At 69.1% G+C, this 57,671-nt stretch carries 51 protein-coding genes and 1 pseudogene (2 of these 52 cut by a window edge); 33 read left to right on the top strand and 19 right to left on the bottom strand.

Annotated elements, in window-relative coordinates; all coding sequences use genetic code 11:
• From nuoF to OG598_RS25125, 10 genes are all read left to right on the top strand, one after another.
• Positions 1 to 404, top strand: partial view of an NADH-quinone oxidoreductase subunit NuoF gene (nuoF, locus tag OG598_RS25170; protein ID WP_112585688.1) — the final stretch only. 913 nt of this gene lie to the left of the window's left edge; the window shows 404 of its 1,317 coding nt (coding positions 914–1,317); its start codon lies beyond the left edge, outside the window; the stop codon is at positions 402 to 404.
• Positions 404 to 2,911, top strand: coding sequence for an NADH-quinone oxidoreductase subunit G (locus OG598_RS25165; protein WP_328651354.1), 2,508 nt, complete (start codon positions 404 to 406; stop codon positions 2,909 to 2,911). The genes nuoF and OG598_RS25165 overlap by 1 nt, the downstream gene beginning before the upstream one ends.
• Positions 2,908 to 4,260: an NADH-quinone oxidoreductase subunit NuoH gene (gene nuoH, locus OG598_RS25160; RefSeq protein WP_328651353.1), complete on the top strand. Its 1,353-nt coding sequence runs from the start codon at positions 2,908 to 2,910 to the stop codon at positions 4,258 to 4,260. Before OG598_RS25165 ends, nuoH begins: the two co-directional genes overlap by 4 nt.
• A 1-nt stretch (position 4,261) precedes the next feature.
• The gene (nuoI, locus tag OG598_RS25155) at positions 4,262 to 4,903 is read left to right on the top strand and encodes an NADH-quinone oxidoreductase subunit NuoI (protein WP_112585694.1); all 642 of its coding nucleotides are present in this window, start codon (positions 4,262 to 4,264) and stop codon (positions 4,901 to 4,903) included.
• On the top strand, positions 4,900 to 5,670 hold the full coding sequence (locus tag OG598_RS25150) for an NADH-quinone oxidoreductase subunit J (protein ID WP_328651352.1): 771 nt from the start codon (positions 4,900 to 4,902) through the stop codon (positions 5,668 to 5,670). Before nuoI ends, OG598_RS25150 begins: the two co-directional genes overlap by 4 nt.
• Positions 5,670 to 5,987: an NADH-quinone oxidoreductase subunit NuoK gene (gene nuoK / locus OG598_RS25145; RefSeq protein ID WP_088951135.1), complete on the top strand. Its 318-nt coding sequence runs from the start codon at positions 5,670 to 5,672 to the stop codon at positions 5,985 to 5,987. Before OG598_RS25150 ends, nuoK begins: the two co-directional genes overlap by 1 nt.
• 12 nt (positions 5,988 to 5,999) lie before the next feature.
• Complete coding sequence (gene nuoL, locus OG598_RS25140; RefSeq protein WP_328651351.1) at positions 6,000 to 7,925, top strand: NADH-quinone oxidoreductase subunit L; 1,926 nt, start codon at positions 6,000 to 6,002, stop codon at positions 7,923 to 7,925.
• Positions 7,926 to 7,989: 64 nt separating this feature from the next.
• Positions 7,990 to 9,525: an NADH-quinone oxidoreductase subunit M gene (locus tag OG598_RS25135; RefSeq protein WP_091395550.1), complete on the top strand. Its 1,536-nt coding sequence runs from the start codon at positions 7,990 to 7,992 to the stop codon at positions 9,523 to 9,525.
• On the top strand, positions 9,522 to 11,075 hold the full coding sequence (gene nuoN, locus OG598_RS25130) for an NADH-quinone oxidoreductase subunit NuoN (protein ID WP_328651350.1): 1,554 nt from the start codon (positions 9,522 to 9,524) through the stop codon (positions 11,073 to 11,075). Before OG598_RS25135 ends, nuoN begins: the two co-directional genes overlap by 4 nt.
• Before the next feature lie 90 nt (positions 11,076 to 11,165).
• Positions 11,166 to 12,251 (top strand): polyprenyl synthetase family protein, encoded by a 1,086-nt coding sequence (locus OG598_RS25125; RefSeq protein WP_328651349.1) that lies wholly within the window; start codon positions 11,166 to 11,168, stop codon positions 12,249 to 12,251.
• Here the strand turns inward: OG598_RS25125 and OG598_RS25120 are convergent.
• On the bottom strand, positions 12,227 to 13,453 hold the full coding sequence (locus OG598_RS25120) for an MFS transporter (RefSeq protein WP_328651348.1): 1,227 nt from the start codon (positions 13,451 to 13,453) through the stop codon (positions 12,227 to 12,229). The two genes, OG598_RS25125 and OG598_RS25120, sit on opposite strands and share 25 nt — an antisense overlap.
• Positions 13,454 to 13,607: 154 nt before the next feature.
• Here OG598_RS25120 and OG598_RS25115 point away from each other — a divergent pair, with 154 nt between their 5' ends.
• Entirely contained in the window at positions 13,608 to 14,390 is a 783-nt protein-coding gene (locus tag OG598_RS25115; protein ID WP_091395539.1) for an IclR family transcriptional regulator, read from the top strand.
• 102 nt (positions 14,391 to 14,492) lie between these two features.
• On the opposite strand, the gene OG598_RS25110 is transcribed toward OG598_RS25115, so the two are convergent.
• Entirely contained in the window at positions 14,493 to 16,619 is a 2,127-nt protein-coding gene (locus OG598_RS25110; RefSeq protein WP_328651347.1) for a PhoX family protein, read from the bottom strand.
• 226 nt (positions 16,620 to 16,845) lie between these two features.
• Between OG598_RS25110 and OG598_RS25105 the strand changes: the two genes are divergently transcribed.
• Both OG598_RS25105 and OG598_RS25100 read left to right on the top strand, forming a co-directional pair.
• The gene (locus tag OG598_RS25105) at positions 16,846 to 17,361 is read left to right on the top strand and encodes a sigma-70 family RNA polymerase sigma factor (RefSeq protein WP_328655430.1); all 516 of its coding nucleotides are present in this window, start codon (positions 16,846 to 16,848) and stop codon (positions 17,359 to 17,361) included.
• Positions 17,358 to 18,071: an anti-sigma factor family protein gene (locus tag OG598_RS25100; protein ID WP_328651346.1), complete on the top strand. Its 714-nt coding sequence runs from the start codon at positions 17,358 to 17,360 to the stop codon at positions 18,069 to 18,071. Before OG598_RS25105 ends, OG598_RS25100 begins: the two co-directional genes overlap by 4 nt.
• 105 nt (positions 18,072 to 18,176) lie before the next feature.
• Here the strand turns inward: OG598_RS25100 and rarD are convergent, their stop codons facing one another.
• The 4 genes from rarD to eccE form a co-directional block, all read right to left on the bottom strand.
• Positions 18,177 to 19,121 carry an EamA family transporter RarD gene (rarD, locus tag OG598_RS25095; RefSeq protein WP_328651345.1) on the bottom strand — a complete coding sequence of 315 codons (945 nt, stop codon included), beginning with the start codon at positions 19,119 to 19,121 and terminating at the stop codon, positions 18,177 to 18,179.
• Positions 19,118 to 19,615 carry a GNAT family N-acetyltransferase gene (locus OG598_RS25090; RefSeq protein WP_328651344.1) on the bottom strand — a complete coding sequence of 166 codons (498 nt, stop codon included), beginning with the start codon at positions 19,613 to 19,615 and terminating at the stop codon, positions 19,118 to 19,120. Before OG598_RS25090 ends, rarD begins: the two co-directional genes overlap by 4 nt.
• A gap of 128 nt (positions 19,616 to 19,743) precedes the next feature.
• Positions 19,744 to 20,130, bottom strand: coding sequence for a phage holin family protein (locus tag OG598_RS25085; protein WP_328651343.1), 387 nt, complete (start codon positions 20,128 to 20,130; stop codon positions 19,744 to 19,746).
• Between the two features lie 62 nt (positions 20,131 to 20,192).
• Complete coding sequence (eccE, locus tag OG598_RS25080; RefSeq protein WP_442931368.1) at positions 20,193 to 22,241, bottom strand: type VII secretion protein EccE; 2,049 nt, start codon at positions 22,239 to 22,241, stop codon at positions 20,193 to 20,195.
• A gap of 203 nt (positions 22,242 to 22,444) precedes the next feature.
• On the opposite strand from eccE, the gene OG598_RS25075 reads away from it, so the two are divergent.
• On the top strand, positions 22,445 to 22,765 hold the full coding sequence (locus tag OG598_RS25075) for a WXG100 family type VII secretion target (protein WP_091395516.1): 321 nt from the start codon (positions 22,445 to 22,447) through the stop codon (positions 22,763 to 22,765).
• Positions 22,766 to 22,786: 21 nt separating this feature from the next.
• Complete coding sequence (locus tag OG598_RS25070; protein WP_112585712.1) at positions 22,787 to 23,080, top strand: WXG100 family type VII secretion target; 294 nt, start codon at positions 22,787 to 22,789, stop codon at positions 23,078 to 23,080.
• Positions 23,081 to 23,207: 127 nt separating this feature from the next.
• On the opposite strand, the gene mycP is transcribed toward OG598_RS25070, so the two are convergent.
• On the bottom strand, positions 23,208 to 24,431 hold the full coding sequence (mycP, locus tag OG598_RS25065) for a type VII secretion-associated serine protease mycosin (RefSeq protein ID WP_328651341.1): 1,224 nt from the start codon (positions 24,429 to 24,431) through the stop codon (positions 23,208 to 23,210).
• A 152-nt stretch (positions 24,432 to 24,583) separates the two neighbouring features.
• Here mycP and OG598_RS25060 point away from each other — a divergent pair, with 152 nt between their 5' ends.
• Together OG598_RS25060 and OG598_RS25055 are read left to right on the top strand one after the other, a co-directional pair.
• Positions 24,584 to 27,445, top strand: coding sequence for an SseB family protein (locus tag OG598_RS25060; RefSeq protein ID WP_328651340.1), 2,862 nt, complete (start codon positions 24,584 to 24,586; stop codon positions 27,443 to 27,445).
• Entirely contained in the window at positions 27,442 to 27,807 is a 366-nt protein-coding gene (locus tag OG598_RS25055) for a hypothetical protein (RefSeq protein ID WP_030486287.1), read from the top strand. Before OG598_RS25060 ends, OG598_RS25055 begins: the two co-directional genes overlap by 4 nt.
• Positions 27,808 to 27,811: 4 nt before the next feature.
• On the opposite strand, the gene OG598_RS25050 is transcribed toward OG598_RS25055, so the two are convergent.
• The 4 genes from OG598_RS25050 to acs all read right to left on the bottom strand — a co-directional run bounded on the left by OG598_RS25050 (position 27,812) and on the right by acs (position 36,775).
• A complete protein-coding gene (locus tag OG598_RS25050) occupies positions 27,812 to 28,744 on the bottom strand; it encodes an alpha/beta fold hydrolase (protein ID WP_112638703.1) in 933 nt (310 codons plus the stop codon).
• A gap of 213 nt (positions 28,745 to 28,957) precedes the next feature.
• A complete protein-coding gene (locus OG598_RS25045) occupies positions 28,958 to 31,414 on the bottom strand; it encodes an immune inhibitor A domain-containing protein (RefSeq protein ID WP_328655429.1) in 2,457 nt (818 codons plus the stop codon).
• A 333-nt stretch (positions 31,415 to 31,747) separates the two neighbouring features.
• Entirely contained in the window at positions 31,748 to 34,543 is a 2,796-nt protein-coding gene (locus OG598_RS25040; protein ID WP_328651339.1) for an immune inhibitor A domain-containing protein, read from the bottom strand.
• Between the two features lie 267 nt (positions 34,544 to 34,810).
• The gene (gene acs / locus OG598_RS25035) at positions 34,811 to 36,775 is read right to left on the bottom strand and encodes an acetate--CoA ligase (protein ID WP_112680829.1); all 1,965 of its coding nucleotides are present in this window, start codon (positions 36,773 to 36,775) and stop codon (positions 34,811 to 34,813) included.
• A 530-nt stretch (positions 36,776 to 37,305) separates the two neighbouring features.
• Here acs and OG598_RS25030 point away from each other — a divergent pair.
• On the top strand, positions 37,306 to 38,052 hold the full coding sequence (locus OG598_RS25030; RefSeq protein ID WP_328651338.1) for an oxidoreductase: 747 nt from the start codon (positions 37,306 to 37,308) through the stop codon (positions 38,050 to 38,052).
• Between the two features lie 22 nt (positions 38,053 to 38,074).
• Here the strand turns inward: OG598_RS25030 and OG598_RS25025 are convergent, their stop codons facing one another.
• Complete coding sequence (locus OG598_RS25025) at positions 38,075 to 38,878, bottom strand: HAD family hydrolase (RefSeq protein WP_328651337.1); 804 nt, start codon at positions 38,876 to 38,878, stop codon at positions 38,075 to 38,077.
• Positions 38,879 to 39,396: 518 nt separating this feature from the next.
• Between OG598_RS25025 and OG598_RS25020 the strand changes: the two genes are divergently transcribed.
• From OG598_RS25020 to OG598_RS24980, 9 genes and pseudogenes are all read left to right on the top strand, one after another.
• Positions 39,397 to 39,864 (top strand): NUDIX hydrolase, encoded by a 468-nt coding sequence (locus OG598_RS25020; RefSeq protein ID WP_328651336.1) that lies wholly within the window; start codon positions 39,397 to 39,399, stop codon positions 39,862 to 39,864.
• Between the two features lie 167 nt (positions 39,865 to 40,031).
• On the top strand, positions 40,032 to 41,222 hold the full coding sequence (locus OG598_RS25015) for a serine hydrolase domain-containing protein (RefSeq protein WP_328651335.1): 1,191 nt from the start codon (positions 40,032 to 40,034) through the stop codon (positions 41,220 to 41,222).
• Between the two features lie 110 nt (positions 41,223 to 41,332).
• Positions 41,333 to 41,887, top strand: coding sequence for an RNA polymerase sigma factor (locus OG598_RS25010; RefSeq protein WP_328651334.1), 555 nt, complete (start codon positions 41,333 to 41,335; stop codon positions 41,885 to 41,887).
• Positions 41,887 to 42,897, top strand: coding sequence for a CU044_5270 family protein (locus OG598_RS25005; RefSeq protein WP_328651333.1), 1,011 nt, complete (start codon positions 41,887 to 41,889; stop codon positions 42,895 to 42,897). The genes OG598_RS25010 and OG598_RS25005 overlap by 1 nt, the downstream gene beginning before the upstream one ends.
• 219 nt (positions 42,898 to 43,116) lie before the next feature.
• Complete coding sequence (gene ssd, locus OG598_RS25000; protein ID WP_328651332.1) at positions 43,117 to 44,220, top strand: septum site-determining protein Ssd; 1,104 nt, start codon at positions 43,117 to 43,119, stop codon at positions 44,218 to 44,220.
• Positions 44,217 to 45,053 (top strand): annotated as a pseudogene (locus OG598_RS24995) (TadA family conjugal transfer-associated ATPase); the annotation flags it as partial. The gene ssd and the pseudogene OG598_RS24995, both read left to right, overlap by 4 nt.
• A gap of 247 nt (positions 45,054 to 45,300) precedes the next feature.
• Positions 45,301 to 45,588 (top strand): hypothetical protein, encoded by a 288-nt coding sequence (locus tag OG598_RS24990; protein ID WP_328651331.1) that lies wholly within the window; start codon positions 45,301 to 45,303, stop codon positions 45,586 to 45,588.
• A gap of 804 nt (positions 45,589 to 46,392) precedes the next feature.
• Positions 46,393 to 46,782 carry a hypothetical protein gene (locus tag OG598_RS24985; protein ID WP_328651330.1) on the top strand — a complete coding sequence of 130 codons (390 nt, stop codon included), beginning with the start codon at positions 46,393 to 46,395 and terminating at the stop codon, positions 46,780 to 46,782.
• Positions 46,783 to 47,100: 318 nt separating this feature from the next.
• A complete protein-coding gene (locus OG598_RS24980) occupies positions 47,101 to 48,126 on the top strand; it encodes an AAA family ATPase (protein ID WP_328651329.1) in 1,026 nt (341 codons plus the stop codon).
• A 610-nt stretch (positions 48,127 to 48,736) separates the two neighbouring features.
• Here OG598_RS24980 and OG598_RS24975 read toward each other — a convergent pair.
• Positions 48,737 to 48,964, bottom strand: a complete 228-nt coding sequence (locus OG598_RS24975) for a hypothetical protein (protein ID WP_328651328.1) — start codon at positions 48,962 to 48,964, stop codon at positions 48,737 to 48,739.
• Between the two features lie 349 nt (positions 48,965 to 49,313).
• Between OG598_RS24975 and OG598_RS24970 the strand changes: the two genes are divergently transcribed.
• Positions 49,314 to 49,484, top strand: a complete 171-nt coding sequence (locus OG598_RS24970; protein WP_328651327.1) for a hypothetical protein — start codon at positions 49,314 to 49,316, stop codon at positions 49,482 to 49,484.
• 104 nt (positions 49,485 to 49,588) lie between these two features.
• Here the strand turns inward: OG598_RS24970 and OG598_RS24965 are convergent, their stop codons facing one another.
• The 5 genes from OG598_RS24965 to OG598_RS24945 form a co-directional block, all read right to left on the bottom strand.
• Entirely contained in the window at positions 49,589 to 50,002 is a 414-nt protein-coding gene (locus OG598_RS24965) for a hypothetical protein (RefSeq protein ID WP_328651326.1), read from the bottom strand.
• A 125-nt stretch (positions 50,003 to 50,127) separates the two neighbouring features.
• Positions 50,128 to 50,739, bottom strand: a complete 612-nt coding sequence (locus tag OG598_RS24960; RefSeq protein ID WP_328651325.1) for a hypothetical protein — start codon at positions 50,737 to 50,739, stop codon at positions 50,128 to 50,130.
• Between the two features lie 594 nt (positions 50,740 to 51,333).
• A complete protein-coding gene (locus tag OG598_RS24955; RefSeq protein WP_328651324.1) occupies positions 51,334 to 51,981 on the bottom strand; it encodes a hypothetical protein in 648 nt (215 codons plus the stop codon).
• A 218-nt stretch (positions 51,982 to 52,199) separates the two neighbouring features.
• The gene (locus tag OG598_RS24950; protein ID WP_328651323.1) at positions 52,200 to 52,988 is read right to left on the bottom strand and encodes a hypothetical protein; all 789 of its coding nucleotides are present in this window, start codon (positions 52,986 to 52,988) and stop codon (positions 52,200 to 52,202) included.
• A gap of 51 nt (positions 52,989 to 53,039) precedes the next feature.
• Entirely contained in the window at positions 53,040 to 53,777 is a 738-nt protein-coding gene (locus tag OG598_RS24945) for a hypothetical protein (protein ID WP_328651322.1), read from the bottom strand.
• Positions 53,778 to 54,129: 352 nt separating this feature from the next.
• Between OG598_RS24945 and OG598_RS24940 the strand changes: the two genes are divergently transcribed.
• The 5 genes from OG598_RS24940 (at position 54,130) to OG598_RS24920 (ending at position 57,047) form a co-directional block, all read left to right on the top strand.
• A complete protein-coding gene (locus tag OG598_RS24940; RefSeq protein ID WP_328651321.1) occupies positions 54,130 to 54,327 on the top strand; it encodes a hypothetical protein in 198 nt (65 codons plus the stop codon).
• Entirely contained in the window at positions 54,324 to 54,539 is a 216-nt protein-coding gene (locus OG598_RS24935) for a hypothetical protein (protein WP_328651320.1), read from the top strand. The genes OG598_RS24940 and OG598_RS24935 overlap by 4 nt, the downstream gene beginning before the upstream one ends.
• Complete coding sequence (locus OG598_RS24930; RefSeq protein ID WP_328651319.1) at positions 54,539 to 55,030, top strand: hypothetical protein; 492 nt, start codon at positions 54,539 to 54,541, stop codon at positions 55,028 to 55,030. Before OG598_RS24935 ends, OG598_RS24930 begins: the two co-directional genes overlap by 1 nt.
• Before the next feature lie 72 nt (positions 55,031 to 55,102).
• The gene (locus OG598_RS24925) at positions 55,103 to 55,606 is read left to right on the top strand and encodes a hypothetical protein (RefSeq protein ID WP_328651318.1); all 504 of its coding nucleotides are present in this window, start codon (positions 55,103 to 55,105) and stop codon (positions 55,604 to 55,606) included.
• A gap of 1,183 nt (positions 55,607 to 56,789) precedes the next feature.
• Positions 56,790 to 57,047 carry a hypothetical protein gene (locus OG598_RS24920; protein WP_328651317.1) on the top strand — a complete coding sequence of 86 codons (258 nt, stop codon included), beginning with the start codon at positions 56,790 to 56,792 and terminating at the stop codon, positions 57,045 to 57,047.
• A gap of 84 nt (positions 57,048 to 57,131) precedes the next feature.
• Here OG598_RS24920 and OG598_RS24915 read toward each other — a convergent pair whose 3' ends face one another.
• Positions 57,132 to 57,671 carry the 3' portion of a hypothetical protein gene (locus OG598_RS24915; RefSeq protein ID WP_328651316.1) on the bottom strand. The gene runs 183 nt beyond the window's last position, so the window shows 540 of its 723 coding nt (coding positions 184–723); the start codon falls outside the window, past its right edge; the stop codon is at positions 57,132 to 57,134.

Raw genomic sequence — 57,671 nt, 5'->3', positions numbered from 1 at the left:
ACGTGCCACTGGACTTCGAGGGGGTGGCGGCGGCCGGCTCGATCCTCGGCACCACTGCCACCCAGATCTTCTCCGACCAGGACTGCCCGGTCTACGCGACGTACCGGTGGCTGGAGTTCTACCACCACGAGTCGTGCGGCAAGTGCACCCCGTGTCGTGAGGGCAACTACTGGATGGTCCGGGTCTACCGGCGGATCCTCGCCGGTCAGGGCACCCACGAAGACCTGGACACCCTGCTGGACACCTGCGACAACATCCTCGGCCGCTCGTTCTGCGGTCTGGGTGACGGCGCGACCAGCTCGGTGACCTCCTCACTGCAGTACTTCAAGCAGGACTACCTCGACTACATCGAGGGTCGGACCGCACCCAAGCTGTCGGAGAAGACCCTGGTAGGGGCGCACTGATGACCGACGTAGCCAAGCAGACCGAGACCGTCACCCTCACCATCGACGGCGTCGAGGTCACCGCCCCCAAGGGGACGCTGCTGATCCGGGTCGCCGAGCAGATGGGCACCGAGATCCCCCGGTTCTGCGACCACCCGCTGCTGGCCCCGGCCGGCGCGTGCCGGCAGTGCCTGGTCGAGGTGGAGGGCCAGCGCAAGCCGGTCGCCTCCTGCACCCAGGCCGTCGCCGACGGCATGGTCGTGCGTACCCAGATCACCTCCCCGGTCGCCAAGAAGGCGCAGGAGGGGGTGATGGAGCTGCTGCTGCTCAACCACCCGCTGGACTGCCCGATGTGTGACAAGGGCGGCGAGTGCCCGCTCCAGAACCAGGCGATGTCCACCGGTCGCACCGACTCGCGCTTCCACGAGCACAAGCGGGAGTACGAGAAGCCGATGGCGATCAGCAGCCAGGTGCTGCTGGACCGCGAGCGGTGCGTGCTCTGCCAGCGGTGCACCCGGTTCTCGGAGGAGATCGCCGGCGACAAGTTCATCGACCTGATGGGCCGGTCGTCCGCCGAGGAGATCAACATCTACCGGGACGACGCGTACGGCGAAGAGGGCGACGCCGGCGACGTTCCGTTCAACTCCTACTTCTCCGGCAACACCGTGCAGATCTGCCCGGTGGGTGCGCTGACCGGCGCCCAGTACCGCTTCCGCGCCCGCCCGTTCGACCTGGTCTCCAGCCCGAGCGTCTGCGAGCACTGCTCGGCCGGCTGCGGGCAGCGCACCGACTGGCGGCGCGGCAAGGTGCTGCGCCGGCTGGCCGGCGACGAGCCGGCGGTGAACGAGGAGTGGAACTGCGACAAGGGCCGCTGGGGCTTCCAGTACACAAGGGCCGCCGACCGGCTGACCACTCCGCTGGTCCGCGACGAGCACACCGGTGAGCTGCGCGAGGCGTCCTGGAGCGAGGCGCTCACCGTCGCCGCCGAGGGGCTGCACATCGCCCGGGAGAGCGGGCAGGGCACTGCGGTGCTCACCGGCGGTCGGCTGACCGTCGAGGACGCCTACGCCTACGCCAAGTTCGCCCGGGTCGCGTTGAACACCAACGACATCGACTTCCGGGCCCGCCCGGTCTCCCGCGAGGAGGCCGACTTCCTGGCCAGCTCGGTCGCCGGGGTCACCGACGTCACCTACACCGACGTGGAGAACGCGCCGGCGGTGGTGCTGGTGGGCCTGGAGCCCGAGGAGGAGTGCCCGATCCTCTTCCTGCGGCTGCGCAAGGCGTACCTGAAGAAGACCCTGACGGTGTACGCGCTGGCGCCCTTCGCCACCCGCGGCCTGGAGAAGCTCGGTGCCAAGCTGGCCCGGGTGGTGCCGGGCGAGGAGGCCAGCGTGCTCGCCGAGCACGCCACTGTCAGCGAGGCGCTGAGCGCGCCGGGCGCGATCCTGATCGTCGGCGAGCGGCTGGCCAGCGTGCCGGGCGGGCTCTCTGCCGCGGCGGACGTGGCCCGGCGTACCGGCGCGAAGCTGGCCTGGGTGCCGCGGCGCGCTGGTGACCGCGGCGCTGTCGACGCGGGCTGCCTGCCCAACCTGCTCCCGGGTGGACGCCTGGTCACCGAGCCGGCCGCTCGGGCCGAGCTGGGTGAGGCGTGGGACATCCCGGCCGGGGTGATCCCGAGCCAGGCCGGGCGGGACACCGACGGCATCCTGACCGCGGCCGCCAACGGGCAGCTCGGCGCGCTTGTCGTCGGCGGTGTCGACCCGGCCGACCTGGCCGACCCGCGACTGGCCGAGTCCGCCCTGGACGCGGTGCCGTTCCTGGTCAGCCTCGAGCTGCGCGCCAGCGCGGTGACCCGGCGGGCGAACGTGGTGCTGCCGATCGCTCCGGTGGCCGAGAAGGCCGGAAGCTTCCTGGACTGGGAGGGCCGGCTGCGCCCGTTCGAGGCGGTGCTGAACACCGCCGCTATGACCGACGGCCGGGTGCTCGACGCGCTGGCCGCGCTGCTCGACGTGCGCCTCGGCACTGCCGACGTGCTGAGCGTGCGTCGTGAGCTGGCCACGCTGCCGGCGACGCGCATGTCCCGACCGTCCGCGCCGTCTGTCGCACCGGGCCGCGTGCCGGAGCCGAAGGCCGGGGAGGCCGTGCTGGCCACCTGGCACCAACTGGTGGACCTCGGCACCCTGACCGAGGGCGACGAGAACCTGGCCGGGACCGCCCGTCCGCCGGTGGTCCGGCTGGGTAAGGGCACCGCCGAGGCGCTCGGTGTCGTCGACGGTGACGCGGTCACCGTCGGCACCGACCGCGGGGCGCTGACCCTGCCGGCGGAACTCACCGAGATGCCGGACGGCGTGGTCTGGCTGCCGACCAACTCACCCGGCTCGACCGTGCGGCGCAGCCTCGGGGCGACGTCCGGCGCGGTCGTCCGGATCTCCGTCCCCGCACCGAGTACGGCCATCCCGGCCGGACGCGTGGCGGCCGACGAGACCGGTCTCCCGGGTCCGCTCCTCAACTCCGGGGGTAACCAGTGAGTCCGATCTACCTGGCCCAGGATCCGACGCTGGCCGACTTCGGCCGGGATCCGTGGTGGCTGGTTCTCGGCAAGATTGTCTTCGCGTTCGCCTTCGGTCTGCTGGCCACCCTGCTCGGCGTCTGGTTCGAACGGCGCGTGGTCGGTTACATGCAGGTGCGGCCCGGCCCCAACCAGGTCGGCCCGTTCGGCCTGCTCCAGACCCTCGCCGACGGCCTGAAGATGGCCTTCAAGGAGGACATCCTGCCGAAGGCGGCCGACAAGGTCGTCTACTTCTTCGCCCCGACGATCTCGGTGATCTGCGCGGTCACCGCCCTGTCGGTGGTGCCGTTCGGCCCGATGGTGAGCATCTTCGGTCACCACACGCCGTTGCAGGTCACCGATGTGCCGGTGGCGGTGCTGCTGCTGCTCGCCTGCTCCTCGATGGGCGTCTACGGCATCGTGCTGGGTGGCTGGGCCTCCGGCTCGACGTACCCGCTGCTGGGCGGTCTCCGGTCGAGCGCCCAGATGATCTCCTACGAGGTCGCCATGGGGCTCAGCATCGTGGCGGTCTTCATGACCGCCGGCACGATGAGCACCAGCGGGATCGTCGCCGCTCAGGGCGACGGCACCCAGCTGACCGTCTTCGGCCAGACCATCCCGGCGCCGGGCTGGTACGCGATCCTGCTGCTGCCGAGCTTCATCATCTTCTTCATCGCCACTGTGGGTGAGACCAACCGGGCGCCGTTCGACCTGCCCGAGGCCGAGTCCGAGCTGGTCGCCGGCTTCATGACGGAATACAGCTCGCTGAAGTTCGCGCTCTTCATGCTCAGCGAGTACGTCGCGATGGTGACCATGTCCGCTGTCACCACCACGCTGTTCCTGGGCGGATGGCGAGCACCCTGGCCGATCACCATCTGGGAGGGCGCCAACTCCGGTTGGTGGCCGATGCTCTGGTTCTTCGGCAAGGTGATCGCGCTGGTCTTCGTCTTCGTGTGGTTGCGTGGCACGCTGCCCCGGCTGCGGTACGACCAGTTCATGCGGCTCGGCTGGAAGGTGCTGCTGCCGATCAACCTGGCCTGGATCCTGGTCCTGTCGGGCCTGCGCTCCATCGAGGACTGGGACACCCGCGGCAAGGTGATCGCCGTCGGCATCCCGGCCGGCATCCTGCTGATCGCCACGATCTTCTGGCCCAGCCGGAAGCCGAAGCCGACGCCGACGACGCAGGAACAGGTCGACAACCGGCCGCACGGGAGCTTCCCGCTGCCACCGATGGATCTTCAGGTACCACCGAGCCCGCGCATCACGCGCGTGGTCGCCGAGCGGGAGCCGGCCAACATCGTTGCCGGCTCGGACTCCAGGGAGGTGTGACGTGGGCGCGATCACCGGAACGTTCAAGGGATTCGGTGTCACCTTCTCGCACATGTTCAGGAAGGTCGTCACTACCGACTACCCGTTCAAGCCGCCGGTGTCGGCGCCGCGCTACCACGGGCGGCACATCCTCAACCGGCACCCGGACGGCCTGGAGAAGTGCATCGGCTGCGAGCTGTGCGCCTGGGCCTGCCCGGCGGACGCGATCTACGTCGAGGGTGGCGACAACACCGACGAGCAGCGCTTCTCGCCGGGTGAGCGGTACGCCAGCATCTACCAGATCAACTACGCCCGCTGCATCTTCTGCGGGCTGTGCATCGAGGCCTGCCCGACCCGGTCGCTCACCATGAGCAACGAGTACGAATTGGCCCGGGACAACCGGCAGGACCTGATCTTCACCAAGGAGCAGTTGCTCGCGCCGTTGCTGGAGGGCATGGAGCAGCCTCCGCACCCGATGCGGCTGGGTGACAGCGAGAAGGACTACTACGTCGGCGCGCTGGACAACCCGGGCACCTCCGCCGGTGCGGAGACGTCCCCGATGGGCCCCGGCCGCTACCAGGTCGAGGAGCACCCCGGCGTGACGTTCCCGGGCGCCGAGCAGGCCGCCCAACGCGTGGCGGCCGGCAAGGGAGAGGAAGCATGACCACGTCTACGGTGCTCGCCGCGGCGGGTTCGGTCTCCACCGGCGAGGCGGTCACCTTCTGGATCCTCGCCCCGCTCGCGCTGATCGGCGGGATCGGGATGGTGGCCGCGCGCAACGCCGTGCACTCGGCGCTGTGGCTGGTGCTGACAATGCTCTGCCTGGGCGTGTTCTACGTGCTGCAGGCCGGTCCGTTCATCGGCATGGTGCAGATCATCGTCTACACCGGCGCGATCATGATGCTGTTCCTCTTCGTGCTGATGCTCGTCGGTCGGGACTCCACGGACTCGCTGATCGAGACGCTGCGCGGCCAGCGGGTCGCCGCGATCGTGCTCGGCCTGGGCTTCGCCGGCCTGGTCGGCACCGGCCTCTACCAGGCGCTGGACCGGACCAACACTGCCGGTCTGGAGCAGGTCAACGCCGAGGGGAACGTGCAGGGCATCGCCCGCCTGCTGTTCACCAAGTACGTCTTCGCGTTCGAGCTGACCTCGGCGCTGCTGATCACCGCGGCGGTCGGCGCCATGGTGCTGGCCCACGTCGAGCGGCGTAAGCAGGACAAGATCGACCAGGTGTCGACAATGAAGGCGCGCTTCGCCCCGGGCAACTACCCCGGCCCGAAGCCGGGCCCCGGCGTCTTCGCGACCTCGTCCTCGGTGGCCACCCCGGCCCGGCTGCCCGACGGCCGCCTGACCGACCGCAGCACCCCGGCGATCCTTCCGCAGCGCGAGCTGACCGCCGAGGAGACCTCGCTGAAGGGGACGGACAAGTAATGGGAACGTTCTTCTCGGTCGAGCCGACCTACTACCTCGTGCTCGCCGCGGTGCTGTTCACCATCGGCGCCGCCGGGGTGTTGATCCGGCGCAACGCGATCGTGCTGTTCATGTGCGTGGAGCTGATGCTCAACGCGGCCAACCTGACGCTGGTCACCTTCAGCCGGATCAACGGTGACCTCAACGGCCAGATCATGGCGTTCTTCGTGATGGTGGTGGCGGCGGCCGAGGTCGTGGTCGGGCTCGCGATCATCATGTCCATCTTCCGGACGCGACGCTCGGCGAGTGTCGACGACGCCAACCTGCTCAAGTACTAGAGGGGTCCACCGGTGGAAGAGACTGTGGAATACGCCCAGGCCACGGGGCTGCTTGGGGGCGTCTGGCTGCTGGTGGCGATCCCGCTGGTCAGCGCGGCCATCCTGCTGCTGCTCGGCCGCCGGGCCGACCGCTGGGGGCACTGGTTGGGCGTCGCCGCCATCGGCGCCGCGTTCGTACTCGGCCTGAGCTTCTTCTTCCAGCTGCGTGGCCTGGAGAACAAGTCGGTCGAGCTGAGCCTCTGGGACTTCATCGCCGTCGGTGATCTGCGCGTCGACTTCGGCCTGCTCTTCGACCCGCTGGCCGCGGTCTTCGTACTGCTGATCACCGGGGTGGGTTTCCTGATCCACCTGTACGCGGTGGAGTACATGTCGCACGACGCTGGCCGTCGTCGGTTCTTCGCGTACTTCAACCTGTTCGTCGCGGCGATGCTGCTGCTGGTGCTCGGCAACAACTACGTGATGCTGTACTTCGGCTGGGAGGGCGTCGGTCTGGCGTCGTACCTGCTGATCTCCTTCTGGACCGAGCGGCCGAGCGCGGCCACCGCCGGCAAGAAGGCGTTCCTGATGAACCGGGTCGGCGACGCCGGCCTGGCCATCGGCATCTTCATCATGTTCGCCACCCTGGGCACCACCCAGTACGACGAGGTGTTCAACGGTGTCGGCGCGCTGACCGGCACCACGGTGCTGGTCCTCGGCCTGTTGCTGCTGCTCGGGGCGGCCGGCAAGTCCGGTCAGTTCCCGCTCCAGGCGTGGTTGCCGGACGCGATGGAGGGCCCGACCCCGGTGTCGGCGCTCATCCACGCCGCCACGATGGTCACCGCGGGCGTCTACCTGATCGCCCGGTCCAACCCGATCTTCTCGGCCAACTCGACGCTGCAACTCGTGGTGGTCAGCGTCGGCGCGCTCACCCTGCTGATCGGCTGCATCATCGGTGCGGCCAAGGACGACATCAAGCGGGTGCTCGCCTGGTCGACGGTGAGCCAGATCGGCTACATGTTCCTCGGTGTCGGCCTCGGCGGTGCGGCCTACGCGCTGGCCATCGTGCACCTGCTGGCGCACGGCTTCTTCAAGGCCAACATGTTCCTGGGCGCCGGCTCGGTCATGCACGGAATGAAGGACCAGGTCGACATCCGCCGCTTCGGTGGGCTGTCCAAGTACATGAAGATCACCTGGTTGACCTTCATGATGGGCTGGCTGGCCATCATCGGCATGTTCCCCTTCTCCGGCTTCTTCTCCAAGGAGCCGATCATCGTGGCCGCCTTCGAGCGGGAGGACTGGACCGCCTGGCTCTTCGGCGGTGCGGCACTGCTCGGCGCCGGGCTCACCGCGTTCTACATGACGCGGCTGTTCGTGCTCACGTTCCATGGGCCGCAGCGGTGGACCGAGGACATCGAGCACCCGCACGAGTCGCCGAAGCTGATGACCATCCCGCTGATCCTGCTGGCGGTCGGGTCGGTCGGCGCCGGCTTCCTGCTCGCCACGTCCGTTCCGGACTGGCTGACGGAGACCGCCGGGCTGGGCGGCGAGCACGCGGAGCACGCGGCGGTCCTCTCGCACACCGTGATCACCGTCCTGTCGCTGCTGGTCACCGTGCTCGGTGCCGGGCTCGCCTGGTTCCTGTTCCGGGCCGGCACGGCCACCGCGCCGCAGCCGGCCGGGGTGCTGGTCACCGCCGCCCGGCGCAACCTCTACACCGACACGGTCAACGAGGCGGTCTTCGAGAAGCCGGGCATCTTCCTCACCCGGGCGCTGGTGTACCTCGACAACCGGGGCATCGACGGGCTCGTCAACGGGCTCGCCGCCGCGGTCGGCGGGGGCTCGGGTCGTCTCCGTCGGATGCAGACCGGCTTCGTCCGCTCGTACGCCACCTCGATCCTGGCCGGTGCGCTGCTGGTGATGGCGGCGTTCCTGGCGGTGCAGGCGGGGTGGTTGGCGTGATCGACCTCAATGCGCCCGCCCCCGCCGGCGGACCACGCATCCACGACGGAGGTAAGGCCGCATAATGTCCAACTTCCCGTTCCTCTCGGTGCTCACCGTGGCGCCGCTGGTGGGCGCCCTGGTGGTGGCCTTCCTGCCGCGCCACCGCCCGGAGCTGGCCAAGCAGGTGGCGTTCGCCTGGTCGCTGCTCGTGCTGGTGCTGTCGGTGGTGATGTGGGTCAGCTTCAACGCGGGCGGTGACCGGTTCCAGTTCCGCGAGTCGTACTCGTGGATTCCGAACTGGGGGGTCAGCTTCACCTTCGCCGCCGACGGCATCGCGCTGGTGATGCTGATGCTCATCGCGGTGCTGGTGCCGCTGGTGATCCTGGCGTCCTGGCACGACGCGGAGTCGTCGAAGCGGTCGGTGCCCGTCTACTTCGCGCTGCTGCTGGTCCTCGAGTGCACGATGATCGGCGTCTTCGCGGCCGCCGACGTGTTCCTGTTCTACGTGTTCTTCGAGGTCATGCTGGTGCCGATGTACTTCCTCATCGGCAGCTACGGCGGCCACCAGCGGCAGTACGCGGCGGTGAAGTTCTTCCTCTACTCGCTCGTCGGTGGTCTGTTCATGCTGGCCGCGGTGATCGGCCTGTGGGTGGTCGGTGGGAAGACCTTCGACTGGCAGGCGCTCTCGCAGGTCGACATCAGCACCGGCACCGAGCGGTGGCTGTTCCTCGGGTTCTTCCTCGCGTTCGCCATCAAGGCGCCGTTCTTCCCGTTCCACACCTGGTTGCCCGATGCCGGTGGCGCCGCCCCGGCGGGCGCGGCGGCGCTGCTCGTCGGTGTGCTGGACAAGGTCGGCACCTTCGGCATCCTGCGTTACTGCCTGCCGCTGTTCCCCGAGGCGTCGAAGTGGTTCGCCCCGTGGGCGCTGGCCCTGGGCGTGATCGGCATCGTCTACGCCGCGCTGCTGGCGGTCGGCCAGAACGACCTCAAGCGGCTGGTGTCGTACACCTCGATCGCGCACTTCGGCTTCATCGGCGTGGGCATCTTCGCCTTCACCACGCAGGCCGGCACCGGCGCGGTGCTCTACATGCTCAACCACGGGCTGGCCACCGGCCTGCTCTTCCTGGTGGTGGGCATGCTGATCTCCCGGCGTGGTTCGTCGTTGATCAGCGACTTCGGTGGCGCCGGCAAGCTCGTCCCGGTGCTCGCCGGTGTGCTCTTCTTCGCCGGTCTCGCCTCGCTCGCACTGCCCGGCACGGCGCCGTTCATCTCCGAGTTCCTGGTGCTGATCGGCACCTTCACCGTGAACAAGCCGGTCGCGGTCATCGCCACGCTCGGCATCATCCTGGCCGCCGCGTACGTGCTGTGGATGGTGCAGCGCACCACCCAGGGCACCCTCAACCCGGCGCTGACCGAGGTCGACGGCATGCGCCGGGACCTCAACCTGCGCGAGAAGGTAGTGGTGGCCCCGCTGATCGCGCTGATCGTGCTGCTCGGCTTCTTCCCCAAGCCGGTCACTGACGTGATCAACCCCGCCGTCCAGGCGACCATGGACGACATCGGCAGAACCGACCCGGCGCCGTCCGTGGGCGGCACCGTCCAGGAGGCGGCAAAGTGACCGAGTTGAAGCTGCCGTCGATCGACTACGCGGCGATCTCTCCGATCCTGATCATGCTGGGCACGGCGTTGCTCGGCGTGCTGGTCGAGGCCCTGGTGCCGCGTCGCTGGCGGCACGTGGTGCAGTTGACGCTGGCGCTGCTCGCGGTGCTCGCGGCACTGACCATGGTGGTCCTCAGCGCCGATGAGCGGATCATCACCGCGGGCCAGGCGCTCGCGATCGACGGGCCGACGCTCTTCCTCCAGGGCGCGATCCTGGTGCTGGCCGCGATGGCGCTGCTGCTGATCGGTGACCGCTCGGTCGAGCGGGGCGGGGCGTTCGTCGCCCAGGCCGCTGTGACCGCGGAGTCGGCCGACGACCGGCGGCAGGCCGAGGGGCGCAACGGTCTCACCGAGGTCTACCCGCTGACCACCTTCGCGATCGGCGGCATGCTGATCTTCGTGGCGGCGAACGACCTGCTGACCATGTTCATCGCACTCGAGGTCTTCTCCCTGCCGCTCTACCTGCTCTGCGCGCTGGCCCGTCGCCGGCGTCTGCTGAGCCAGGAGGCGGCGATGAAGTACTTCCTGCTCGGCGCGTACGCCTCGGCGTTCTTCCTGTTCGGCGTGGCCCTGATCTACGGCTTCACCTCCGGCGTCCCGGGCCGCTCGGCCGGCGTCGACTTCGCCACCATCCACGCGGCGGTGGGCGAGTCGCCGGCCAGCCCGGTGCTCCTCTTCGCCGGCATGGCGCTGCTCGCCATCGGTCTGCTCTTCAAGGCCGCGGCGGCCCCGTTCCACGTCTGGACCCCGGACGTCTACCAGGGCGCTCCGACCCCGGTCACCGGCTTCATGGCGGCCTGCACCAAGGTCGCCGCGTTCGGTGCCCTGCTGCGCGTCTTCCAGGTCGCGTTCGCCGACGCCAACTGGGACTTCACTCCGGTCCTCGGCGCGGTGGCGGTGCTGACCATGCTGGTGGGCGCGGTGCTCGCTGTCACCCAGACCGACATCAAGCGGCTGCTCGCGTACTCCTCGATCGCCAACGCCGGTTACCTGCTCGTCGGTGTGTTGGCGCCGAGCCGCGACGGGCTGGCCGGCACGATGTTCTACCTGGTCGCGTACGGCTTCTCGGTGCTCGCCGCGTTCGCCGTGGTGACGCTGGTACGGGACGACGACGGCGAGGCCACCCACCTGTCCCGCTGGGCCGGGCTGGGCCGTCGGTCGCCGTTCTTCGCCGCGCTGTTCACGTTCATCCTGCTGGCCTTCGCCGGTATTCCGCTGACCAGCGGCTTCACCAGCAAGTTCGCCATCTTCGGGCCGGCGCTGGAGGGTGGCCAGGCCTGGCTGGTGATCGCCGGTGTGCTGACCAGCATGATTCTCGCGTTCCCGTACCTGCGGGTCGTGGTGATGATGTGGCTCTCCGAGCCGGGCGAGTCCACCCCGACCGTCACGGTGCCCGGTGGGCTCACCTCCGCCGCGCTGATGATCGGTGTGCTGGCGACCCTGGTGTTGGGTGTCGCCCCGGCGCCGCTGCTCGATCTGGCTGCCGGAGCCGCCGAATTCGTTCGATGACCGAAGGATCCGTCACCGGGGGTCGGCGCGTGTTCACGTGCCGGCCCCCGGTGCGTATCCCCGGGCCGGAGCAGGTCGAACGGGTGTGGCATGGTTGATAGCGTGGTGAAACCGGCGGGCGAGCGTTCAGGTGCCTCCGGCTCCGGCGGTCGACGGGGTCGGGCGAGCACGAGTCAGTTCGGCGCGCTTGGCCTCAACCTCGCCGATCCTCGTGTCGAGGCGTCCGTGCTGGGTCTTCTGGACACGGTCGAGGTCGAGTTGCGGGCCAGCGTGGCCAGTGCCGACCCGTTCGTCACCGAGGCCGCCCGGCACCTCGTCGAGGCCGGCGGAAAGCGGTTCCGGCCGCTGCTGGTGGCGCTCGGCGCCCAGTTCGGTGACCCGACCGGTGCGCAGGTGGTCCCGGCCGCCGTGGTGATGGAGCTCACTCACCTCGCCACCCTCTACCACGACGACGTGATGGACGAGGCCGCCGTCCGTCGGGGCGCGCCGAGCGCGAACTCCCGGTGGACCAACTCGGTAGCCATCCTGGTCGGCGACTACCTCTTCGCCCGCGCTGCGGACATCGCCGCCGACCTGGGCCCCGAGGCGGTCCGGTTGCAGGCGCGCACCTTCGCCCGGCTGGTGCACGGCCAGATCGCGGAGACGGTCGGCCCGCGCGCCGACGACGACCCGGTGGCCCACTACCTGCACGTGATCGCCGAGAAGACCGGCTCTCTGATCGCCACGTCCGCCCGGTTCGGCGGGATGTTCGGTGGCGCCGCCCCGGAGCACGTGGAGGCCCTCGCCGGGTACGGCGAGACGATTGGCGTCGCCTTCCAACTCTCCGACGACCTGCTGGACATCGCCTCCGAGTCGGTGCAGTCGGGCAAGACCCCCGGCACGGACCTGCGCGAGGGTGTCCCGACGCTGCCGGTGCTCTATGCCCGCGAGGCGGACGACTCCGACGCGTCGTCGGTGCGGCTGCGGGAGATCCTGGCGACCGGCCCGTTGACCGACGACGCGCTGCACGCCGAGGCGTTGGGGCTGCTCCGGGAGAGCCCGGCGCTCAAGCGGGCCCGGGAGACGGTGCGCAGCTACGCCGAGGAGGCCCGCGCGCAGCTCGCCCCGCTGCCGAACGGCCCGTCCCGCAGCGCGCTCGAGTCGCTCTGCGACTACATCGCCGACCGCACCAGCTGATCCACGCCCCGGGCCGCTGCGGCGGCGCGGGTCAACAGCCGGCTGCCGACGAGCATGAGGGCGGCGGCGAGCAGCATCGCCACGGCCGCGATGGTCCACATCGTCGGGTAACCGAGGTGGGCGGCGAGTGGGCCCAGGCTCAGCGGGCCGAGACAGCCGCCCGCGTACACCCCGGTCTGTGTGATCGAGGTGGCGGCGGCCGGTGACTGCGGGTGGAGCCGGACCACGGCGAAGTTCATCAGGCCGGGCCAGGCCCAGCCCAGGCCGAAGCCGAGCACCACGCCGACCACCAACGGCACCGAGCCGGTCAACGCGAGCAGGCCCAGCCCGACCGCGCCGACGAGCAGCATCGCGGCGATGAGGGCGACGTGGCCGGTCTCGCGGCGGTCGGCCAACCAGCCGGCGCCCACCCGGGCCGCCACGCAGACCACGCTACCCAGGGTCAGGGTGAGGCCGGCGAGGCCCGGCGACAGACCCCGGGCCGCGGCGGAGTCCACCAGGAAGGTGCCCAACGAGTTGGCCGCGCCCGACGCCAACGTCGCCGCAGCGCCGATCACCACCAGCGCCGCCGTCGCCCGCCCCGCGCGCCCGGAGCCGGCCCGCCGGGCCAGGCCGGGCAACTGCCGGGGTACCGCGGCCAGCGTCGCCAGCGCGGCAACGGCGGCGGCCACGAACGCCCAGCGCCAGCCGGCGGTGAGCGCGATGGTGGGCACCGCCACCCCGGCCAGCAGGGTGGAGACCGGGATGGCGGCCTGCTTGACACCGAACGACAGCCCCTGCCGCCGGGCCGGCACGTGCTGGGCCAGCGCGGCGTTGCTGGCCAACTGGCCGAGCGCGTTCGCGGCGGCGCTGAGCGCCAGCAGGCCGACCAGCACCGGGTACGACCGGGCGAAGGCGGCCACCGCCAGCATCGATCCGGCGGCCAGCAGGATGCCGCAGCGGGCCACCACTGCCGGCCCGTACCGCTCGACCAGCCGCCCGGAGGGCACCGAGGCCAGCGCGCTGACCCCGAAGTAGATGGAGACGGCCAGGCCCAGGCCGGCCGGCGAGAAGCCGAGGTCCGTGCCCATCTGCACGGCGAGACCGCCGAGCAGGAAGACGGGGAGTACGCAGGCCACAGTGGTGACGACTGCGCCGGCGCTGGCCCGGACCGGACGGGGTCGGGCAACGGCCGGAGCCTGGGTGTTGGAGGTGTCGGTCATCGTTCGGCAAACCTACGCGAGCCCCGTTCACCGCACTCCTGGTGACTGGCGGGGCACAACCTGTGGATGGTGATCTGGCATCCTCGACCCGAACAGGCATTTCGCACCGGGCCTGTTTTTCATATGGTGTAAGTCCCCGGCGGCGGAGGTGGTTGTGCGCGACCCCTTGGCAGAACCTTCGGACCTGATTCGCAGCGTGTCCCGAGCGCTACGGGTGCTGGAGTCGGTCGGTCGCGCCCCGAAGGGCCTGACCGTCAAGCAGATCGCCCGGCGCTGCGAGCTGACGGTGGCCACCACCTACCACCTGGTCCGCACCCTCGCCTACGAGGGCTACGTGATCCGTCGCGAGGACGGCACGTACATCGTGGGGTTGGAGGTGGCCGACCGGTACCGGGAGTTGGTGACGGCGTTCCGGGGCCCGCCGGCGGTCGGTGAGACGCTGCGGCGGGCCGCCCTGGACACCGGCTACAGCCACTACCTCGGTCGGTTCGTCGGCGGTCAGGTGGCCCTCACCGCTGTCGCCGAGGGGCACCGCTCGCCCTACCTGGAGGATCTGGTCCCCGGCTTCGACGAGGGGGCGCACGCGACAGCGCTCGGCAAGTCGTTGCTCGCCACCCTCACTACCGACCAGCGCTACCGCTATCTGCGCGAGTACGGCATGCGCCCGTTCACCACCGCCACGCTGACCACCACCGAGAGTTTCGAGGCCGACCTGGCCGCCGGCGACCGGCGCGGCATGCAACTGGAGATGGGGCAGTTCCGCCAGGGGGTGGCCTGCGCCGCGGTGCTCGTCGCGCCGGACAAGGACATGGAACGCCGCGTCGTGCTGGCCTGCGCGTTGCCGGCCAGCGAGATGATGACCTCCGCCCGTGTCGTACGCGCCAAGCTGCTCACAGTGGCCCGCGGCGTGGCCGACGGCATCGCCACCGACAACTGACCGCCGAGAGGCCCTCTCCCGGGCTGGGAGAGGGCCTCTCGGGGCGGTCCAGCGCCGGACCGCCGGAGCAACGTCAGCGGCCGCTCGGGCGCGGGTACGACGTCAGCTACCCACCGGGCCACCGTCGAGGCGCCAGGTGACCACCACGCCCGGCTTGGCGTAGTCACCGTCCGGCCAGTTCGAGGCCGGGTTCTCCACCGAGGCTCCGGTGATCTCGCCCGGGTGCTGCACGGCGACGAAGACCGAGCGGTTGTCGCCGGTGATGAACGGGCCGCAGGTCTCCGCGCCGAGCGGCACCGTCAGGAACTGCTTCAGGTGACCCCGCTCCGGACCCTCCACGGCGGTGGCGAACAGGCCGTCGTTGCTGCCCAGCGCATTGCCGTCGGTGGAGATCCAGAGGTTGCCGGTGGCGTCGAAGGCGACGTTGTCCGGGCAGGAGATCGGGGAGACCTTGGTCTTGTCGTACCCGGCGAAGAAGGTCGACGGGTCGGTCGGGTCGCCGCAGACGATGGGCAGCGACCAGGCGAACGTCTCCGAGGTGTTGTCGTTGCGGTCCTCGACCAGCTCCAGGATCTGCCCGTGCTTGTTGGCGTTGCGCGGGTTGGCCTCGTCCGCCTTCGGGTTGCTGCCGACGCCCCGGTTGGTGTTGTTTGTCAGCGCCACGTACACCTTGCCGGTGAGCAGGCTCGGCTCGACGTCCTCGGGGCGGTCCATCTTGGTCGCGCCGACCTTGTCACCGGCGAGCCGGGTGAAGGTGAGCACGTCCGCGGCGGTCATCCCGTCGACGAACGACCGGTTGCCGCTGACCAGCCTGATCCAGCGACCCCGACCGTTGAACGCGCCGTCGGCGGGGAGCTTGCCCGTGCCGTCGATCTCGGCGGCGCTGGTCTGGTCGAGCTTCGCGACGTAGAGCGTGCCCGACTCCAGCAGGGTCAGGTTGTGCTTGCGGGCAGCCCAGGAGTTGCCCTTCATGAACTTCTTGTCCGAGACGAACTTGTAGAGGTAGTCGAACCGCTCGTCGTCGCCCATGTACGCGACCACGTGGCCGTCCTTCGCGACGATCACGTTGGCGCCCTCGTGCTTGAACCGGCCCATCGCCGTGTGCTTGCGGGGGCGGCTCTCCGGGTCGAACGGGTCGATCTCGACGACCCAGCCGAAGCGGTGTGCCTCGTTGGGGTGCTTCGCCAGGTCGAAGCGCTCGTCCGCGCGCTCCCACTTGCGGCTGCCGCTGGGGTAGCGGCTGGCGGTGCCGATGCCGTAACGGTCCAGCTTCGGCTTCAGCTCGGCCGGCGCGGCGTCGGCGCCCACGAAGTACTGGTTGAAGTTCTCCTCGCCGGAGAGCACGGTGCCCCACGGGGTCACGCCGCCGGCGCAGTTGTTCAGCGTGCCGACGACGGTGCGGCCCTTGGGGTCGGCGGCGGTCTTCAGCCAGGCCGAGCCGGCGGCCGGGCCGGTCAGGTCGAACTTGGTGCTCAGGGCGGTGACCCGCCGGTTGTACGGCCGCGGGCCCTTGCCGACCGGCTTCCACTGCCCGGTGCCCGCGACCCGCTCAAGCTCCACCACCGACATGCCGTGCGCGGCCATGGCGGTGCGCAGCTGCTCCACGGAGAGCCCGTCCAGGCCGGGGAAGCCCGGGAACATCAGGTCCTCGTTCGTGTACTCGTGGTTGACCACGAGCAGTGCCCGCTTGCCCTGCTTGTCCAGCGGCAGCACGCCCACGAAGTCGTTGTTGTAACCGAACTGCTTGGACTGCGCGGCGGCGGTCTGGTGGTGCAGGTCGAACTCCGGCGCGCCCGGCAGCACCGGGTCACCCCACTTGATCACCACGGCGTGGTCGTAGCCGTTCGGCACGACCAGGGTGTCCAGCTTGTTCGGTGGGATCGGCTTGAAGGTCAGCGCGCCGTTGCCGACCCCGGTGCCGGGACGACCGAAACCGAAGCCCTCCGGGACGTCCGGGGTGGTCGGGGCCGCCATGGCCGGGGCCGCACCGGCGAGCGCGCCGGCTGCCGCGCCGCCGAAACCGAGCACCAGCGCGCCGACAGCGCCGGCCCGGACCACGCCACGCCGCGACACCTCGGCGTTCACCACGTCACCGAAGTACGCGTTGTCGGAGGTGTTCGGGACCGGGTGGTCACACGCGTTTCCGCACCGGTACAGACAGGTCATGGCATCACGGGTGCCATGACGGGTGCCGTTCAACAGGGGGAGCAGCCGGGGACGGTCGCTCATGGGGGAGGCCTCCAGAGAAGTCGGTGGCACGACAGGCGGCGTACCAGCCGGACGCTAGGAGGACGTGGTGAGCGCTCGTCAGCCGCGATGTGAACCGGGCATGAACACCTTCGTCGGCGGCACCACCACGCAACCGGTCTGACCTCGGGCTGAACCGATCGGCGTGACCGCACGTATTCCCGAGCGAACGCACCGCCGGACGCGCGCCGGAAGCGAGGAGACCGCCATCAGCGACCACGACGCCCAACTGCTGCGCGCGCTGCACGACGAGCACGCGGAGGCGCTGTACGCCCACGCCCTGCGGCTGGTCAACGGGGACCGGCAGCGGGCCGAGGACCTGGTGCAGGAGACGCTGCTGCGGGCCTGGCGACATCCGGAGTCACTCGACCCTACGCGCGGATCGGTGCGGTCCTGGCTGTTCACCACCGCCCGCAACCTGGCCATCGACGCCTGGCGGCGGCGATCCACCCGGGTCGGCGAGGTGTTCACCGACGATCTGCCCGAACCGCCCGAGGTGATCGACGAGGCCGAACGGGCGGTGGAGGCGTGGACCGTCGCCGAGGCGCTGAACCGGCTCAGCCCGACCCACCGGGAGGTGCTGGTCGAGTGCTTCTACCAGGGGCGGTCGGTGGCCGAGGCGGCGTCCCGCCTGGGCGTACCGCCAGGGACCGTGAAATCGCGCACCCACTACGCGCTGCGGTCTCTACGGTTGGTCCTGGCCGAGATGGGGGTGACGGGATGACCCGGTGCGAGTTCGCGTACGACGACGGCGCGTACGTGCTGGGCGCCCTGGCCCCCGCCGAACGGGCGGCCTACGAGCGGCACCTCGGTGGGTGCGCCTCCTGTCGGGAGGCGGTCGCCGAGATCGCCGTCCTGCCCGGGTTGCTCGGGCGCCTCGACCCGGCGGGGTTGGAGCAGATCCTGCCGCCGCCGGCCCCGCCCCGGGTGCCCGCGCTGCTCGACGAGGCCCGCCAGCGCCGCCGTCGGGAACGTGCCGCGGACCGGCGACGGTACGCACTGACCACACTGGCCGCCGCCGGGCTGGCGCTGCTTGTCGGTGTGGGCACCGCCGTGGCGCTGCCTCGACCGGTCGACCGGTCCGGGCCGCCCGGCGCGCAGGGCAACCCCGCTCCGCAGGTGTCGATGGTGGCCATGCGACCGGTGGCCGCCGGGCCGGTGCACGCCGACCTCGGGCTCACCGGCACCAAGTGGGGCACCGAGGTGACGATGCGTTGCGGGTACGACGCGCGGACGAGCTACGGCAAGGCGTACCCGTTCCGGCTGGTGGCGCGCGGTCCGAACGGCGCCACCGAGCAGATCGGCTCCTGGTTGGCGGCGCCCGGCGACGACCTCAGCTTCACCGGCGCGACGAGGTTCACCGACGCCGAGCTGGTCAGCGTGGAGCTGCAGAAAGCCGACGGCACGCCCCTCCTGACCTACGCCGTCCCCTAACCCCGCCCACCCCGCCCCACCCCGGCCCTCCGACACCCACGACCCCGCGCCGCCCCGCCCATCTGCGTCGATCAAGGAGTTGTGGTGGGTGACAAATCGCCCTAACTAGTGCTGGGCGGGCACCACAACTCCATGATCGACCGAAGGTGGGGGTGGGGTGCGGCGGGACTGGCGGGTGCGGCGGGAGGTTCGGACGGCGTCGGCGGTGAAGACGATCAGGGCCAGCCAGACCAGCGCGAAGCCGGCCAGCCGGGCCGGCGGCATCGGCTCGTGGAAGATCAGCACCCCGCAGCCGAGCTGAAGGATCGGCGCCAGGTACTGGATCATGCCGAGGCTGCTCAGGGGCAGTCGGTTGGCCGCCCCGGCGAACAGCAGCAGCGGAATCGCCGTGGCCGCGCCGGCCAGCACCAGCAGCGCGGTGTGCCCGGCCGAGACGTGCCCGAAGGTCAGGTCGGCCTTCGCCGTCAGCCAGCCCAGGTAGCCCAGCGCCGGCAACGCCAGCACCGCCGACTCGACGAAGAGCCCTTCCGCCGCCGGCAGCCCGAGCCGCTTCTTCACCAGGCCGTAGCCGGCGAAGCTGAACGCCAGGGTCAACGCCAGCCAGGGCAGCCGGCCGTAGTCCACTGTGAGCACCGCGACCGCCGACGCGCCGATCCCCAGCGCCACCCACTGCGCCGGGCGTAGCCGCTCCCTCAGCACCGTCACCCCGAGCAGCACCACTACCAGCGGGTTGATGAAGTAGCCGAGCGCGGTCTCCACCACCCGGTCGGAGTTGACCCCGTAGATGTAGGTGCCCCAGTTGACAGCGATCAGCGCGGCGGCGGCGACGATCCCCGCCACCGCCCAGGGTCGGCGCAGTAGCGCCCGCAGGAAGCCGACGTTGCGCAGCGCCGCCAGCAGCAGGGCCACGAAGACCACCGACCAGACGATCCGGTGGGCCAGGATCTCCAGCGGGCCGGCGGGTCGCAGCAGCTTCAGGTAGAGCGGAAAGAAACCCCAGAGCAGGTACGCGCCGAGGCCGTAGAGGTATCCCAGGCGGAGTGGCGTCACGCTTCCACCGTAAGGGGCGTAGTGCTGCTTTGTTCCTTTCCGGTGATCGGGGTCACCGGGTTCCGTCGGTCCAGCTGCATCCACCGTTGCGGCGCGTCCAGCGGGGTGAACCCCACCCCCGCGTACACCTGGTGGGCGTCGTTGGTGCAGAGCAGGATCCGGCGTACGCCCAGCTCATCCAGGTGGTCGCGGACCGCGCCGGCCATCCAGCCGCCCAGCCCGCGACCCCGGGCGGCGCGGTCGACGTACACGTCGCAGAGCCAGGCGAAGGTGGCGCCGTCAGTGACGACCCGGGCCACCGCGACCTGGCGGCCGTCCTCCGGTCGGTAGATGCCGAACGGCAGTGAGCCGGCGAACGACCGCTCGGTGGTCTCCCGGTCTCGTCCGAGCGCCCAGTACGCGTCGGTGGACAACCAGTGGTGCACCAGGTCCAGGTCGATCCGCGCCGGATCGGTGCTGAGCAGGTGGCCGTCGGAATAGGTCAGCGAGAACATGCAGCGACGCTAACCGCCGAGGTGGGCCGTCCGGCCGCCACATTCCCGAACTCTGGTCATCGGCCCGCCGGGGCCCCGGCCGAGGTCGGAGCCCCGGACGGACCGGGTCGGTGCTGGCTGGTCGGCGGTCAGTCGCGGTCGAGGACGGCGCCGAGGATCCAGGTCACGATGCTCACGAAGAGGGCGCCGAGCACTGCTGCCGGCCAGAAACCGTCCACCGAGAACGGCAGCCCGGCCTGGTCGGCGATCCAGCTGGTGAGCAGGAAGAGCAGCCCGTTCACCACCAGGGCGATGAGACCCAGGGTCAGCAGGTAGAAGCCACAACCGACGGTCTTGATGAGCGGCTGGAGAACCGCGTTGACCACGCCGAAGATCACCGCCACCAGGAGCAGCGTGGTCACCGTCTCGGTGGCGGAGTTCGAATCCAGGGAGATGCCCGGGATGAGGAGCGTGGCCAGCCAGAAAGCCAGAGCTGTGCTGGCCAGCCGGATCAGCAGACCTTTCAGGAAACCCATGGCGGGGATCGTGCCACGGACACCGCGCCGACGTAACCCGCCGGCTGGCCGTCCCGGTGGATTCAGCCGCGCGTGGGCGGGCCGATCAGTTGCGCCTCGATCGGAGTGGGGGAGAGCAGTGCCCAGCGCAGCGCCCGACGGTTGACCACTGCCACCATGTCCTCCCGGATCCGGGTCAGCCACTCGGCCGAGCCGCCCAGCCCCAGCGCCGCTCCGGCCAGGGTGGCCTCGGCGGAGGTCAGTGGCTGGAGCAACGCCAGGTCGGCGCGGCTCAACGCGTCCACATCGGCCGGGGTCAGCTCGTCGCGTACCACAAGGGTGGCCCGCCACGGCGGGCCCGGCGCGGCCTCGGCCGCCACCGGCCCGGCGTCGACGATCAGCAGCAACGGACGCAGAGCGGTGCCCACGCCGTCGGCGACCGCCCGACCGGGAGGGAGCAACGGGATCGTGCCGCCCGGCGCGCCAACCCCTCGGACGAACGGCTCCCAGGCGCGTGGCCGGGCGGTCTGCACCACCACCAGGGCGCCGAGTGCCAGAGCGCGCAACGCCACCAGCTGGGCTGCCCGCACCCCGCCGACCAGCAGCACACGGGTGCTCTCCGGCCGGAACAGTCGCACGGTGACGGCTCGGCCGTGCCGGTTGGTGCCGACCATCATTCCCGCGTCGCCCACTGACAGCTCCCAGTCGTCGACCGCCGGGCCCTGTCGCGCTCCGGGCGCCGTTGGGCGGGGCCGCGCCCCGGGTGCCGTCAGCGCCAACGGCAGCGTGGCGGCCAGCCCGCTCAGGTGGGCGCCGTCGAGTCGTCGCAGCTTTCCGCCCAGGTCGGTCACCAGGCGGACCAGCGCCTCGCTGGCCGCCGCCAGTTCGGCCGCCGTCCCGGTGGCCAGGCGTACGGTCAGCTCGGTCGGCACTCCGCTGGCCGCCGGCGGACCCGACGACGTCGACGCCGTCGGCGACGGGCCAGAGCAGATCGACACCGTCGTGGCCGTCGCCGGCAGCGCGAGCAGGCGGGGCACCAGCCGACGTCCAGCCGCAGCGCCCGCGTCGGGCCAGTGGAGCAGACGGAAGGTGGCCTGGACGAGAGTGCCGGACCGGATCGCCGGCCAGGACTCCCGGACCGGTTCGCCGTCGTGGTGGGCCAGCTCGCCCAGGACACGCAGCGCCGCCGGCACCCCGAGTGGCCGCGCGGCCAACGGCCCGAGCCGGCGGACGATCCGGCGGACCGTGCCGGCGAGTACCCGACGCAGGTCCTCCTCGGACCAACCGTTCACCCGCAGCACCCGGACCGCCACCACCGCCCGCTCGCGCCCGGCGAGCCGCCCGTCGGTGAGCTGCCGGTACGACGTGCCGACAGTGCCGCCGGCGCTCGGCACCGGTGCCGGCGCACCGGCGAGCAGCAGTTGGACCAGCAGCGGGGGCTGGTCCGGCCCGGTCGGGGGGAGCAACGCGGCCGGGGCGGGGATCGCCTGGGACACGTCGCCCAGCAGGTCGCCGGGGTCACCGAGCTCCAGGAGCGCGACCATGCCGGTGGTGTCCTCCAGGACGGCCGCCGGCCCGCCGGTCAACTCGGTCGAGCGGACGACGGTGCCCGGGGCGACCAGGTCGAGCAGTTCGGCCGCGTCGGCCGGCCCGCTCAACGCCCGTCGGCGGGTGAGGTGCCCGGTGGCCGTGCCCAGCCACTCGAACAGCCACCGCCCTCGCACCGGCACCCAGGCGGCGGCCACCAGCAGCACGGCCACCAGTACGGCCGCCGCGACGACCGGTGCGTCTTGGCCGAGGGCGACGAGCACGAGCCCCGCCGCGACCTGCACGGTGACCAGTTGGCCGGCTCGCGTTCCGGCAGCCGCACGACGGCCGAGTGCGACCCAGTGGGCCACCAACGACGGGCGACGGGAGGTGCGCTGACCGACCGACCCCGGGCCCAGGTCGGTGGGTCGACCCGGCCCGCCCACCCGTGGGGAGGCGCCTGCCTCGGACCCGATCGGGGTCGGCGGGTGCGGGCCTCCGGTGGTGATCGCCGGCACCGTGCCTCCTCGACCAGTGGGGACCGGGTCGGGCGGCCGGCCGCCCTCCGGCGGCCCGTCACGCGCCGCGACGTGGCTGCGGCACATCGTAAGCGACCGATGGCCGCCTCGGTTGTCCACAGGGGAAGCCGGTGGGGTAGCAGAACCGCTACGAGGTCGCTACCGTCAGCCACGAAGTCCTTCGCTGACCCGTGTCTCAGTGCTCGACGACCGGGCCAAGCGACGACGCGTCGCCCCGGCGTGGGCGCGTCGACGGCCAGGTGCGATCCGAGAGACGAGGTGACGTCCGGATGTCCCAAACCAAGGCAGAAGCAGCGGTGATGCAGCAGACTGCCGCGAAGTTCGAGCAGGTGGACCAGTCGTTGCAGTCCATGCTGACCGGCCTGCTGGCCGAGCTGGAGGTGTTGCAGCAGGCCTGGCGTGGCGCTGGTGGCCGTTCGTTCGAGCAGGTCAAGCAGCAGTGGTCACAGGACCAGGCGGCGCTGCACCGCGCGCTGCGCGAGACCGCAGGTGCGATCCGCACCGCCGGTCGGCAGTACCACGCGTCCGACGACGAGGTGGCCAGCCGGGTGGCCGGCACCAACCGCGGCGGCATCCAGCTGCCGCTCTGATCCCGCTGGGGAGGGAATCCGATGGACCATGGTGTGCTGGTCGTCAACTTCGCCGCGCTGCAGCAGGCCGGCGCTGACATTCAGAAGGCGTTGAACACCCTCGACGCGCAACTCGGCCAACTCGAACGCGACGCCGCCCCGCTGGTGGCGAGTTGGACGGGCGAGGCGCGGCAGGCCTACGAGCAGCGGCAGGCGCGGTGGCGTTCGGCCTCGCAGGACCTGCAGGGGATGCTGCGTGACATCAGGTTGGCGGTGAACGACTCCGCCACCGACTACCTGGACACCGAGAAGAAGAACACCGGGCTGTTCCAGTGAGCGATGTGGGCCGGGAGCGCTGACCGTGTCCGGGTCAGCGCCCCGCCCGCAGCCGGTCGGCGGTCAGGGCCGCACGCCGGCGGGCTCAGGCATTGCGCGGGCGGGCTCAGGCCGCGCGCGGGCAGGCTCAGGCCGGGCCGGCCGGGCGCCAGCGCCGACGGGCGCCACGGGGCACCATCAGGGCGAGCAGCACCACGGTGACCGCCGTGATGCCGGCCACCGCCCCGATCAGCAGGGCCTGGTCCCGTGCGGCGGCCCGGCGGGCCTGGCGGGCGAGCTGCGCCGGGTCGGCCCGGTCGTCGGCGAGGGCCGCGACCGGCCGCGCGCCGGCCGCACGGCCGCCGCTGGTCTCGGTGACCGCCCGGTAGGGGTTCAACACCCCGGCGCCGTACCCGCCGCCCCGGCCCGCGCCCGGAGCGGGATCGGCGGTGGCGATGATGCGCTCCGCCACCTGTGCGGCGGTCAACTCCGGCCGGTATTCCCGCAGCAATGCGGCGGTGGCGGCCACGAAGGGCGCCGCGTAACTGGTGCCCTCGACCCGATGGTGGCCGGCACCTGGCGCGGCGGTCAGCACCTCGCTGCCCGGGGCCACGAGGTCGACGTACGGGCCGGTCTGCGAGAACGTCGCCCGCCCGCCGTCCGCCCCAATCGCGCCCACGCCGAGCACCCCGTCGTAGCCGGCGGGGAACGGTCGGGGGTCTCCGCTGTCGTGCAGATTGCCCGCGGCGGCCACCAGCACCACGTCCTGGTCGACCGCGTACCGCACTGCCGAACGGACCTCCGGGTCGTCCGCGTACAGGACCACGGACAGGTTCACCACGTCGGCGTCATGGTCGACGGCCCACCGGATGGCCCGGGCGAACTCGTCGGCGCTGACCGTGCGCCCCGACTCCCGCCCCTGCACCACCTGCTGCTCACTCACCCGCACCGGCAGGATTCGGGCACCGGGTGCCAGGCCGCGGAAGGCGACGTCGGGGCGGGGTGCCGCGGCGATGATGCTCGCCACACCGGTGCCGTGCCCGGCGCAGTCCCGCCCGCCGTCCCCGCCGGGATCGAGCAGGTCCGCCCCGGCCAGCACCCGCCCAGCCAGCTGCGGGTGCACCCGGTCCACCCCGGAGTCGACCACCGCCACTGTCACCCCGGCGCCGGTGGCCAGCGGCGCGAGCCGCGCCGGGTCGTACCGTTGCTGTGGCCAGGGCCTGGCCGCGACCGGCCGGACGGGGGCGAGTGGTGTCGCGCAGGCTGGCGCCGCCCGGAGCCCGGCGGTGGCGGCGACGCTCGGAAGGGCCGGTACGGTCAACAGACTGGCGGCGAGACCTGCGAGGACCGGGCGCGTGATCGATCGGGACATCGACACCCTCCGTATCGTATTGGCTCCGGAACGGGATGTTATCGCCTCTTCCGGGCCCTGGCGGGCCGCCGCCGGCCAGCCATTGTGATCTTGGTACCACCTTGTAGGTTGTACGCGATACCTGTGGCCTGTTCTCGGAAGGGGAGGTGGCCGTGACCGCATGGGAGCCGGCCACGGAGGCCGAGGTGGCGATGCGCGACGCGCTACGCGCCAACGACCAGGAGCTCTACTTCCGGCTCCTGTCCCGCACCGATGTGCTGCTGCCGGTCGCCGCGCCGACGCAGCCCGGCCAGCCACCCGCCGGATGGGGCACCTGGACCACCGGCGGCCGGACCCACGTCCTGGCCTTCACCTCCGCCGCCGCCCTGCGCGCCTGCCTCGGCGATCACGCCGGCAGCAACCGACGCATCCCCTTCGCCGATCTCGCGGCCAGTTGGCCCAACCACGAGTGGTGGCTCGCCGTCAATCCGGGTCTGCCGGTCGAGGGTTACCTGCCGGCCTGGTTCGTGTCGCAGCTGTCCCGAGGCGACGTGCGGCTCCCCGGCCGTGCCATGGGTGCCCGCGCTCGCCTGGAGCGGGCCGAGACGCTGGCACGCACCCGGCCCGGCGTGCCACCGCGGGACGCCGCGCCAGCCGCTGGATCGCCTCCGGTGACGGGGTCGGCCTCGTCCGGGTCCGAGAGTGCTCCGCTCGCACCCCGAAGGCCCGCGCGGAGCCCGGGCCCTCGGGTGGGCGCCCCGCCGGTGCCGGGTCCGGCACCCCGGCCCCCCGTCCCGGCTGAGCCGCCGCGCCGAGGGGGCGAGGAGGACCTGCCCGCCGCCGGTCAGCGACACCCGACCGAGCCGCCCCGGCCCGCGCCGGGCAATGGAGCGTTGCCCCGCACCGGCCGGCCGTCCCGATTCACCCCGTTGGCGACCGCCGGCCCCACCACCGACCAGGCCGAGCCGGGCGTGGGCTGGCCGGCAGCGACCCGGCCGGGCGACGTCGACGGCCCCGCCCCGGGTAACGGCAACGGTGGCCCCCAGGCCGCGCCTCGACGCTCCTTCTTCGACCCCAGCCCGGCCCGCGACCCGGCCGCGAGCGGGGGACGCCCGGGTGACCGGGCGGCCCCGCCGACCCGGTTCGGGCGAGGCAGCCAGCCCTTCCCTCGCCGCCGCCCGGCCGACGCGCCGGCCGACGAGACCGCGACGCGGGCCTTTCCGGTGGCGGCGGACCCGGCAGCCACCCAACCGATACGACGGCCGGAGGGCGGCCTCGGCGCGTCCCGCGGGATGGACGCGCCGCCATCCGGCGAGGAGATCACCCAGCCGCTGCCGCCGCGCCGGCACAACCCGCTTGCTGAGGAGCCCACCCGCGCGTTCCGGATGACCGGTGAGCCTCCCCTGGCCGGTGCGCCTGGGCGGCCATCGGCGGATGAAACGCAGGCGATTCCCCAGGACCGGCCGGGCCGGTTCGAGCCGGCGGAGGACCTGCCGGCGTCCGTCGCGGAACCGGTCTCCGGGCCGCCCGCGCCGCGCCGCGGCTTCACGCCCATCGTCATCGAGGGCACCATCATCGAGTCCCGCGATCTCACCGACCCGGTCGAGAGCAGCGCGCCGGTCGACGCGCCCCGGCGGCCCAGCCCCGCCGAGGCGGCCCCGCCACAGTTCGGCTCGACGCCTCCCGGTCCGGGCCTGTTCGGTCCGTCGTCGCCCGGCCCCGCCGAGGCTGCCCCGCCGCCGTTCGGCTCGACGTCCTCCGACCCGGGCCTGTTCGGTCCGTCGCCCTTCGGTTCCAACCCATCCGGGCCCACGTCGTTCAGCCCCGGTCAGCCCGCCCCGAGCCCGTCCGCCCCGCCCTCTGTGATTCCGACAGAGGCCGGCGCTGCCGGCGGTGGCCTGGGCGACCCGCGAATCGACGGTCACGTCGACGCCCCGCTCCGGGACGACCGCGCCGACAGTGCTGTTTCGTCGACCGGCCCGGCCGGCACGGACCAGGGGAGCGGCGCGAGCGTGATCGCGGACGACGGTCCGCGCCCGCCGGCCGACGAGCCGTCGCCGGTCGAGTTCGAGCCGGCCAACACTGTCGAGGAGGACCTGCTCAGCGCCGCCGGCTCGGGCAGCACCGACACGTTCCTGTCCACCCTCCTGCTGGCCCGGGTGCTACTGCCGGCCGCACCGGACTCGGTGCGGGGAAGCCGCCCGGGGGATCCCGGCTTCGTCTGGCGTACGGGGCAGCTCGACGGCGAGACGTACGTGGTGGTCTACACGTCGTCGGAGCGCCTCGCCGACCATGTCGAGGAAGACGTCGACACGGTCCGGGTGAAGTTCGCCCAACTGATCCGGCGCTGGCCCGACGAGGACTGGTCGTTCGCCGTCAACCCGGGCACGCCGGTCGGTGCCAAGTTGCCCGGCGAGCAGATCGTCGCGTTGGCCAACTGGGCCGCCGAGGTGGGGCTCGGAGACGACCTGGAAGTGGACCAGGTGGAAGCGCCGGCCGTGGCCGAACCCGCCGCCCGTCCCCGGTACGCCCCCGCAGCGGTCGACCCGACCCGGCCGACTGTCATGCAGAAGGCGATCGCCCCCAGCCAGCTCGCGTACTACCTGGATCGTGGGTACGACCGGGTGTCCGGGTTCGTGCACCGAGCCGGTGAGCTGTCCCACCTGACCACACCGGCTCAGCTGCACGAGGCGCTGGGCCTCAGCTACCCCGGCTCGCCGTTCGCCCCGGACGCCGAGGAGATCTACGTGCTGCGCTGGCCGGCGCACCGGCCGAGCCTCTACCGCATCCCGTACGGCGGTCAGAACGAGCCGGCGATGCGGGCCATGGAGGGCTGGGTCATCGAACGTCCGCCGTTCCGGGGCAACGGCTTCGCCCCTGGTGAGAGCAGCGACGTGGTGGCGGAGTTCAAGGTGGACAGCGCACGGCTGCCGCACGGCGCCCAGCTCTGGCGCATCGGCGCGGACGGCAGCGAGCGGGTGGTCGCTGAGCTGGACACCGACACGGTGGTCTGGCGACGGGTCGGGGAGGCGTGATGCGCGACGGTTACGTGGCCCGTTGGCAGGGCCGGGAATACCAGGCCAGCCCGGACGGCGACGACATCCGCCTCTACCAGCCCGAGCCGGGCGAGGGCTTCGAGGAGGTCCGCGCGGGCCGCTACGTCCGGGTGCTGCCGGCGAGCGAGATCGAGGATCTGGCGTACGTGCGGACCACCTGCACCTGGCAGGGCCAGCCGTTCATCGTGCTCGGCGAGCACGACGCCTGGCTGCGGGTGGAATACACGGGCGGTCGCTGGCCGGTGGCCGAGGCGATGCGGCTGGAGGTCTTCGACTTCGGCGTCTACCAGGGCTGGGCGCCGGCCGCCGAGGTGACCGACCTGCGGGAGCAGCGGGTCTGACCGGTCAGGTCTTCGCCCACCGCAGGATTTCGCCGAGCACCAGCTCCGGTGCCTCCAGGTGCGGGAAGTGTCCCACCCCGTCGAGCAGTCGCCACTCGTATGGGGCGACGACGTAGCGGCCGGAACCCAGCGCGGTGCGGGGCAGGGAGGCGGTGTCCAGGGCGCCGTGCAGTTGCAGGGTCGGGGTGGACAGCGGCTTCTGCATCAGGCGGACGAACCGGTAGCCGTGCAGTCGCAGCAGCGAGCGGAATGCCCAGCGGTAACCCTCCAGCGCGCAGAACGCGGCCTGCGGGATGCACATGGCCTCCCGGCACCGCTCGGCGTACGCCTCGAAGTCCGGCCCGGCCACCCACTGTGGGCCGCCCCAGCGGCGCATGATCTCGCCGACGGCCGCCGCGCCGTCGCGGGTCAGGACGTGCTCGTAGCGGGGTAGCTGGAACTTCAACGCCGGGGTGGAGGCGGTGAACTGCCCGCGCGGGTCGGCGAAGATGGCGGCGCGCAGTCGCAGCGGGTGCGGCGCCCCCAGCACCACGAGCCGGCGGACCAGGGACGGGTGGAACGAGGCCACCGTCCAGGCCACCATGCCACCGAGGCCGCTGCCGACAATGGTCGCGGATCGTTCGCCGAGCGCGCGGATCAGCCCGGCGATGTCGGCGGCGAGGGTGTAGCCGTCGTACCCGCGGGGTGGTTTGTCGCTGGCGCCGTAGCCGCGCAGGTCGACGGCGACCGCCCGGAAGCCGGCGTCGGCGATCGCCGGCAGCATCTGGTGCCAGGCCCACCAGTGCTCCGGGAAGCCGTGCAGGAAGAGCACCATCGGCCCGGTGCCGCCCTCGACCACGTGGAACCGGCTGCCGTTGGCGCCGACGAAACGGTGCGTCCACGGCCCCTCGGTGAGGACACAGGACTCGTCGACGGCCCCGCCGCGCTGGTCGGTCATGGCAGACAGCCTAGGACCCGGTTGCCGCAGGCGACCCTGGTGGTCGCGTTGAACAGGGGAAAGCCCCGGGTTGCCCCGGACCAGGACCAGGGACGCCGGGTCGACTGTCAGTGGAGAAACTCGGTTCGGAACATCCGGCAGGTGGCGCACAAAGGGCGACGCCCCGGGCAGATGACCTGCCCGGGGCGTCGCTGGTTGGTGCGGGATCAGTGGTCAGCTGACCCGGATCTTCATCGCGGTGCCGTCCTGCTCCAGAACCTTGATCTTGACACCGGTCGCGGGGAGCTTGACGCCGTGGTTCGGCAGCTCCTCGTAGAAGTACTTCTTGGTGTCGTCGAACAGCGGCTCAGCAGCCTGGCCACGGATGTACTGCGGCTGGCTGTTGAGGTGCAGGGTGAACGAGTCGGCCTTGTTCAGGCTGAACGGTGCGTCGTACATCTGAACGCGGGCCCGCCACGGAGCCCCGGTCAGGTTGTAGATCGGGCGCGGGTGCGCGTCGATGTACAGGTTGCGACCCTCACCGGGGTGACCACCCGGGTTGGTCGGGGATGCCGGGGCGGTGTTGTTGTCGTCCCAGCGGGTGTTCCAGTACGAGATGAGCAGGCCCTCCTGGTACGCGTAGTGGTCCACCCAGTCCGGGCGGGTGTTCGCGTAGCCGAAGAAGTACGGGCCGGTCTTCAGGTACTTGTCGTACGAGACGTACGAGCGGTTGCCGGCGATGTAGAAGTTGTCGAACTCGTCGGTGTACGTGGCACCGACGACCTCCCACTCGTCGAGTGCCCAACCCGCGTCGGTCTCGGCACCGTCGCTCAACACGGTCTGGCCGTCGGCGGTCACGGTGATCGCGTCACCGAAGAAGCCGCCCTCGGACACGCCACCGTCGGTGACGTAGTGCAGGCGGACCTGCGCCACCTTGCCGGCGACCGCGGTCAGCGGGATGTTGATGTCCGCCCAGGCACCCTTGCTGGTGCCGGCGAGGGCCGGACGCCCCGCGCCGTCGACGCCGATCGGCGTGCCGTTGGCGGTGCCGTCCAGGTCGATCCAGGTCTTACCGCCGTCAGTGGACGCCTCGAAGTAGAGGTAGTCGTAGCCGGCCTCGATGCTGTACTTGCCCTTGAGCGACAGGGCCGCCGCGGACTTACCGGTGAGGTCGAACGTCCTCGTCATGGTGCCGTCGAGGTTGTCCTTGTTACCGGAGAAGTACTGCTTCGAGCCCTCGAACGGCGCGCCGTAGTCGAAGGTGTACTCCCGCTTCGGCAGCACGACCACGACGGCCTGTGCCTTCTTCGAGTTGTACTCCTGCGGGCCGAGCTCCAACGTGCGTTTCTGCCCCGCCACGACCACCTCGTAGTCGAGCCAGCCGAGCTGGAACTTGTTCCACGCCCCGAGGTCGCCGCCCCGGTCGCCGATGCCGGCGTCGTTCTTGGCGCCGAGCCGGCTCTGGGCCATCAGGGTCCAGTGCTCGTTGCTGTTGTCCGCCGGGCCGTAGTCGTCCGGCAGACCCAGGTCGTGGCCGTACTCGTGGTAGAAGACGCTGCGGCCGCCGTTTTCCGGCTGGATCGTGTAGTCGCGGATCCAGACGCCGGTGTTGCCGATCTGGGTGCCGCCGATCGGGAAGTTCGGCGGGCCGACGGGCGAGCTGTTGAAGGCCGACCAACGGTGGCTCCAGATGGCGTCCTCACCCTGCTGCGGGTCACCGTCGGCCTGGTCGCCGCCGGAGTGGACGATCTGGAAGTGGTCGATGTAGCCGTCCGACTCGTTGAAGTCGCCGTCGCCGTCGAAGTCGAACCGGTCCCACTGGTCGAAGGACTTCATCTCGGTGGCGATCTGGGCGTCCGTCCGACCCTTGGCCTTCTGGTCGGCGACCCACTGGTTCGCGGCGTCGGCGATCAGGTTCCAGGTGTTCGGGCAGACGTTGTCGGCGCAGACGGCCCGGTCATCCTGCGGGTCCGGCTCCTGGCCGGGCTCCGGGTCCGGGATCGGGTCGTCGGAGCGACCGTAGCGGGCCTCGTTGTACTTGACCTTGACCCAGTCGGTCACCTCACCGTCGACGGTGTAGCGACCCGAGGACTGCGCCTCGTAGTACTGCTTGAGCGACTCGTCGCCCGGGTTGGTGCCGAAGTAGAGCTGGCGGAAGTGCTCCGGGCTGAAGTCCGGCTGCCAGATGGTGGAGTTGTCCACGGCCCGGTTGGGCTCGGGGATCTTGTTGTGCAGCGGACCCTGGAACGTCGTCGGTCCGGCGATGTCCGGGTTCATGTCCTTGTCCGGGTAGGACGGGTGCCGCTCGTCCCCGAACTCGGCCAGGATCACGAAGATCTTGTCGGTCCGCTCACGCTTGAGCTCGACGTACTGGTCCCTGGTCTGCGTGCCGGCGCCGGCGAGTGCGCGGGCGTTGGCGCCCGTTCCGCCCGCCTTGCCGACCTCGCCGACCTTGACAACCGTGCTTCCGTTGCGCTCGATCGGCTTGCTGCGACCGGTCAGCACGTCGCTGAGACCCTGCTGACGCAGCGCGCGGCGCTTCTCCTCGAGCTTGTCGGGGAGCTCATCCTGCAGTGACTGCGGTTCGGCAGCGGCCGGTGCTGCTGCCGGCAGTTTGGGCTGAGGCGCCGCCGAGGCGGACGGGCCGAAAGCCAGGCCTGTCGCCGTCAGTGAGAGCCCGAGCAGACCCACTGCGACTTTGCGCACGTGGTACCTCCGGTGTGAGGGAACCGGCCCAACGGGGGTACGGGCCGGTGGGAGATCGATCCCACTAGTGGGACCATTGGTGAACATAGTTACTGGCGGGACGGGTGGGAAGAACCTCGCGTCGATTTGTTGCAAGATTTTGTTGGGAATGCTTTTCACCGTCACACCCCGCCGGTTCATCAGCCGCGCTGACCAGCGCGGGCCCGGACGCGAACGTATACAACGACATTTTTCGATCAAGCTGATCGCACATACGACAGTGGGGCCGGCAGCGTCTCCGCCACCGGCCCCACAGTCAGTTCTCGATCCGTGAAACCGTTACTTCTTCGCCGGAGTCACGTAGATCATGGCCGACGAGTTGTCCCCGGCAGCCTTCTTGATCGTCAGCGAGACGCCGTAGTTCACGCCCTGGTCGCCGGGGTTACCGGTGCCCAGCACGATCGCGCCACCGCCCAGGGTGACGCCGTAGAACTCCGGCGCCGGGCTGCCGTCCGGGTTGGTGACCCGGGTGGTGTACGGCGCGTTGTTGCGCGACGGCAGGACCACCGACGCGTCGTTGTCCCGGGCGTAGGGAGCACCGTCGCGCATCTCGATGCCCGGGTACCAGCCCTTGGCGTCGGTGAACGCCTTCACCGGTGCCTGACCCTTGAACTTCGTGCAGTACGCGCTGTACGGCTCGTCCGCCGCCTCCAGGCACTCAGTGAACGGGTACGTCCGGTTCAGCGTGAAGGCCGCGTTCGACGACTGCGGGCGGCTCGGCAGGTTGTCCGTCACCGACGGGTCCTTCACTGCCGCCTCACCGGTGCGCCGCAACGGGTCGAAGTGCGAGTCGACGATGAGCAACCCGCCCTTCGCGCCGTAGCTGGGCAGCGCGGTCATCTGCCCGGTGACGTGGTTGACGTCGCCCAGCGCGGTGTCCCGGTACCAGACCAGCATGCCCGGCGCGTTGTAGGAGATCCGGTCGACCTTCCACGCCTCGTGCGAGTAGATGGTGTCGTAGGCGTACTTCAGGCCCTTGTCGAAGCCGTCGAAGTTGCGCCACTCCGCCAGGTAGAACTGGGCGTGCACCTCGGTGCCGCTGGAGACCTTCCAGCCCCCACCGGTGGTGTCGACGAAGGTGCCGCCGGTGGCCGTCCAGCCGTTGGCGCCGCCCTCGACGTCGTCACTCCAGGTGGTGGCGCCGCCGCCGGTGACCGAGAAGTCGTCGACGAACCAGTTACGCTCCTCGAACGCCTCGTCGGTGGCCTGGCGCAGCCGCAGCTGCACGGTCGTCCCGGCGTACGCCGACAGGTCGACGTAGTCGTGCCGCCAGCCGTCGGTGCTGCCGGTCAGGCCGTACTTCTTGCCGCCGAAGTCGTTCATGCGGCCGTTCGGGTCCGGGTAGCCGTCCGGCGTGGTGACCACCGTGCCACCCTCGTCGTACACCTTCTGCTCGGTCCAGGTCGTACCGCCGTCGGTGGAGAGCTCCACGAAGCCGTAGTCCCAGTCCTCCTCGATGATGTAGTTGTTCCACATCCAGAACTTCGAGTCGGCAGCCGCCGGCACGTCGACCGAGCGGCTCAACTTGACGTCGGCCCACTCCTGGTCGTTGTTGCTGTGCCACATCTTCGTGCCGCTGTGCGGGGTCGCCAGCGTCGTCACCTTGTCCGGCAGGTCGACCTTGATGCCGTCCTCGGAGTCGATCGGGGTACGCGACGTCTGGCCGAGCTTCACCTCGCGCGGGTTCGACCCCGGGCGGATGGTCAGCGGGTCGGCCCAACCGAGCACCCACTTGTCCCAGATGCCCATGTGCGTCGGCAGCGCCTGGAAGATCTCACCCGAGTGCGAACCCGAGGCCATCAGGTCCCAGAAGTCCACGTCGGAGTCGGCGTTGCCGGACGTGTCGTAGAGGTCCGGCAGACCCAGGTCGTGGCCGAACTCGTGGGCGAAGACGCCGACACCGGCGTCCTCCGGCTGCACGATGTAGTTCGACGCCTTCAGGTTGGTGCCCGGGATGGTGTAACCACCGGCAACCGTGGAGGAGTGCGCCCACACGGCGTACACGCCCTCGGCGCCGCCGCCGCGGGACTTGCCCTGACCGGCGTGCACCAGCACGAGGTGGTCGATCACGCCGTCCGGCTCGAAGACGTTGCCGTCACCGTCGCGGTCGGCCTGGTCCTCGATGTCGTAGTCGGCCCACGGGAAGTTCGGGTCCTTCGCGACGAGCGCGTCGATAGCGTCGGTCGCCAGGCGACCCGCGCCGGCCGGGTTGTCCGGGTGGCCGTTCATCGACTGCTCACGGCCGGGAACCCACGCGCCGGTCTCGTCCTGGAAGCAGCGGTTGGCCGCGTACCAGCCCTCCGAGTGCGGCACTGTGATCCACGGGCTGGACTGCCCGTCCACCGTGTACGCGTTCTTGGACATCTCCAGGTACATGTTGTGCATGGTGCGACCGGACAGGTCGATGCCCTTCTTGCCGTCCGGGCCCTTCAGGTCCGTGCGGACCCGCTCGGTGATGCCCTTCTTGCTGTAGAGCATCTTGTTGTAGTGCTGCGGCGAGAAGTCCGGCACCCACATCGAGTTGTTGTCCTCGTGGGGCAGGCGCGCCGGGTCCGGGATCTTGTTGTGCTTCGGGCCGTTCTGGACCGTGCCGGGGACGCAGGTGCGGTCCTCGAACACCGTCTTGGGGACCATCACATCGGTGAAGTCGTCGTTGGCCTTGTCGTTGAACTCCACCAGCAGCGTCAGCAGCTTCGCCGTCTGGGTGGTCGGGGCCTTCTTGAACTTGCGGGGGTTCTGACCCGTCTTCAGCGACTTGGCCTCGTCCTTGGCCAGCTGCCGTGCGGTCACCGGGTTGCCCCGGGCGTGCTTCTGGTCGAACGCACGCGCGGACTCCGCGGCAGGGGTGTAGATGCCACCCTTGCTCTTCACCTCACGACCGGTCGTGTCCGGCTGCACCTCGGGCTCGGCGTAGTTGATGTAGTGCTCGTCGGCCCCGATCACCGCCAGAGGGGTGCCGGACGGCGACTGGGCCGCCGCGCTGCCACTCACGGTCAGTGACGTGGCCGCGAGGGCGATGGCGGGCAGCGCGACGAGTAGTCGTCGCCGCGCCCTGGACTGCGGTTTGTGGTTCATGCCGCTCCGTTTCTCGGGCATGGGGAGGAGGACGTTGGGATGGCCGACCATCGAAACGATGTGTGTCGAACTCTTCCAACCTGCGTGAACCTAAAGCACAACCGGCCGAAAGGACAGAGGTGATCTACGCCTGTGCCCGTTCAGCTTCTCCCGACTCCCCCGACCGACCGATGTGACAGTGGCGAGGCGGCGCGAACCGTACCCGTAAGACACGACGGAGGGTGGCGGTCCGCACGGACCGCCACCCTCCAATGAGTACGCCTACAGTCAGTCCTCGTCGGACTTCGTACCGCTCATCCCCGAGGAGATCAGGTCCATCACCGAGGAGTCCTGCAACGTGGTCACGTCGCCCAGCGACCGGTTCTCCGCCACGTCCCGCAGCAACCGGCGCATGATCTTGCCGGAGCGGGTCTTCGGCAGCTCCGGCACCAGCATGATCTGCCGCGGCTTGGCGATCGGACCGAGCGTCTTCGACACGTGGTTGCGCAGGTCGGCGATGAGCTGCTCGCCCGCCTCACCGGCGATGTCAGTGCTGCCCCGCGGAATGGCGAACGCGACGATCGCCTGACCGGTGGTCGGGTCGGTCGCGCCGACGACCGCCGCCTCGGCCACCGACGGGTGCGACACCAACGCCGACTCCACCTCGGTCGTCGAGATGTTGTGCCCGGACACCAGCATCACGTCGTCCACCCGGCCGAGCAGCCAGATGTGCCCGTCGTCGTCCTTCTTCGCACCGTCGCCGGCGAAGTACATGCCCTGGAAACGCGACCAGTACGTGTCGATGAACCGGTCGTCGTCACCCCAGATGGTGCGCAGCATCGACGGCCACGGCTCGCGCAGCACCAGGTAGCCGCCACCACCGTTCGGCACCGACTGGCCCTGGTCGTCCACCACGTCGGCCACGATGCCCGGCAGCGGCGTCATCGCCGAACCCGGCTTGGCCGCCGTCACCCCCGGCAACGGCGAGATCATGATGGCGCCCGTCTCGGTCTGCCACCAGGTGTCCACCACCGGCAGTTCGCCACGGCCGATGTGCTGCCGGTACCACATCCAGGCCTCCGGGTTGATCGGCTCGCCGACGCTGCCCAACAGGCGCAGCGACGACAGGTCGAAGCCCGCCGGGATGTCGTCGCCCCACTTCATCATCGTCCGGATCAGGGTGGGAGCGGTGTACAGGATGCTCACCCCGTACTTGTCGATGATCTCCCAGAACCGGCCCTTGTGCGGCGTGTCCGGGGTGCCCTCGTACATCACCTGGGTGGCGCCGTTGGAGAGCGGGCCGTACACGATGTAGGAGTGCCCGGTGACCCAGCCGATGTCGGCGGTGCACCAGTAGACGTCCGTCTCCGGCTTCAGGTCGAACACCGCGTGCGTCGTGTACGACGCCTGGGTGAGGTAGCCGCCGGTGGTGTGCAGGATGCCCTTCGGGCGGGCCGTGGTGCCGCTGGTGTAGAGGATGAACAGCGGGTGCTCGGCGTCGAACGGCTGCGCGGTGTGCTCGGCCGACGCGGTCTCCACCGTCTCGTGCCACCAGTGGTCCTTCTCCGACCACGCCACGTCCTCGCCGGTGCGGCGGACCACGAGCACGTGCTCCACCGACGGGGAGTTCGCCACCGCCTCGTCCACAGTGGGCTTCAACGCCGACGGCTTGCCCCGCCGGTAACCACCATCCGCGGTGATCACCACCTTGGCGCTGGCGTCCTGGATCCGGTTGCTCAACGAGTCGGCGGAGAAGCCACCGAAGACCACACTGTGCGCGGCGCCGATCCGGGCGCACGCCAACATGGCCACCGCCGCCTCCGGGATCATCGGCAGGTAGATCGCCACCCGGTCGCCGGCGGTCACCCCCAGGTCGGTGAGCGCGTTCGCCGCCCGGCAGGTCAGCTCGTGCAGGTCCGCGTACGTGATGGTGCGAGTGTCGCCCGGCTCGCCCTCCCAGTGGATCGCGACCTTGTCGCCCCGGCCCGCCTCGACGTGCCGGTCCAGGCAGTTGTACGCGACGTTGAGCTGCCCACCCACGAACCACTTCGCGAACGGCGGGTTCGACCAGTCGAGCACCTCATCCCACTTCTTCGACCAGGCCAGCCGATCGGCCTGCTTCGCCCAGAAGGCCAGCCGGTCGGCCTCAGCCTCGGCGTACGCGTCGATGGTGACGTTGGCGTGCGCGGCGAGTTCGGCCGGCGGGGGGAACTGGCGCGTCTCGTTCAGCAGATTGGCCAATGCCTCGCTCATGCCGTGACTCCTCATCCTCGGGGTGACCTGGGTCTCGATGGCACGAGGGTAGTCGCGGGGCCTGCGACCGGCCACGGCTGCCCACTGCGTCGCGCCGAGTGGCCCCCGCCGCGCGCCCGGCGGCCCGCCCCCGCCCGTCCCCGCCCGTCCCCGCCCGTCCCCGCCCGTCCCCGCCCGTCCCCGCCCGTCCCCGGCCGGGGTCGCTGCGCGGGGCGCCTTGATCAACACGGGTTTCTGGAAATCGCGGTGTCCAGGCCAGGCGGACACCCCGACTTCAATGAACCCGTGTTGACCTTGCCCGGATCGGGTCGGGTCGGGTGGCCCGGGCGGGTGCGGCCTGCCGGGCGGGGGGTCGGGTGGCCCGGGCGGGTGCGGCCCGGGGGGTCGGGCGGGTGGTCCGGGTCGCGTTGGGGGTGGGTGCGGCCCGGCGGCCCGGCGGGTGGTCCGGGTCGCGTCGCGGGCGGGTGGTCCGAGTCGCGTTGGGGGCGGGTGCGGCCCGCGGCGCCGGGGCGGGTCGTTAGCGTGGCGGGGTGACCACCGACCCGCTCGCCCCGCTGCTCGCGCTCGCCGACATCCCCGACGCCGTCGAGCAGGCCCGCGCGCGGTTCGACCAGGCGCTCGGGCACCGGGCGCTGCGCCGGAACGGTGGACAGGTCGCCGCCGAGGTCAGCCTCCGCTCCGCGGTGGCCAGCGCGGCCCTCGAGGGGGCCGTGCACGAGCGTGAGGCGGTCCGAGCCGGCACCGTGACCGACCCGGTGCTCCAGGGTGCGCTGCGGGTCGCCGGAGCACTGCCAGGCCTGAGCGAGCTGTGGCCGAAGGCGCCCCGCCAGGCGCTCGCGAAACTGCACGTGCTCGCCGCCCGGGACCTCGTGTCGGAGGCCGAGCTGGGCCGTCCGGTCGCCGACCCGGTGGTCGCCACCCGACTGGACGGGCTGGCCGGCCTCGTCGCCGGCGGCACGAAGGTCTCCCCGCTGGTGCTCGCCGCTGTCGTACATGGGGAGTTGCTGAACCTGCGCCCGTTCGCCGGACCGTCCGGCCTGGTGGCCCGCGGGGCCGCCCGGCTGGTGCTGCTCGCCAGTGGCCTCGACCCGCGTGGCCTGCTCCCCGTCGACGTGGGGCACCGCGAGCGGGAGCCCGAGTACGTCGGCGCGGCCGGTGCCTTCGCCACCGGCACCCCGGACGGGCTGCGCTCCTGGCTACGCCACTACATGGCCGCCGTAGAGGTCGGCGCCGACCAGCTCACCGCCATCGGAGACGAGATCCTCGCCGCCGCCTGAGCGGTTGGAGGGAAGAAGACGGTCAGGCGGTGGTGGCGGCTCGGGTGCGACGGTGCCGGCCGTACCAGGCGATGCCGATGGCCACGCCCACCCCGACCCCCAGGGCCGCCGCGGCCACCGGGACCGCGGGCCGTTCCCGCAGCCGCCGGCCCAGCGGGATCGGGTGCCGGAACTCCAGCACCGGCCACGCGTTCTCCGAGGCCAACTTGCGTAGCTGCCGGTCCGGGTTGACCACACTCGGGTGGCCCACGCACTCCAGCAACGGGCGATCGCTGTACGAGTCGGAGTAGGCGTACGAATCAGCCAGGTCGTAGTCCCGCGCGCCGGCCAACTCGCTGACCGCCTCGACCTTGCTCGGGCCGGCCGCGTAGAACTCGACCTCGCCGCTGTACCTGCCGTCGCGCACCGTCATCCGAGTGGCGATCACGTCGGTCACCCCGAGCAGCTCGCCGATCGGCCGGACCATCTCCTCGCCGGACGCCGACACCAACACCACGTCCCGCCCAGCCGCCTGATGCTCCTCGATCAGGGCGGCGGCCTCGGCGTACACGTAGGGGTTGATCAGCTCGTGCAGCGTCTCCGCGACGATCTGGCGGACCTGCTCCACCTGCCAGCCCTTGCAGAGCGCAGCCAGGTAGTCCCGTGTTCGGGCCATGGTCTGCTCGTCGGTGCCGCCCAGCCGGAACATCAGCTGCGCGTACGCCGACTTGACCACGTCACGCCGGGTGATCAGCCCATCCCGGTAGAACGGACGACCGAACGCCAGGGCGCTCGACTTGGCGATGACGGTCTTGTCCAGATCGAAGAAAGCGGCACTTCGGCCCACGGCGCGAAAGTCTAGCCGGATGGTCTATCGTCGGCGGGTGCCCGGGGTCATGCCACCCCTCAGACCTGCGGGCTCTCCGCTCCGCGTGATCACGCTCACACTCTGCGAGGAGATTTTCGCAGTGAGTGGAGGCAGCACCACTCGACGTGACGGGCCCGCTCAGGCAGACTTGTCCGTACGACGAGCTTTCACATCCTCGAAACAGGCAGACCCTCAGCGGTTGCACCCCCCGTGACCGCTGAGTGGTTCGGCTCGACCCCCCCGGAGCCGAACCTCCGACGACCCCCGTCTCCCCCCGACGGGGGTCGTCCCTTTCCCGGGAGCGCTTCCGGCCGGTGATGCAAGTCGCCATCGATCTCGGACCGCGCGTCGACACCGCCGGGCTACCGATGGAGCGCCGAGTGCGCACGCCCTCGAAGTCGCCCGCGCCTACAGCGCGGCAAGCCCTCAGCCGAACTGGTCGGACTGGTCCGGCGGCTCAGGTGCTCGACTGAACCCAATCCATCTAGGCTGCCCTGGTGACGGCCCACGAGATGCCACCCGTGGCAACCCCACGCGTCGCCGCCGGCGCCCTCTTCTTCGACGACCAAGGTCGCGTGCTCCTCGTACGCCCCAGCTACAAGGAGCACTGGGACATCCCCGGCGGCTACGTCGAACCCGGCGAGTCACCACGCGCTGCGTGCAAGCGTGAGATTCAAGAAGAGCTTGATCTGACCCCGGCGCTCGGGCCGATGCTCGTCGTGGACTGGGCGCCGGCCGAATACGAGGGCGACAAGCTCCTGTTCGTCTTCGACGGCGGATCACTCAGCCCAGAGCAGGAGAGCGACATCCGCTTCGCAGATGGTGAACTGACCGAGTGGCGTTACGTGAGCGCAGAGTCCTTGGAGCAGTACGGCCCACCCCGACTCGCCCGCAGGATCCGCACTGCGATCGATGCGCGCAGTAACGGCATGTACGCGTATGCGGAACACGGGATCGCGATCTAGACCGCTGCTACCAGTTGGTCTTTGCCTCCAGCTCGACCCGTGCCGGTAGCTGGTTGATCGAGGGGCACGTACTGCTCGGACGGGGTTTCCTCCCCAGCTCGTCGCGGGCGGTGCGACCGCCGCCTGCCGTGTAATTTGCCGAACGGGACGAGCTGAGGAGGGAACACGTGGCTGCCGGTGGCTTCTCGTCGAAACGGCTGGCTCGGCTGCAAGGGCTGCTTGAGCGCCACGTCGAGTCCGTCTTCGTCCCGGGCATGGTGGTGGTCCTCGCCCGGCACGGGGAGGTGCACATCGAGGCGACGGGTCATCTCGCGTTCGAGGGTCCCGGGTCGCAGACGCTGATGGCGGCCGACACGATCTGTCGCCTGGGCTCGATGTCGAAGCCGATCGTCGCCGCGTGTGCGATGACCCTCGTCGAGGACTGCACCCTCCGCCTCGACGATCCAGTCGACGATCTCCTCCCGGAGTTGGCGGACATGACAGTGCTCGCCGATCCGCACGGCCCGCTTGACGACACCGTCCCGGCGGAACGCCCGATAACGCTGCGGGACGTCCTGGACGGCACCCTTGGCACCGGCATGGTCCCCGCCGAGCCGGGAACGGTGCCGATCGCCGACGCGCTGGGCGCACTCGAATATCCGTCGCCGGACGAGTGGATCCGCCAGCTCGGTGACCTTCCGCTCGTCCATCAGCCAGGTGAGCGCTGGATGTACGACACCGCCGCCAACGTGACCGGTGTGCTCCTCGCCCGGGCCACCGGCATGTCCTTCGGGGATGCGGTGCGTGAGCGGGTCTGCAAGCCGCTGGGAATGGCCGACACCGCCTTCCACGTGGGTAGCGAGAGCATCGGGCGCTTCGCGACGGCGTACGAACAGGACAACGCCGCCACCGGCGAGCCGGTTGTCGAGGACGCCCCCGACGGGCGGTTCAGTCGACCGCGGATGTTCGAGTCCGGTGGCGGCGGGCTCGTCTCGACCGCCCAGGACTACCTGGTCTTCGCCTCGGCTCTGCTCGCCGGCGGCGCCCACGGCGGCGAGCGGGTGCTGTCGCGGCCGGCGGTGACGCTGATGACGAGCGACCACCTGACCCCGACGCAGAAGGCCATCTCCGGGTTCTGGCCCGGGTACTTCGACGCCATCGGTTGGGGCTTCGGAATGTCGGTCCGGACTCGCCGCACACACCTCGGGCCTTCGGTTGGCAGCTACGGATGGCCCGGCTTCTATGGCACCGCCTGGTACAACGACCCCGCCGAGGACCTGACGACGATCGTGTTCATGCAGCGGGCGCACGCGGGCGACCAGCGGCTGCCGATGTGGCACGACTTCTGGACCACCGTGTACCAGGCGATCGACGACTGACCGCAGCGTTCGGTTTCCGGTGGGCGGCATCCGCCCTCGGCCGCGCGGTAATCGTCGGGTCCTCAGCGACACAAGCCACTGTGAGAGTCGCCGAGGCAATGGGGGTTCGGGTGGGTCCACCGAAGAAGCGGGACGAGGGCTGGTTCACCAGTCTCTATGCCGCTGAGTATGAGCACATAGTCCGATACGGCCTGCGCCGGCTCGCTGACCGGGATGCCTCGGCGGAGCTTGCCCAGGAGGTCTTCGTCGTCGCCTGGCGTCGCCGCGCCGAGGTGCCGGAGCGCAGCCTGCCCTGGCTGTACGGGGTGGCCCGGCGCCTTCTGGCGAACCAGTGGCGGTCTCGACGCAGCGCACCGGACCTCCTCTCGATCACCGATGTCGACCTCGAGCGACTGGCCGGATCGTCGGGTGCCGACACGAGCGTCGGGGTCGCCGACATCTGGACCGCTCTGGCCAACCTCAACGACCTCGACCAGGAAATCCTCCGGCTGGTCGGCTGGGAGGAGCTGACGGTGTCCGAGGCGGCCAAGGTTCTCGGTTGCACCGGGGCGACCGCCGCGGTGCGCCTGCATCGCGCCCGCCGCCGTCTTGCCGCAGCGATGTCGGACCGGCCCGCGCAGACCCGGCGTAGCCCGGTTTTGGTGACCATTCGAGAGGATCTGTGATGTTCGGAGCAGAACGAACCCGTACTCTTCTCGGCCCGGCCGACCCGGCCCGGAACGCCGCCGTCGGATCACCGCTGGTCTCGGCGCGCGAGCTGATCGACCGCGCCGGCGCTACCGAGACGGTCGCCGGGCGTCGTCGCGCACATCCGACTCGCCGGATGGTCCTGGCGGCCGGGACGCTGGCGGTCGCGGTCGGCGCCGTGGCGGTGCTCCAGCCGTTCGGCGAGGGAGCACCGGAGACTCCGGCCGAGCCGCCAGCGGCAGCGGGGTTGGTGCTCGTGCCGGTCGCGTACCAGTTCGACGAGGATCCGCCGGCCGCCGGCCCGCAGCTGCGCATGCTGGCCGACAAGATCAAAGACGCGGCGTACGACCACCAGAGCGGGCGCTACATGTATCACCACACGAAGCTGTGGGGCGATCCGGTGATGACGTCTGCCGACGGCCGCCACCACGTCGCCTTCGCCAGCGAGACGAAGATCTGGAAAGCCGCCGACGGGACCGGTAACCAGGTCATGACGCAACTAGAGCCGCAGTACCCCGACCAGGAGTCTCGGGACTACTGGCAGCGCGAGAGCATTGGGCGTCCAGCAGCCACCGGCACCCCCGCGCCGAAGGTCATGCCGCTGCCGCCCGAGGAGCTCAGGCCGCCGTCGGCCGACCCGTCCGAGCTGCGGGAGCGGCTGAAGGTCGAGTATGGCGCGGGGGCGGCGAGCAAGTGGGTCGGCACGCTCTACGGGCAGTACGTCGTACCGCGTGAGATCCGAGCGGCGGTCCTGCGGGTCCTCGCCGACGTGCCCGGCTTCCGCTGGCGGGGGCAGGTCACCGACCGCGCCGGCCGGCACGGAGTGGCCGTCACCTTCGACGACCGCGAGCACGACCAGCAATCACTTCTGATCTTCGATCCGAAGACGGGCGAATTGCTCGCCGACGAGCTGTTGACCCTGTCGCCAGTGCGGATGAGCTCGTACAAGGTGATCCTCGATACCGCCTGGGCACATCAGCCCGGCTGACCGCCGACTTGCGGGGCCGCTCCTTCCGGGAGCGGCCCCGCTGTTTTCCCGCAGTGGCAGTAGCTGCGGCGTTGCCCGCGCTCCTAACAGATCAACTGTCTCGGCGGGGGTTTTCCACAGGTCACCAGGTTGTCCACAGGCGACGACATCGCGACGACTCGGGGGGCGGATTCCGAGCACTGTCGACGGCATACCAGAGCCCGACCGCTGGAGGCCGCGATGCCACCCCGTACCACGGTTCCGCCGATCCGCCGGCTCCCGCTGGTCGTCACCGGCGACGACGATCTGCTCGATGATGTGCTCCGGCTCGCCGCCGTCGGCGGCACGGAGGTGGAGCTCGCCCGCGACCCAGCGGCTGCCCGTACCCGGTGGCTTCCCTCGCCCCTGGTGCTGCTCGGCGCCGATCAGGCGCAGGCCTGCCTGCGCGCCCGGTTGCCGCAGCGGCCCCGGCTGGTGCTGCTCGGCCGGGCTGGTCAACTCGACCCCGGCTGGCAGATCGCCGAGCTGATCGGCGCCGAGCATGTCGCCACGCTGCCCGCCGCGGAGCCGTGGCTGGTGGACCGGTTCGCCGAGCATGACCCGGAGCGTCCGCCCGGCGTCGGCGCCCGGGTCGTCGCGGTCCTTGGTGGTCGGGGCGGTGCGGGCGCGAGTGTGCTCGCCGGTGGTCTTGCGGTGACCGCCGCGCGGGCCCGGCTGCGCACCCTCCTGGTCGACGCCGACCCGCTCGGTGGTGGCCTCGACCTTGTGCTGGGCTGGGAGCAGTTGGAGGGCCTGCGCTGGCCGTCGCTCACCAGCGCCGACGGGCGGGTGGACGCCCCGGCGCTGGTGCAGGCCTTGCCCAGCCGAGGTGACCTCGTGGTGCTCTCCTGGGACCGCGGCGAGATGCTGCCGTTGCCGGCGACGGCGATGGCGGCGACCGTCGACGCGGCCCGACGTGGGCGGGACTTCGTGGTGATCGACCTGCCCCGACAGTTGGACGACGCGGCAGTGGTGGCGCTGCAGGCCGCCGATGAGGCGTTCGTCGTCGTGCCGGCCGAGTTGCGCGCCACCGCGGCGGCCACTCGGGTGGTGGCCGCAGCCGCCCCGCACTGCGCTGCGCTCTCGGTGGTGGTGCGCGGGCCTGCGCCCGGGCGGTTGCGGGCGTCCGAGGTGGCTCGCGCGCTGGGCCTCCCCTTGGCCGGCACGTTGCGTCCCGAGCCGGGGCTCTGCCGTGGGCTGGAACGGGGCGAGGCGCCGGCCGCCGGCGGCAAGGGCCCACTGGCCGCGCTCTGCCAACGGATCGTCACCGACCTCACCGGCGTGCCAGCTACGGGTGCGGCATGACCGCCGGGCCGGAGGACGGCACGCTTGCCGCCCGGGTACGGCAGCGGATCGCCGCCGCCACCACCCCGGTCACCGCGGCGGCCATCGTCTCCGCGGTACGGGCCGAGCCCGCCGCCGCGGTGCTCGGTGACACCGCCATGCTGCGGATCGCCGACCGGGTGCGCGACGACCTCGTCGGCGCCGGGCCGTTGGCGCCGCTGCTCGCCGACCCGGAGGTCACCGACGTCCTCGTCAACGGCGCCCGGGTCTGGGTCGACCGCGGGTCGGGGCTGCACCAGGTCGCTGTCCCGTTGGGCTCGGTGGAGGACGTCCGCCGTTTGGCGCAGCGGCTGATCGCCAGTGCGGGCCGGCGGCTGGACGACGGCTCCCCGTACGCGGACGCGCGGCTTCCCGACGGCACCCGACTGCACGCCGTGCTGCCGCCGGTGGCGACCGAAGGTCCCTACCTGTCGCTGCGGACCTTCCGGCACCGGCCGTTCACCCTCGACGAGTTGGTGCGCCAGGGGACCGTGCCGCGACCGCTGGCACCCCTGCTCGCCGCAGTCGTGGCGGCCCGGCTGGCGTACCTGGTGACCGGGGGCACCGGGTCGGGCAAGACCACACTGCTCAACACCCTGCTGCGGATGGTGCCGGCCACCGAACGGATCGTGCTGGTGGAGGACGCCGCCGAGCTGCGTCCAGGGCATCCGCACGTGGTGGGGCTCCAGGCGCGTACCGCCAATGTGGAGGGCACGGGCGTGGTCAGCCTGGCGGACCTGGTCCGACAGGCGTTGCGGATGCGCCCGGACCGGCTGGTGGTCGGGGAGTGCCGGGGCGGTGAGGTGGTGGACCTGACGACATAACACCGTTTCAAACACCGGGAGCGACCTGATGAAACGTGCGAAGCACCAAGCTTGCAACCACCCGAGTACGAGCGCAGCTCGGGAGGCTTGTCGGAAGGCAGGCGGGCCGGGGGGTGGAAGTGTGAAGACGTTGGATCACGGCAACTGTGACCACCCGTCTACCAACACCGCCCGCAAGCGATGCCGCCGAAAGACCTCTCCCCATCTGAAGGCCAGGCGGGGAGTTAAGTACGTCGGGGTGAGCCAGAGCAGAGAACCCGCTGATCTGCCGGTCATACCCGCTGATGGCCTCCCCACGACGTCCTTCCTCCACCTGCCTCTCGCGTCCACGGACGAACTGCTGATCACCTTCTTCGCGCCAAAGCACCAGGGCGATGAGGCAGTGTGGGCCGAGGATGAGCCGGTTGTGCTCGAAGACATCACCGATCCCGACGTACGCGACAAGGTCCGGAGTATCGCGGCAGAGCAAAAGGCCCGATTAGAGCTACGTTTGCTCGCCGCCGGCCAGCACATCACCCAGCGGTGACTGTTAACGACGCCACCGGAACAGTTCCGCCACGGCCTTGATGATGCCGGGCCGGTCCTTAGGCTCGGTACCACGTGTGGCGAGAGCTAGGGCAATGAGTTTCCCCGCGACTGGCACACCGATGACCGCAGCGACGACCCAAGGCCCAGCGCCCATGACCGGCTCAAGATTGGCGATCCACACTTCTTACCCCTCCTCCCTGGTCGGGCGAGGGTGCGTCAACCCAGCCCGGCCAGTGCGTGAACACTGGTCTGGCTGAGTCCGCGTTCCGGCGATCGTGGATCTCAGTACCGAGAAGCACTTGCCTCTCAGGTCTTGCTGATGGTGCTACCTACCACTCGGTATGGGTCTTAACCTGGCCGCTCTGCCGCCGGAGCACAGAGAGCCCTCCTCGTGCCCGGCATTGCGCCGTTTGCTTCCATTGCGGACGCAGGCTGAGGGTTATTGTCTCCCCAGCCATTGCGGCCAGGGTGTTTGGCGACAGGGACAGGATACCCGACCGACGCCATGCACGCGACGACCCCGCATAGAGGCCCTCAGGTCGCCCCAGAGACGCGGACCCCCGGCGGTCCGGGTGTCCGGCGGTGCGGGCACGTGCTCAACGCTCTGTGACGAACTCAGAGCCGACTAGTTGCACGGTGGCGGGTATGATCGATCCGACGCATGCAACCGGTCCGCCGGTCGTCAGTGCTGCGATGGCCTCCCGCCCATGCGAGACAAAAACCGGGAACTCACACCGAGGGGCGAGCCCCGCCCTTGGCCTGTGGGTTCCTCTGCTGTCTCTGGGGCGGAACAGGATCAGACATGGTGATCAATCACAGCCTGTGCGACCACCCGGCCACCCCGGCGGGACGTGCCGCCTGTCGGAAGGCTGGCGGACCAAGGGCTGAAGTTGTCCAGGCGCTAGAACAGCTCCTGACGCCTGAAGACATGACTTCAAAGCAGTGGGGACGCCAACCCGCGCTAAACCTCCTGCGGCAAGAGCGGTGGACGATCCCGCTCGCCGCAGAGGAAATCGGCGTGTCGGAGTGGCATCTGAAGAACGTTGTCTACGGCAGAACCCGACCGATGGAGCAGGTCAAGATCGGCCTGTCCCGGCTGGCTGGACGACCGGTAACGGAGCTGTTCACTGAGGAAGTCCTGGCCAGGCCTTACGACCCGAGCAAGAACCCGTGGAAGCGGGCGCGGTCGTGACCGCCACGCGTCGAAAGTTTGACTTCCGCCCCCGGACCGTCGCTACCTACTGGCCAGAGGCTGAGTGGCCGACCCCCGAGACGTTCGAAGAGGGCTGCCTGCAAGACGCCGTTCGTTCCCGACGTGCCCAGGGTCTACCGCCGGTCATCCAGGATCCGGCCATCGTGGGCAACCTGGCCACCCTCTGGGGGAAAAGGTGAGGGCTCCCGCACTGCCAATGCGAGAGCCCTCAATGAAACGACAAAGGATAAGTGAACCATAATGCCTGATATCGAAGCCGCGCAACCAAAGAGCCGTGGGCAGACTGAGCATCTATCGGTGGAGATCAGCAAGGGCCGATACGTCGAGGTGTGGGGTCTGGAATCCGACGTACCCGCCGCCCTGGAGAATCTGAAGAGCCACAACATCGAACAGAAGTCAGACGCCGAAGCTCAGCGGATTCTCCAGGACTACTGCCGAGAGTTCCGCCGGATGCCATCGCTCGACTCCTTCTTCGGGGAAGACCCAGCGTACGAGTGGGTAGTTCCGGACATGCTGGAGTACGGCGACCGCCTGGTGCTCACCGGAACGGAAGGCGTAGGCAAGTCAACCCTCATCCGGCAGTGGCTGATGCAGATTAGCTGCGGCATCCACCCGTTGACGGGGCAAGATATCGAACCGGTGCCCGTCCTGCTAGTGGACTTGGAGAACGGGAAGGGTCAGCTCCAACGCGAGTTGTCCAAGCTCCAAAAAGCTGCGGGTAATCGATTCGACCCCTCCATGTTCCGCTTGATATCGAAGCCGGAGGGCTGGGACCTGCTCGATGAGGACAACCAGGATCGGATGAGGGGCTTGGTCGAACTTTCCGGAGCAGGGATCGTCGGAATCAGCCCCCTTTACAAGTCTTTCATTGGAGACGAGCGTGACGACGAGTTAGCGAACCGAATCACGGGATTCCTCAATGAACTGCGGGAAACGTGCGCCCTCATCACCGAAGCGCACACACCACACGCTGCTGCTGGCAGCCACAAGCGTCCACAAAGGCCGATTGGGTCGAGTGTGTGGATGCGGTGGCCGGAGTTCGGCTTGTACCTCGGCAACGATGGCACACTGCGGCATTGGCGCGGCGCGCGAGACGCAGACCGAGAGTGGCCCGCGAAACTCAACCAAGGGGGCAAGTGGCCGTGGACCGCGCTGACTCCGGAGCGTAGCGAGAACGTCCACTGGCGCAGGATCAAGAAGCTGTGGGAGGACACGGGCACCAAGCCGTCCGCCCGCGTTGTCGAAGAAAAGCTAGGCATCAAGAAGTCCACGGCAGCCCGTGTCATCAGCGATCACCAGGACGATTGGCCTGCGACGCCATGACCGCGCTGTCCCACGGGTGTCCCACACCCAAAACGACGTTCTCCCTGGTTAAAGGCTTGGGCGGGCTGGGTGTCCCACGCTGTCCCATTTTGATCATGGGACACCCGTGGGACAGTGTATTCTCCCTGGTCAAAGGCCCTGATAGCCGTCCGCGTCCCATGATCAGTGGGACGCCGTGGGACACCCGTGGGACAGTGCGTTTTCCCTGGTCAGATCTGTTGTGGCGCCTACGCCCCCGGTCGTGGGGAGTGTCCCATGATCCAAAACAGCGGAAGGGCGGCAGGCCCTCTGACCAGGGAAAACGTTGGGTTGATCAATGCTGTCCCAATGTCCCCATACATACACACGCCGTGGGACGGGACACCCAACCCCGTCCACCCGGTGATGCATGTCCCGCTCGGAGCCGGGGCGGCACGATCAACTCCTGGAGAAGAACAGGCGCGACTTCGGCTCGCGGTGCTAGAGCGGATCGGAATGGTCCACCAACCCGTCGCCAGCCAGCCCGGGAACCGTCTCCACCCGTCCATAGAGGCCACGGCACCCCGGGTGGTGTGGATCGGTACGGGCGCGGGCCACCGGGTCGTCTCTGCGGCGAACTGAACCGCCTCGGTCAAGAACTCTCCGGGAGACTTTCGGCGTCGAGGTAGACGAACAGGCCATCGATCAGCGGAAGCGTCTCGTTCGAGGCGTACTCGATACCTACTGGTTGGTCGGGCGACACGTTGCCCGAACTTTGCGCCAGGTTCACGAAGCGGATCAGCTCACCCCAGGTGAGTTGATCGTCCAGGTCAAGGGTGACCTTGAGGTTCCGGCCAGTCTTCTCGAAGTCATCAGCCACGCATCGATCCTTCCAGTGCCAGTCCACCAGGCCAAGCGCGCCGTGTGGTCGTCGCGCTGGGCTTGGTCCGAGGGGATAGCTTCGTGCCATGGCTTGGGAGAACGTGGCATCGCTGGGGATTGCCGTCGCGGCGTTCCTGGTGTCGGTGGCCAGCGCCCGTTACTCGAAGGCGTCGGCGGATTCCTCGAAGCGATCGGCAGACGCGGCAGAGCGGCAGGCGGCAGCAGCAGAGGCCGCCGTCCCTCCACCCCCTCCACCTGTCGATTGGACGGTAGTCCGCAGGGGGGAGGCAAGCTTCCTGCTGCGTAACGTGGGCTCGGAGCCCGCGCTAGATGTTGAGGTCGATACCGTGAACGGAAGGCTGTTTCCTGTCGAGCCTGGCTCCCTGGCCGTACCCGAGTTGCCGCCCAACCAGGCGATCGGCTTCTGGATCTTCACAGCCGACCAACTGCCAGACATCTATGAGATTAGGGTGCGGTGGCGGGGCAGTGGCGACTGGACCACGCTGCCGCTGCCGTAAAACTGTGGTCATCACACAGCCGGCTCGGCGCCTACGGCCCGGGTCGGCCAGGCCACCCCTCCGGGGCGTCGCAGCGTCGGGCCGCCAACCCAGGTGCCAGCGCGTCACGCGTGCTGCGGCGGCTCCGCATTTGCGTACCGATCTTCCAGCAGTCGCTCAACCGCGTGAGCGACGTCGAGTACGTTCCCTACGTTCACGCCATAGTTCACGAGGGTCCGGCGGACTTGTTCCAGCTCGTCCTCAAGCTGGCGCGCTCGGACGGTGGCCGCTTCGCGTTGCGCTTCCGTATTGGCAAGCTGCTCAGTGACCAGCTTGACGTTCGTTGTGGTCGAGGGGCGCTCGTCCAGCCGCACGGCGGCAGCGCCGAGTGTGGCGTGCGTCTGCGCGGCAGCCAAGATCTCGCGCCGGCGGCCGCGCTTCAACCAGCCGGACATGGCCCCGGAGCGAGCGAGGTCAACGAGGGTTTCGGCTTGATGTGCATGCCAGTCGGCAGAGACCGCGGGATGAGGATCGGTCATGATCGTCTCCAATCGGAAGTCGGCCGAGTCAAAGACGCGCGGTGTGACGGTGGGGTTCCGGCGATGATCTCAGCGTAGTCGCCTCAACGTCTGGTGCCAGCCTTCGTCGCGGTGCGGCGGCTGGATCATGGAAGGGGCACAGCCTTCCACTCCGGATGGCCCTCCCAGCGCACCCAAAGCTCGTTGGGCTTCGGCGCACCCCAGGCAGGGATCAGAAGAGTCTCGATCGAGGCTTGCGGTGCAATCTCATCGGCCCTCGTTGCACCTCTCACCGCGCACGCAATGCGGGACTGGTCAATCTCGACTTCGCGAGCCGTGTCCGTGCCGATGTTGCGCAGGACGTAGGTGTTCTTGGACCGATGATCGATCCACCAGGCGACGTAGGGGACCTCTGGGGTCAGGGCCTGCTGGATCAAGTCAGTGCGGAGCGGGGAACCGGTCGCAAGCGCCTGCTGCTCGGCCAACTCTAGGGATCTCCTAGCTATGGCAACCTGCTCCTCCGCTGCGGCAGCCTGCCGTACTCCGGCCTGAGCCGAGGCCTTGGACGACCGGGCGGCGTGAATAGCGACTGCCGTTCCTCCCAGCGAGACAGCGAAGGCGGCCCAGGCCGGGGCATCTCCCCAGTCGACACCGGCCCGCGCGCTGAGAATCAACACCCCGGAGGTGAGTGCTAGAGCCGCGCTGACTGTCATCCAAAGGGTCAGTCGCTGGGCGACCCAGTCCAAGATCTTGGTCACCCTCCTATCTTGACGGCCGCCGCCCAGGGCGACCGACCCGCCCGGTCCATCACGCGTCTGGGAAATGTCTTCAGGCGTCCGCAGAGGACATGTGCCGTCGGGCCGGGGTGTGCGTGCGGGACCGGGGTGCCCGGTTGGCTCTGGGGCGAACTGGTGGGCGTCCTTCAGCCATCGGATCGGCGGGGGCCAGGATCCTGAGCAGTCGGTCAAGTACAGCCAGGGCGTCTCGGCGTCTTTCAGGGTCCTTGTGTGTGCTCGCGAAGATTGCAATGCCCAGCACAGTCGCGGTGATCGCCCAGCGTGCAATAGGGATCCTCGCTGCTTCTTCAGTCATGCCCCGGCACGCTACACAGTTGGTCGCCTGACCGGCCGGACGTGTGGCCGTGTCGTTCGTCGCTCCCACGTCTGACCTGGCATTCAGATACCCAACGACAAGGGAAGAGCGACCGATCGGTTGAGGCGAGTGCCAGCGTAAAGGGCAGGAGAAGATACAACGAAATGCGTTTTATGATGTTCGTTAGAACGGCTAGCTGCGCGTTGCAAGGGTAAAAGGATGCCGCCAAGGTCAAGCCCGGTCTGAGTTCCTGGGATCCACTATGTCGCTACGTCGTCTATTTCTGCTTGCCCATCGAGTCGATTCATCCACTCACCAACTTCGTGTGGGTTGCCCCCGGTTCGTTCTTGGATCGCTTCAAGGACTTCCCTTCTTTGTGCGCGGCGGACGCGTCCACGAATTTCGAAGGTCTGGGGGGCGTCGGCTTCATCAAGAATCTTCAGTAGTTCACTGTGAGGCAACCCGCGCCCGAGTACAACGGCGAGCCGCCGCCAAAGGGGCAGAACGGCGTTGGGTAGCAGCGACAGGAGCACATAATGCTGATGAGTGATTACTGCTGGGACTCGGCCTCGCTCTGCCGCTTCGCGGCGATCATCGTCTGCGGATGGAATGGCGTCGAGCAATTCGCGTAGCAACCCGACTTCGTAGGATTTCCGTTTCTCTGCCGCTGCCTCTTCGTCGGCACGTACCTGCCGCCTCGCCTGGTCTTGCGTGACCTTGATTGTGACGAGGATTGCGATCAAGGAAATCACGGCAGCAGAGAAGGCGCCGACGGAGTTGATAATCTCCCACAGATTGGGGTCAGGGTCGGAGACATTGACGATGACAGGTGGCACCGAGTTGGGGGTTGGTGACGGGCCGGTGGTCGGCGGCGTGCTGGGTGGAGCTGGGGTCGGCAAGGTGAACACGTTCACGCATGGTGCCAGCGCCGGGCAACCTCTGGTCGTCCCCACGCCTGGACACCGGGATCGCAGGAGTTCCCGTGTTCCGCACACCGTTGTGTGGCCGGGCCTTTGGCACCACCAGACTGACATCACTCTGGTCCCTCGTTCGGGTCGGAGGGTCAGCAGCCGCAGGGCGTGACGAAGCGTGACGGGCGATGTGGGCAGTCGACGTGCGATTGCTGTTAGAGGTGTGACGTGGCCCGTTGTTCGTAGAGGTTGCGAGCTGTGTGAATCAGCGCAAGCGAAGCATGCGCCCCCGACACCACCCACTGAGTAGGTGCAGTAATGCGGTACATGGAGACGTTGGGTCCCAGTTGTTCGTGTTCTTCTCGGTCGAGCATTGAAATTATCCACGAATCTCCGTGCGTGACCGCACTGCACAACCGCCAGAATAGAGGGGCCAACTCGTGTTCTTTGTCAACTAGCTTCGCGGTGGCGCCTGCATCCTTTAGGATCTCGGTGGTTGACAGCTTCTTTTTGACTTCGACCTCAGGTAGGCGGCATCGGTCGGCGATGCCCAGCAACCGTAGCCGTCGCTGCTCCATTCCTTCTTGTTCCGGCAGGCTTGCCGCCTTCATAAAGGACTGAGCATTCTTGACGCTTGCCATTTCATAGCGAACGAGTCGCATTATTCTGGCCTCGCGTTGGGTGGGTGACAGCATCCAGACCGCCGTAGCGGCGTTCTCGATTGCCGCCCGGATTAGGGTGAGCGGGGAGTACGTGTGGAGCGCGATACTTCCATCTCCCTGACCTGTCATCGCCATGCGTAACGTGTGGAGGTGGTCAATGGCAACACCCATCGAGTGCATGACGGCATGGCTGAGCTGGTGGGGGTCTGTCCTGCGGTCGTCCCCTGCAAGAGAACTGCCAGGCTGGACTGCTGGAGGACGCTGGTCAATCCACTGCTCGGTGACCCGCAGGACTCCAAGTAACTCGTTAACCTGCACTCGCTCTTGTTCGCTGACCGTCACAGCCAGCCACCGTACGCCGTGTCTATCGCCCGCGCTACTCAATAACTGGATCTACTCTTCTACGTCTTTCCGCAGAATCAGGGATTGCCGTCGGTCGCGGCCAAACCTTCGCTGAGGCGGAATGAAGTCCGGAATCTCTTCTACTTCCTCGCGGATCAAGAGTCCGTCGTATTTAGCGCGCTCCTCTTCGCTCGCGTTCCCCCATGCCCTCATGCAGCCGTCTACCAAGACCTCCTCGTCGCTGCCCAGTGTCAGAACGATGCAGAAGACCGAAGCGACTACGCCATGCTCGCTGAGAACTTGATCCAAGAAGTAGCTCATCCCTATCCGCTCGTGGACGAGGATCGCTTCTTCCCCAGGGTCGAGCCGTTTCGGTAGATGGTCGCCCCATGTCGATGCACCGGGCTGCGGCTCGAACGTGAAGCCGTTGTCGGGTGCGAGTTGGCCGCTGTAGTGACAACGGGAAACCGTTACTGCCGAGCGGCCTGTGTTTCTGACGAAGACGGCATTCACCGGCAGCTTCTTAAGCTTCTCTGGTTCGGGTCGTTTACGTCGCTTCCCCTTTATGGGCTTCTGTCCGGGAGCCTGATTGAGGCGTGTGAGCGTTGACTCTCCGCCGACGAACTTCGCCCGCAGGATGCCAAGCTCGTCCACCTCCCCGACGGCAAGCTTCGCTGAGATCTTCGATCCGGTTCGTCGCCAAGAGATCACCTGCCAGGTCAGCGCAGCTATGGCAACGAGAACGCCAATCGCTGCCACCGCCACAGTGATCTTCTGGGCATCAGTCATGCCCGCATGGTAGGGCGGAAGGTCAACGGAGGATAGGCGTTCACCCTGACGGAAACTTGACTGAGAGCCGTGCCCTTCGTTTAGGTGAATGGCTCCTAAATCAAACTCCCCGAACATGCGGCAAAATGGTCCCCGGAACGTTTTCGACGGACCGAAAGGGGCGCGATGGGCGCTCGGGGAAAGCTGCCGGAGTTCCCGGTATCGCTGGATGTCTCGATGTCGGAGGCGCAGCGATATCGACTTGGAAGCCTTGCCGCGAAACGTTCGGATTCCTTGGCGGGAACTGTTCGCTGGCTGGTGGACAAGGAATGGGAAGGACGCACAATTGACGAAGGGTCGAAGAATGCCGCATGTGAGGGCTAACGAAGAGGGGCGTGTAAACGCGCTGGGTCTGTTTCATCGCACGATCAGCGAGGTGGAGGACGCGATCTTGCAGGCGAAGGCTCGGCAGGCGTACCGGTCTGCGGGAGAACCGGCTGAGGAGCGCGCCGATAGCGAGGAGCAAGCCGTGGACCTGGCGAAGCGGTTCCCGGTGATGGGGGCTCAATGAACCTCTACCAGTCGGCGAGCGACCACCTGTCTTCGCTCGTGGACCGCACGGACGAAAGCGAGTTCGGTGGTGTGGCCGGACTGATGCAGCCCTACCCACACGAGCCGACCGCCTCGGAAACCCTACGAGCGATCTACCAGACCGAGACGACTGACCACACAGCGCACGTCGACACCGACCGGCAGGCGCCTTCTTCTCACGGGAGCTACTGATGAACCTCAACGTCACGCGACTCGCTGACATGCGGACAGAAATCGATCGGACGGAGCTTAACGCCGTTGACAGGGAGATCGTGGAACGCGCCTATGCGGCTGCTCGGAAGGAGTGGCGGGTCCGGAGGAAGAAGCAGTACCTGGCTGGCATCGAGACTCGCGATGAGTCTCACGACGAGCTGGTCTACCAGGCACGGAAGCATGCCCCGAAGGAGCTTCGGAAGATCAAGACGGACCTGGAGGAGGGACGCATCACGCCCCAGGAGGCCGAGGGCAAGATGCGGAACTTCGTCGCCGAGCACGGCCGCCTGTCTGACCTCCACCGGTCACTGATCGAGGACGACGACCAACTCGCTGACCTCCGCGCCAAGCCGTTGCATGAGTTTCAGGTCGAGGTAGAGGCGGACCTGAGTGGGCGGTTTGCCGTCATGGCGAACTCCGGCCGCACCTTGGGCGACTACGTCCGCCAAGTTCAGGAACAAGGGAACTGATCACGACCAGGGAGGATCGGGCCGCTCACTCTCTCGCGGCTCGGTCCTCCCCTCGCACGCAGGAGGTGTGGTGTGTCTAAGCGGGAACTGTCGCGCTACCGCAAACAGATTCTTCGGCGGTTGCGGCGGGGCAATAACCCCGAACGCGACCTTCCGATGCTGATGGCGGCTGGGTACAAGCCCGTGTCCGAATGGGACGACGAGGAGCTTTCCAAGGGTAGGCCGCGGAACAGTAGAGGTTCGATTTGTGGTCGGGCGCCTTCATGGTTGACGGGACAGATTGAAGCTGAGGCGTTGCGAAGGCTCAAAGAGGCGACGCTTTCCGCCCTCAAGCCGCGACCGGAAGTCCTGAGCCAAGTACTGCTCGCGTTGGCGACCAACCCGGAAACTCCGGCCGACCTCCTGGCGATGCTCGACGCCGCGCTCACCACGGCGAAGCAGCGAATCGGACCCGAACAAGACCCCCAGCCGCCTGTGCGGCTCAAAGATCCCGACATCCCGCCAGAGCTAGTAGACGACGAGGACCGGATGCCCCAGTACCTCTATGACGCGCACGATGAGGGGAGGGTCTTTTAAGGCCGGTGATGCGGTTTGGTCGGTGCCGACGTGCCGCCGGGCCGCGTTCGCGTATCTGGGGCGACCTGAGGGAACTTCGTGCTGGCCTCGTGTCGCGCTGGCACGGCGTCGTACGGGTCGTTTACGCTGCATGGTACGTAGCAGCGCTGACACACGAGCAACCGCACTCTGTGCGATGGCAAGGCCGGGCCTGCCCGCGAGGGCCGTCCGATGGCGAGTCGCTTGGGAACGACTCGGTTCACCAGTCGATGAACTGGTCGAGCTGAACCGTGCCCTAGGCAGACGTCTCTCGACCAGATGAGTGAGAGGCGAGATCGTGGGGCTCGTAGAACCGGGGCTCTGGGTGGCGCTCCCTGGCGCTATTGCTGTTGTTTCCTCGCTGGCGTTCCGTCTGGTCCGCGGGAAGATCCGTGCTGACCGAGACCGAGCGTTGGTAGAGATGGCTCTCCGCGACAGCGCGCCCAGCGATCGCCGCGACATCCTTGAAGGGCTAGCAGAGCTGCGTCCGCTGAATGCCCAGGCCCTTCATGTCGAAGAGCCGGGTAGCGACCTCGTGCCCGTGATGCCGGAGAGGCAGCGCAGGAGAGGACGGCGCTAACTGTGGCGGCGTGTGGTCGCCACCGCCCGACACACCGGCATGCGCGGGAGGCCGTCCTCGCCGTGGTGGCACTCCCTTGCGTTGGTCCGCTACGCTCGCGACAAGTGTCCGTCCCTGGTGGACGGCGTCTGGCCCGCCCCCGAATCAGCATCTCCTCAGTGCCGACGACCGACGAGATGCGACCCCAAAAGACTCTGCTGAAACTGATGAGGGCCAGAGAAACACCTGGGATTCTGCGCAGTCGGCGCGGGGCCTCAGCCTTTGGCCTGTCGTGGCCGAGCTGAGTCCTGCGTGCCTCGCTCGGTCTGAAGCGAGGAGAAGCGATCGTGGGGCTCGCAAACCTTGAGCCGGCTCTCGCCGCAAGTTCGTGGGTAGCGGCTGCCATCGTCGGTGTGCCTGTCGCGGGAAAGATCATTATTACCGCTATGGCCCTGCGGGGTGCTGACCCCAGAGACCGGCCCGCCATCATCAGGGCGGTAGCGGAGCTCTACCGGTGGCGACGCTGATTGTCTCGACTTGAGGAATTCCTCGCGTAGTAGGTGGGTTGGCTCCAAACAGGAGTTCCACCTACGAACGGAGGCCACCTTGGCACGCTTCGAGATCAACCAAAACGCCCTTAACCGGATCGGGCGACAGGCGGTCGACAACTTCAACAACGAGATGCAGCCGGTGCTTGACTCGGTCTTCGAAGAGTACGGCGGACAACTCGTTGATGTCGTGAAGGAGGCCCTGGCTACGCGGTGGCGTGCAGCCGGCGGCGAGCCCCTCGGTGAGCCCCGTCTGAGCGAGTGGGCATCCGTGATCAGCCAGGGCCAGCGGCTGGTGCTTCGCAACGCCGGCTGATCAGTCGACGGACGTTTGCGGTAGGCGGGTGTGGTGACGGTCAGTGACCATGCCCCGCCACCGATGCTCGGGTGAAGGCGCTGATTACCGCTTCCAGCCGTACCTACGCAGCTGCCGATCTACCAACCACCGACCGTACGCCCTAATGCCCTCGTTCTTTCTGACGCGTGCGCCCTGCTCGCGAATGAGAGGACGTAGATCGCGCCTGGTGTGCAGGTCATGGTCGATGCCATGAACGAGAAGACCGCTCGTGTGGTTGGTCCACTTGTTCATCGTGTCCCGGACGCCTTCAACTGCCTTGACCAGCTCAACCAGGCCCTTGGGAGCTATCGACGAGCCCTCGTACATCGCGAGATCAAGGGGATACGGTGGATCTTTGTAGCGCTTGCCGTCGGTGTCCCTATACGTAAGGTTGACCGTGTATTGCATGGGTAGTTCCTTGCTCTCCGCCCTCCTGTTGTAGTTGTCGAACATGACACTGATCTTCCTACCTGGCGCGATCATCGGTATCTCATCCCGGAACACGGGAGAGTCGTTGATTGCACTACCTCTGCCGGTAGATGATTCGAGCTCTTTATCGAAGGTGATCCGAACGTCGCGGGCGATGGTTGAACCGATGTTCTG

It is taken from the genome of Micromonospora sp. NBC_00330, assembly GCF_036136635.1.
GTDB classification, from domain to species: domain Bacteria; phylum Actinomycetota; class Actinomycetes; order Mycobacteriales; family Micromonosporaceae; genus Micromonospora; species Micromonospora salmantinae.
Note: the sequence above shows the minus strand (reverse complement) of the source record. Positions and strands in the feature narration are given on the sequence as shown.

Excerpts from the sequence above, each read along its gene's own strand:
- OG598_RS24930 (WP_328651319.1), top strand. The coding sequence starts at position 54,539 with ATGAACCTCAACGTCACGCGACTCGCTGACATGCGGACAGAAATCGAT.
- acs (WP_112680829.1), bottom strand. The coding sequence starts at position 36,775 with ATGAGCGAGGCATTGGCCAATCTGCTGAACGAGACGCGCCAGTTCCCC.
- OG598_RS25100 (WP_328651346.1), top strand. The coding sequence starts at position 17,358 with ATGACCCGGTGCGAGTTCGCGTACGACGACGGCGCGTACGTGCTGGGC.
- nuoK (WP_088951135.1), top strand. The coding sequence starts at position 5,670 with ATGGGAACGTTCTTCTCGGTCGAGCCGACCTACTACCTCGTGCTCGCC.
- OG598_RS24935 (WP_328651320.1), top strand. The coding sequence starts at position 54,324 with ATGAACCTCTACCAGTCGGCGAGCGACCACCTGTCTTCGCTCGTGGAC.
- OG598_RS24965 (WP_328651326.1), bottom strand. The coding sequence starts at position 50,002 with ATGACCGATCCTCATCCCGCGGTCTCTGCCGACTGGCATGCACATCAA.
- OG598_RS24985 (WP_328651330.1), top strand. The coding sequence starts at position 46,393 with ATGGTGATCAATCACAGCCTGTGCGACCACCCGGCCACCCCGGCGGGA.
- OG598_RS25070 (WP_112585712.1), top strand. The coding sequence starts at position 22,787 with ATGGACCATGGTGTGCTGGTCGTCAACTTCGCCGCGCTGCAGCAGGCC.
- OG598_RS25125 (WP_328651349.1), top strand. The coding sequence starts at position 11,166 with ATGGTTGATAGCGTGGTGAAACCGGCGGGCGAGCGTTCAGGTGCCTCC.
- OG598_RS25050 (WP_112638703.1), bottom strand. The coding sequence starts at position 28,744 with ATGACCGACCAGCGCGGCGGGGCCGTCGACGAGTCCTGTGTCCTCACC.
- OG598_RS25120 (WP_328651348.1), bottom strand. The coding sequence starts at position 13,453 with ATGACCGACACCTCCAACACCCAGGCTCCGGCCGTTGCCCGACCCCGT.
- mycP (WP_328651341.1), bottom strand. The coding sequence starts at position 24,431 with ATGTCCCGATCGATCACGCGCCCGGTCCTCGCAGGTCTCGCCGCCAGT.
- ssd (WP_328651332.1), top strand. The coding sequence starts at position 43,117 with ATGCCACCCCGTACCACGGTTCCGCCGATCCGCCGGCTCCCGCTGGTC.
- OG598_RS25110 (WP_328651347.1), bottom strand. The coding sequence starts at position 16,619 with ATGAGCGACCGTCCCCGGCTGCTCCCCCTGTTGAACGGCACCCGTCAT.
- OG598_RS25040 (WP_328651339.1), bottom strand. The coding sequence starts at position 34,543 with ATGAACCACAAACCGCAGTCCAGGGCGCGGCGACGACTACTCGTCGCG.
- OG598_RS25085 (WP_328651343.1), bottom strand. The coding sequence starts at position 20,130 with ATGGGTTTCCTGAAAGGTCTGCTGATCCGGCTGGCCAGCACAGCTCTG.
- eccE (WP_442931368.1), bottom strand. The coding sequence starts at position 22,241 with ATGTGCCGCAGCCACGTCGCGGCGCGTGACGGGCCGCCGGAGGGCGGC.
- OG598_RS25075 (WP_091395516.1), top strand. The coding sequence starts at position 22,445 with ATGTCCCAAACCAAGGCAGAAGCAGCGGTGATGCAGCAGACTGCCGCG.
- OG598_RS25150 (WP_328651352.1), top strand. The coding sequence starts at position 4,900 with ATGACCACGTCTACGGTGCTCGCCGCGGCGGGTTCGGTCTCCACCGGC.
- OG598_RS24945 (WP_328651322.1), bottom strand. The coding sequence starts at position 53,777 with ATGACTGATGCCCAGAAGATCACTGTGGCGGTGGCAGCGATTGGCGTT.
- OG598_RS25135 (WP_091395550.1), top strand. The coding sequence starts at position 7,990 with ATGTCCAACTTCCCGTTCCTCTCGGTGCTCACCGTGGCGCCGCTGGTG.
- OG598_RS25090 (WP_328651344.1), bottom strand. The coding sequence starts at position 19,615 with ATGTTCTCGCTGACCTATTCCGACGGCCACCTGCTCAGCACCGATCCG.
- OG598_RS25005 (WP_328651333.1), top strand. The coding sequence starts at position 41,887 with ATGTTCGGAGCAGAACGAACCCGTACTCTTCTCGGCCCGGCCGACCCG.
- OG598_RS25165 (WP_328651354.1), top strand. The coding sequence starts at position 404 with ATGACCGACGTAGCCAAGCAGACCGAGACCGTCACCCTCACCATCGAC.